Genomic DNA, 55,509 nt, shown 5'->3' on the forward strand with positions numbered 1-55,509 from the left:
CGGCCTGCCGGGGGTGGACGCCGCGGGCGAGATGCCGATCCTCCTCTCCGGAGACACCCTGTTCCAGGGTGGGCCGGGCGCGACGGGCCGCTCGTACTCGAGCTTCGACACGATCATCGAGTCGATCAGCGAGAAGCTGTTCACCCTGCCGGGAGAGACCGTGGTGCTCACCGGGCACGGCGACGCCACCCGGATCGGTGAGGAGAAGCCGCACCTCCAGGAGTGGATCGACCGCGGGGAGTGAGCGGCCCGGCCGCGCCCCGCTGACGGCGGGGTAGCCCCGGGGCCGATGCCGCGACACCGCGCAGCACCGACACAGCGCAACAGTGGGGCTTTCGGACAAGAGTGGTGACAATAATGCCCCAACTCTCGTCCGAAAGCCCCACAGTTCTGCCGGGGGCTGCCGCCCCGGCCCGCGCACGCGTTTCCCCAGCCGGCACCCCGTGTCCAGCATGCAGAACAGCATCTTCAAAACTGAACGATCAATCGCTAGGCTCTCTTCAACGCACATCGGCGTGCGTTCCGGGCTCCCTCGCCCGGGCCGACCCCTCGGGACACGACGACCCTCGGGACCCAGAGAAGCAGGACCGACGATGAATCGACTCAGGACCATGTTCACCCGCACCGGCCGGGGCTCCGTTGCCGCCACGTCCACCTCCGCCCGCACCTGCCGTGCTGTCCCGGCGCTCGCCGCCGGAGCCGCGCTCGCGCTCCTGAGCGGGTGCGCCGGCTCCGCCGGCGGAGGCGGTGGCGGCGGCGGCCAGGGCGGCGGTGAGGGATTCGAGTACGGCGCCTCGCAGGAGGAGATCAACGCCGCGATCGCCGATCTCGACCCGGTCACCCTGACCTACCAGCCGGGCGCGAGCTCACAGGAATCCGAGACCGCGGCCAGCGCGCTCCGATTCAAGGAATACGTCGAGGAGCGTTCGGACGGAAAGATCACCCTCGAGATCGTGTGGGGTCAGGCGATCGCCAGCTATACCGAGCTCGAGGACGCACTCGTCGACGGTCGGGTCGATCTCGCGTTCCACGCCGCGATCTATTTCCCGGAAGAATTCCCCACGATCGACGCCTTCAGCAAGATCACCCAGTACTCGACCCCCGCGCCGCTCACGGGCGAGGCGATCTCGACGGCGATGATGGCCGAGCTCGGGTGGAACACCTCGGAGCACCTCGAGTCCTTCAAGGAGAAGGGACTCACTCCGCTGTCGCCGCTCATGAACTCCGGCGACTACTGGACCGCGTGCCGCGACACCGGCTCCTCGCTCGACGACTGGAACGGCCGTCAGATGCGGATCGCCGGCACCGCGCACACCGCGATCGCAGAGGCGCTCCAGGCGAGCCCGGTCTCGATGGAATACGGCGAGACCTTCGAGGCCCTGCAGCGCGGCACCGTGGACTGCACCTTCGTGCAGCCGCAGGTCGCCGGCTCGACCGGTCTGCTCGAGGTCGCCCCGCACGTCTCGACCTTCGCCGACTCCCGGATGACCGGTTCGGCGACGGCGGCCCACGTCGCCGGCTCCTCGTTCGAGAACCTTCCTCTCGCCTACCAGCAGATCCTGTTCGATGGCGAGGTCGACCACTTCCACGGCATCATCCAGAGCACCCTGGATGCCCAGCGACAAGCGGTCATCGACGCGACCGAGGCCGGAGGCGAGTTCACCGACATGGACCCGGAAGCCGAGAAGGTCATGTCCGATGTCCAGGAGCAGCTCGTCGACGACCTCATCGCCGAGGGCCGGCTGCCGGAGGACATCCGCGAACAGATGGAGGCGTCCGCGGAGAAGTGGACCGGGGTCGTCGAGGAACTCGGCTACACCGACGACGGGGAGCTCACCGACTTCGACGACTGGTACGAGCCCAACGGCGTCGACTTCCGCCCGCTCGGCGAGCGGGTCTTCACCGAGGCGGCAGCCGCCCACCGCCCGAGCTGAGCCGCAGCAGGGCACGAGCACGCTCCTCGGCCCCGCAGCTCAGGTGATTGTGGGGCTTTCGGCGGAGAGTGGTGGCATCAACGCCACCACTCTCCGCCGAAAGCCCCACTCTTGCGGAACAGGGTCTCTGCCGGAGCCGGCGCGGAACGGACGTGCCGCGTCCGAGGCGCCGGGGTGCGGGAATCCGCAGATCCCGCTCGCCCGGCGCCGGTCGGGAATCCTCCAGGGCGCGTGCGCGTTATCCTCGAGACCAGGCCTGTGACCGCCGACTGGGCCCGAGGTCGACTCGCCCGCCCCGGGCGTCGCGCCCCTCGCCCCGGGAGTCGCACGAGAAGGGATCGCGCCATGTCGAACGACCACCGCACCGAGAAGCACCCGCGTCACGACTCCGAGCACCCGCCCGTCACGACCGGTCGCGGCCGACCATCCGGCCCGTCCGCGCGCGCCGACTACACGCTGAGCCGGCACGAGCAGATGTGGATCACTGCGCAGGTCAATCAGCCGGGTTGGAACCTGTTCTACGGCATCGGCCTGCTCGTCGTCGCGATCTCGCTCGCGGTGTCGATCTTCTCCGCACCGCTGACCAGCGGATCCACGGCGATCGCGCTCGGCCTGTCCGCAGTCATCGCCGTCGGCGGGCTCATGCTGTGCCGGATGGGCTGGCGGCGCATCGCGCCGCTGCAGCGGTTGCGCCGCGACCGCGCCCCGCACACCACCCGGTCCGTCGAGGTGCAGGGCCTGCTCGGCTCCAATGCCCTGCGCCTCCTGCAGGACGACGGACGCGAGGTGTCGCTTCGCGGGCCCGCACCCTCGACAGCGGACGGTGACCGGTCCGAGGCGCCGATCCCCGTGGGCTCGACTGCGCAGCTCTCCGTGTTCGCCCCCTACGACGAGCTCGGCTCCGCGCCGGCTCGGCTGCTGCTCGCCGACGGCGACCACGCGATCGGCTGGATCACCGACGACGGCGCCGCCCGCTTCTGAATCGCCCGGCCCGCGGGCGGCAAGCCGGTTCCCGGCTCGCTCCTGCACGGGACGCAGGTTCCGCAGGCGCGCCAGTTCGGTCGGGCCGACTCGCGAGTCACCGTGGTGCGGTCACTCGGCAGAAACCGCGCCGGAACGACTCCGGAACGTCTGCGCAGGTCCCGGGCTCAGCGCGCAGCGTGGACGAGCGCGGTGGCGAGCGCGGCGACACCGTCGCCCCGGCCGGTCAGCCCGAGGCCGTCCGTCGTCGTACCCGACACCGCGACCGGCGCACCGGCGGCGGCGCTGAGCGCGGCTTCTGCCTCGGCCCGGCGGGTGCCGATCTTGGGCCGGTTGCACACCGCCTGCACGGACACGTTCCCGATCTCGAACCCGGCCTCGCGCACCAGCCGTGCGGCCTCGGCGAGCAGCTCCGCTCCCGAGGCGCCGGCGAGCTCCGGCCGGTCGGTGCCGAAGTGCGCGCCCAGGTCGCCGATCCCGGCTGCGGAGAACAGCGCATCGCAGCAGGCGTGGGCCACGGCATCGGAATCGGAGTGCCCCTCGAGCCCGGTCACACCTTCCCAATGCAGTCCGGCGAGCCACATCGGGCGCTCCGGATCCGCGGAGAAGCCATGGACGTCGACCCCGATGCCCACCCGGGGCAGCACGGGGCCGGGATTCACCGGTTCGTTCGCACTCATGAGGGGTCCTGTTCCGAGCGGATCCCGGCACCGTCGGCGAGGTGCAGGCCGGCGATCCGCAGATCGATCGGGTGGGTGATCTTCAGCGCACGCTCGTCGCCGGCGACGGCCTCGACGCCGTAGCCGAGCCGTTCGACGAGCTGCGCGTCATCGGTCGCCGCCGGGAGCGGGTCCGTGCGCTGCAGCCGGTGCGCCTCGCGGAGGACCGAGGCGGCGAAGCCCTGCGGGGTCTGCACCCGGCGCAGCGCGCCTCGGTCGAGGTCGCTGAGCAGCCGCTCGCGGGTGCCGGCCGGAGCCACGGGCGCGGTCTCCGCCGCGCGCTTGACGGTGTCGGTCATCGGGAGCACGGGCACGACGGCGCTGGCCCCCGAGTGGAGCGCCGCGGCGACCCGGACGAACACCTCGGGCGGGGCGAGGCAGCGCGCGGCATCGTGGACGAGCACGAGCTCGGGGTCGCCGGCGGCGTCGAGCGCGCGGGCGACGGAATCGATCCGGTCCGCTCCCCCGGCGACGACGCGCACCCGGACGCCATGCGCACCGGGAGCAGCGCCGTCACCGGCGAGCAGGGCATCGAGCATGTCCTGGGCCGGACGCACGAGCGCCTCGGGCACGGCGACCACGATGTCCGTGGCCGCGCCCGAGGCGAGTGTGCCGAGCACGCAGTGCTCGAGGAGCGTCCGTCCGGCGAGAGCGACGAAGGCCTTGGGGCGATCGCTGCCGAGCCGGGTCCCCGACCCTGCGGCCGGGATGATGACGCAGGTGCTCAGGACGCGAGGACCTCGTCCAGGAGGGCTTCGGCCTCGACCTCTTCCTTCTTCTCCGCCAGCGCGAGCTCGGAGACGAGCACCTGGCGGGCCTTGGCGAGCATCCGCTTCTCCCCGGTGGAGAGGCCGCGGTCCTGCTCGCGGCGCCACAGGTCGCGGACGACCTCAGCGACCTTGATGACATCACCGGACTGGAACTTCTCGAGATTCGCCTTGTAGCGGCGGGACCAGTTCGTGGGCTCCTCGGAGATCTCCGCACGGAGCACGTTGAAGACCTTCTCGAGGCCCTCTTCGCCGACGACGTCCCTGACACCCACCAGGTCGCAGTTCTCGGCCGGGACCTCGATGGTCAGATCCCCGTGCGAGACCTGCAGCTTGAGGTAGAGCTTCTCCACTCCCTTGATGGCGCGAGTCTTGATTTCCTGGACCGTCGCTGCTCCGTGGTGAGGATAGACAACGGTATCGCCGACCTGAAAACTCATATTCTCCTGTACCCCTTTCGCGGACCTCCAGTTTACCATGACATACACCACAGAGATCGCCGAGAATTCCCTCCACGTGTGGTAGGGTCCGGATTTCACCTGGTGTTCACCCTGGTGAGAGGTCCGGAGCGGGTCTGAACGGCAGTAGCGGAGTCACGCCCCGGCGACCGCCCGGGTGCCGTACGGCGTCCAGCCGCGCTCCGCCGGACGCCGTTCTACAGGGGATCGAAAACCGGGTACTATACAGAATGATTCTGTTGTGCCACTTCAAGGAGCTTGAACCGTGAAACGGCTTACCCGTGTCGCCCTGGCCGCCGCTGCCGCGGCGCTCGTCATCCCCGTCAGCGGCTGCGCTGCCCTGCTCTCGGCCCAGCAGACCCATGAGTACCGGTACAACGGCGGCGACGGCGCCTGGACGGACATCGAGGACGTCGCGGTCCGCGGTCTCATGCTCGTGGCGGAGGACGAGGAGCAGGCGAACCTGTTCTTCACCGTCATCAACAACTCGACCGAGGACGCCCAGGTCGAGATCTCGGTCGGCGACACCGACGTCAGCGAGAGCGTTCCGGCCGGCGAGACGCTCGTCCAGAACCCCGCGAACCCGGAATCCGAGTCCGAGCCCATCACCGTGACCGGATTCGGCGGCAAGCCCGGCTCGCTCGTCGACGTCGAGGTCAGCGTCAACGGCCAGAGCGAGACTGTCCGCACGCAGGTCGTCGGCACCGACCTGCCCGAGTACCAGGACCTCGCGCCCACCGGCGGTGCGAGCAGCGATCCGGCCGCGGAGCCCACCGGCGAGGAGACCGCCGCCGAGGAGCAGGGCGCCGGAGAGACCCAGGCACCCTGACGCACCTCCCGGACGCGGGCCCACGGCCCGGCGCTCCACCCAGCATCAGCAAGGCGGGCACCCGAACCGGGTGCCCGCCTTCTCTGCGCTCCGTGTGCTCCTAGGCCTCGAACTTGTAGCCGAGCCCCCGCACGGTGACGAGCAGCTTGGGATCCGAGGGCGCGACCTCGACCTTGGCGCGCAGCCGCTTGATGTGGACATCGAGGGTCTTCGTGTCCCCCACGTAGTCCTGACCCCAGATCCGGTCGATGAGCTGGCCGCGGGTCATCACGCGCCCGGCGTTGCGGACGAGCATCTCGAGCAGCTCGAACTCCTTGAGCGGCAGGGACAGCTCCGTGCCGCGCACCGATGCGACGTGGCGGTCGACGTCGATCCGCACCCCGCCGGCCTCGAGCACGGAGTCGACGAGCGCGTCGGGCTCCGCATTGCGGCGCAGCACCGCACGGATCCGGGCGAGCAGCTCACGCGAGGAGTACGGCTTGGTGACGTAGTCGTCGGCCCCGAGCTCGAGCCCCACGACCTTGTCGATCTCGGAGTCCTTGGCGGTGAGCATGATGATGGGGACGTTCGACTTCGCCCGCAGGGTGCGACACACCTCGGTGCCGGAGGCCCCGGGGAGCATGAGGTCGAGCAGCACCAGATCGGCGCCGTTGCGGTCGAACTCGGCGAGCGCCTGCAGACCGTCCTCGGCGACGACCACCTCGTAGCCCTCCTTCCCGAGGAGGTACGACAGCGGGTCGGAGAACGAGTCCTCGTCCTCGACGAGCAGAATGCGTGTCACGTCGTCTGTTTCCTTTGCTCGGTGGTGTCCACGGGCGCATCCGCGGCCACTGGGGCCGCGTCCTGTCCCGCCTCGTGGTCCGGCCCGGGTTCGTGGTCCGGTCCGGTACTGATCAAAATACCCTGCTCGGCCGCCTGCTCGAGAGCACGTCCGTCGTCGCCGCCGGCGATCGGCAGGAGGATGGTGAAGGTCGAGCCCTGGCCGAGCTTGCTCCACACCCGGATCTCGCCGCCGTGGGTGGCGACGATGTGCTTGACGATGCTCAGCCCGAGCCCGGTCCCGCCGGTCACCCGGGAGCGCGCGGGATCCACGCGGTAGAAGCGCTCGAACACCCGCTCCGTGTCCTCGGTGCTCAGCCCGATCCCCTGGTCGGTCACCGCGATCGCGATCCGGCCGTCGTCGAGCTTCGCACCGATCCCCACCTGGGTGCGCTCGTTCGAGTAGCTGATGGCGTTGTCGACGAGATTGCGCACCGCATTGACGAGGAGCTCGAAGTTGCCCTCGACGTACCACTCCCCGCCGCTCACCACCTGGAGCGTGATGCTCTTCGCGTCCGCCCGGGTGGTCGCGCGGTCGACGGCGTCCTCGATCACCCGGCCGATCGGGATGAGCTCGGTGGCCGCCGGCGTCTCGTGGTCCTGCACCCGGGAGAGGTCGATGATCTCCTGCACGAGCTGGGCGAGCCGCTTCGACTCGCGCTGCATGCGGGAGCCGAACCGGCCCACCGCCTCGGGGTCGTCGGCGAAGTCGGTGACCGCCTCGGCGAGCAGGGTGATCGCCCCGATCGGGGTCTTGAGCTCGTGCGACACGTTCGCCACGAAGTCCCGGCGCACCGCATCGAGGCGGCGCGCCTCGGTCTGGTCGTCGCACAGGACGAGGACGAACGCCGTGCCCAGGGGTGCTACCCGGGCGTGGAGGTGGCGGGCGACGCGGGCGTTCGAGCTGCGCTGCTGCTCGAAGTCGAGCTCCTCGATGAGCCCGCGCATGCGCGCCCGGCGCACGACCGCGAGGAGTTCCGGGGAAGCGAGCTCGTGGCCGCGGACGAGGCCGTAGGTGTAGGCCGCCGGTGACGCCTTGACGACGTCGTCGCCGGCATCGATGACGATCGCGGCGCTCGGCAGGACGGCGAGCACCTCGGCGATCCCGTCGGGGAGCTCGCTCTCGGAGTGGAGGTCGATCGGGCTGCGGCTGCGCTCCGAGAACCGGAACGCGAGGATCCCGGCGATGCCGAGACCCAGCCCGATGATGCCCGTGAGGACGGCGACGACCAGAAGATCCACATGTCCAGCCTAGTCGCTGGACGGACGGCGGCGTCCGGGCCGCTGCGGCCCGGAGTAACATATGGACAGATGTTCACCTCCGGGCCAGGATCGGTTCACGCCGCCCTGGGACCGTGGGACACTGCCGGAGATCCGCACACCCGCCGTCGGCCCGGAATCATTCCTGCGAACGCCGCGTTCACGTTCGCAGCACCCTGCGAAAGGAAGCGTCACCATGCGCGAAGTCTTCAAGAACGAGCTCAATGCTCTCGCCGACGATCTCGTCACCATGACGACCAAGGCGGCCGACGCGGTCGAGAAGGCCTCCCGCGCCCTCGAGACCAATGATCTCGATCTTGCCGAGGCGGTGATCGACGGCGATGCCGCGATCGACAACCTCCAGCGTCACGTCGACCAGCAGGCGGCGCAGATCCTCGCCCTGCAGGCACCGGTCGCCCACGACCTGCGCGTCGTGATCTCCGCGCTCAAGATGAGCGTCGCGATCGAGCGGATGGGTGACCTCGCCCGTCACATCGCCTCACTCGTGCGGATCCGCCACCCCAAGCCCGCGGTGCCCGCGGCCTTCGCCGACACCTTCGTCCTGATGGGGCGCTCGGCGGCCCGGATCGGCCACGCCCTCCAGCAGCTGCTCGACAACCCGGGTCTCGACTCGGTGCCGACGATCACCGCGATCGACGAGGAGCTCGACGAGCAGCACCTGCGCGTGTTCAGCATGATCTCCGAACTCGACTCCTCGGAGATCACGCCCTCGCAGATCGCCGACGTCACCCTGCTGTCGCGCTACTACGAGCGGTTCGGGGACCAGTGCGTCAACGTCTCGCAGCGCGTCGAGTACCTGCTCACAGGCAGCTGGGAGCCGGAGCTCTCCGCCAACGACGCGGCGGAGCAACGCATCGAACCGCGTCACTGATCACCGCGCCTGCGGAACTCGGGCCGGCACCGCTCAGGCCTGAGCGCCGCAGGGATCCCGTCGCCCCGGCGGCTCCTCCCCAGGGAGGGGCCGCCGGCGTCGGTCCCGGGGGCCGTCTGGGGCATCGTGCTCGATGCCGCTCGCGCCGCCGCCCCGGTCCCGCCTCCGCCGGCGGAATCGGAGCACGCCCGAGGTGACCGCGACGCCGAGGAGAAGCAGCGCGCCCCCGGCGAGCTCGCTCGGGGTGGGGATGTCGCCGAGCACGAGCCACGCGGCGAGCACCGCGACGACCGGCACGAGCAGGCTGTACGGCGCCACCTCCGAGGCACGGTGCCGGGAGAGCAGCCCGTTCCACACGACGTAGCCGATGAGCGAGGCGCAGCCGGCGGTGTACGCGGTGGAGGCGAGCACCCCGACGGTGGGGTGGAGCAGCGCCTCCCCGACGGCGGCCGGACCGTCGAGGACGAGCGAGGCGGCGAACAGCGGGATCGGCACGACGAGGCCGGACCAGACGGTGAGGCTGAGCCCGCCGGCGCGCACGGAGCGCGCCACGACATTGCCCGCACCCCAGCTCGCGGCGGCCGCGACGGTGAGCAGCAGGCCGAGGGAGGGCACCCCGGAGGACAGCCCGAGCGCGATCGCGAGCAGGCCGGCGCACCCGATCCCCGTGCCGACGAGCACACGCACGGTGGGCCGCTCGCCGAGGAACAGCAGGGAGAACAGCACGGTGAACACCGCCTGCGCCTGGAGCACGATCGAGGCGAGGCCGGGCGTCATCCCGAAGTGCATCGCGGTGTAGAGCAGCCCGAACTGCCCGGCCGACATGAGCAGGCCCACCGCGGCGACCCGGTGCCACGGAGCCGCGGGGCGCGGGACGAAGAAGACGAGCGGCACCGCCACGACGACGAAGCGGACGGCCACGAGGAGCAGCGGCGGCCAATCGCGGACGCCGAGCTCGATGAAGAGGAAGTTGATGCCCCAGATGACGACGACGAGGCAGGCGAGGAGACGATCGCGGGAGGTCATGGATCCAGGCTCGCACGCCGGACACTGTAGGACCATCTGACGTTCTTCACTGATTCCGTTTACGATCATTCAATGATCGATGTTCACGCCCTGCGCACTCTCCTCGCCGTCGAGGCCACCGGGTCCGTCACCGCCGCCGCGGCCGCCCTCGAGTACACGCCGGCCGCGATCAGCCACCAGGTGCGACGGCTCGGCCGGCAGGTGGGCGGCGACCTCACCGAGCGGACGGGCCGCGGGATCGCGCTCACCCCCTCGGCCGCGAGCTGTGCGCCCGCGGGGCCGGCGTGCTCCGCGCACTCGAGCAGCTCCAGGCCGAGGTCCGAGCCCCCGACGCCGAGCCGAACGGCCGCATCACCGTGGGCGGCCCGAGCACGGGCCTGCGCGGACTGCTCGCCCCCGCACTCCCGCTCCTTGCTGCACGTGCCCCGGATCTCCAGGTGGCGAACATCGAGGACGAGCCGGACGTGCTCCTCGAGAAGCTCCTCAGCGGCCGGATCGACGCCGCGCTCCTCTTCGACTGGGAGGACCGGCGCACGCACCTGCCCGCGACACTGCGGTCCACCGCGCTCGTCGACGACCCGGCCGACGTCATCATGCACCGCGGCCACCGGCTCGCCGGACGCGCCCAGGTGACGCTCGCCGACGTCCGGGCGGAGACGTGGACCTCGGCCCCGCGCAATGCGATCTGCCACCGCTGGCTGCTGAGCCTGTTCGCCGGCTCCGACGTGCAGCCGCGGATCGAGCACTGGGCGCTCGAGTACGACACGCAGCTCGCGTTCGTCACCCACGCCGGGGCGCTCGCGCTCGTGCCCCGGGTGGGGCGCCCCGAGCTCGGCCCGGGCCTCGTCGCCGTCGAGCTCGCCGACTCGACGATCGCGCGGACGATCCGGCTGGTGTGGCGCGCCTCGATGGACCGGGCCCCGGCGATCGGGGCGCTGCGCACGGTGCTCGGCGAGGTCGTGGAACACCTCGGACCCGGGGTCCGCGCGCTCTGAAGGAGCGGGCGGACCATCGGGTCCGATGAGGTGCGCCGGGCTCAGCGCCCCTGGCCGGCGACCTGCCCGATCGCGGCCTCGGCGGCCGCCGGGTCGAGGTAGGTGCCGCCCGGGTTGAGCGGGGTGAGGTTCTCGTCGAGCTGGTAGTGCAGCGGGATGCCGGTGGGGATGTTGAGCCCCGGGATGTCGGCGTCGGAGATCCCGTCGAGGTGCTTGACGAGAGCACGCAGCGAATTGCCGTGCGCGGTGACGAGCACGGTGCGTCCGAGCTGCAGATCGGGCACGATCCCGTCGTACCAGTACGGGAGCATGCGGACGATGACGTCGGCGAGGCACTCGGTGCGCGGGATCGCATCGGCGAGGTTCGCATACCGCGGATCCCCGACCTGCGACCACTCGGAGGAGTCGTCGAGCACCGGCGGCGGGGTGTCGAAGGACCGGCGCCAGGTCATGAACTGCTCCTCGCCGAACTCCTCGCGGATCTCCTTCTTGTTCTTGCCCTGGAGCGCGCCGTAGTGGCGCTCGTTGAGCCGCCAGGTGCGCTTGGCGTCGATCCACGAGCGATCGGCGGCCTCGAGCGCGAGGTTCGCGGTGAGGATCGCCCGCTTGAGGCGCGAGGTGTGGAGCACGTCGGGCAGCAGCTCGTGGGCGATGAGCAGCTCGCCGGCGCGGGCGGCCTCGGTGCGGCCCTTGTCGGTGAGCGGCACGTCGACCCAGCCGGTGAACAGGTTCTTCTGGTTCCATTCGCTCTCGCCGTGGCGCAGGAGCACGAGGTTGTACGTCATGGCTGCATTCTTCCACGGGTGCGCGGCCGGGCGCACGCGGTTCCGGGGTTCGGGCCCGAGCATCCCGAAGCCGGGGCCCGGGGGCGTTCAGTACCGGCCGAGGAACTCGTTGTCGTCGCCGGAGAGCAGGGGCTCGAAGGCCGCGAGGTTGCGGGTCGACTCCCCGCGTGCGATTCGCCAGGCCCATTCGCGCTTCATCGAGGTGAGGAAGCCGAGCACGAGCAGGTCGTTGAAGGATTCGTCGGCGGCGGTGAGGAAGCGGCCCATGAGCGAGTCGAGGACCTCGGTGTTCCACGCCTCGCGCGGCAGCGAGGCGTCGAGGTAGACGTCGCCCAGGGGGTCGGTGGAGAACGCCAGCCCGCGGAGCTTCGAGTTCTTGTGGAGCAGCCAGGCTTGGAACCTCTCCCGGTTCTCGTCCGGGTGGCGGATGACGAAGGCCTGGAGGTCGACCGAGCGCGGCGAGCACCGGATCGACACCGTGGTCTTGAGCTTCCGTTCGCCGGGCAGGGTGACGGCGACGTGCGCCTCCCCCAGCCGGTCGGCCTCGAGGTCCTGCTCCCGTGCCCAGGCGAGCGCGAGCTCGCTCGCGTCCTCCGGGGAGAGCATCCGCGTGCCGCCCGCCGCGGTCCCGTCCGTCGTGCCGTTGTCCGTCGAGTCATTCATCGTGGTCCTCCACCTCTCGCCTCCGCGGTCCCGGGCAAGGCGTCCGGCGCGGCCGGCACCGCTGCGAGCACGGTCGCCGCACAGGTGCGCCAATCGAACTCGCGGGCCCGCTGCGCGGCCGCTGCTCCCATCCGAGCACGCGCGGCGGGATCGCACAAGAGGGCCTCGATCCCCTCGGCCCAGGTCAGCGGGTCGTCCTCGGCGATGAGGAGGCCGGTGCGGCCGGCCTCGACGACGTGGGTGAGGCCGCCCACGGCGGAGGCGACGACGGGTGCCCCGCAGGCCTGCGCCTCGGCGGCGGCGAACCCGAAGGATTCGCTGCGCGAGGGCACGAGCACGAGGTCGACCGCCCGGTACCAGTCGGCGAGCACGGCGGCCGGCACCGGCGGCAGGATCTCGACCCGGCCGTGCAGCCCGGCGGCGTCGATGCGCGCGCTCACCGCGGCGGGGTCGGTGCCCTCCCCGGAGGCGGCCCCGAGCATGACGAGGCGGGTGCGCGCGGCGAGCATGGGGTCGAGCCGGGCCAGCGCGGCGAGCGCCTCGACCGCGGTGTCCGTGCCCTTGACGTGCTGCATCCGGCCGACGTAGAGGAGCAGCAGATCCGCGTCCTGCTCCCCGACGGCGCGGCGGGCGGTGTGCAGGGGCCCGGGGGTGAAGGTTGCGAGGTCGACGCCGGGCATCGCGGTGACGACGCGGGCGGGGTCCGCACCGAGCAGGTCGACCATGTCCGCGGCCTCCGCCTCCGTGTTCGCGACGAGGAGGTCCGCACCGGCGGCGATCCGCTCCTCGGCTTGCCGGCGCTGCGCGGGCTCGAGGGCCGCCCCGGTGTCGCGGTCCTTGACCGCGGCGATCGTGTGGAAAGACACGACGAGGCGCGGGCCGGGGGTGGGCGCGGGGGTGGGGTGCTCGGTGAGTGCGAGCCCGGCGAGCGCGGAGATCCAGTAGTGCGCCCAGATCAGCTCGCAGCCGGCGTACGCGGGGTGCGCGGCGAGTGCGGCGGCGAGGGCGGGCACGTCGTCGGCGAGCGCCGTCTTGTCCCGGGCGGAGGTGTCGAGCTGGTGGAGGCGCACCCCGGGGGCGAGCTCGACGGTGCCGGTGGTCGGGGCGAGCGGGTCGGCGGTGAAGATCTCCACCGTGTGCCCGGCGCGGGCGAGTTCGGCGGCCGTCGCCCGGACGTAGACATTCATCCCCCCGGCGTCGCCCTGACCGGGCTGAGCGGCGGGCGAGGTGTGGAGGGAGAGGACAGCGATGCGCACGGTATCCGATTCTACCGGGGCGCTCAGGTCTCCTCATCGTCGAAGAAGGCCCGGAGGATCCGGCGCACCTCGCTGCGGCCGCGCCACAGGATGCTGCCTGCCGGCAGGACCTCGAGGGATGCGCGCGGGAAGGCCGCCGCGCAGTCGCGGGCGACGGACACCGGGTGGGAGCGGTCGTCCTCGTGGGTGAGGACGAGCACCTCGCCGCGGAAGGCCCCGGCCGCCTCGAGTGCGCGGGCCGGGTCGGCGACGGCGATGTCGAGCGCGAGGCCCACGCCGTCGGACATGTCGGTGTCGAACAGCGCGTCGACCTTCGCGGCCGCCCAGGCACGGGCCGGCGGCAGGTCCGCAACCTCGGCGGGTTCCCGGGCCAGCAGCGCGTCGAGCAGCGCGGCGCGATCGCCGGAGGCCAGGTGGGTGCGGATCGCCTCGACATGGGCGGCGTGGGCCGCGCGCACCTCGGGAGTGAACCCCGCCCACGAGGCGGGCAGCACGAAGGCGACCTTCTCCAGGCCCGTGGCGGCCGGGTGGCCGGCGGTGATGAGCCGGGCGAGTCCGCCGGCGCTCATCGAGACGCCGAGCGCACGGGTGGCGCGGGAGGCCTCGAGCGCGGCGGCGAGCTGTTCGGCGATGGTGCCGTAGGTCCAGCCGGGGCCCGGGGAGGGCCTGCCGCCGTGGCCGCCGAGGTTGACGAGCACCCGGGTACCGGCGATCCCGGAGGCGAAGGGGCGGGTGTCGCGGATCGCGCCGGAGAAGCCGTGGCCGAACAGCGTCACCGGATCCCCGGAGCCGAACGCCGACATCCAGCCGGAGTTCGCGCCGGGCCGGTTGGGGTCCTGCGTCATCGATTGCGGAAGCGGGGGTCGACGGCGCGCAGGCCCTTGCGGACGTCGGCGAAGTAGACGGCGGCGGCGACGAATCCGAGCAGCGAGATGAAGATCGGCATCGCCTGCAGCGGCGGCATCGCGAGGAAGCCGACGACCGCGGAGATGCCGAGGATCACGGTCCAGAAGGTCTTCGAGCGCTTGTCGGCGGCGCGATAGACCTCATCGCGGTAGCGCAGCGAGTCGATGAACGCGACGAGTTCGACGATGAATGCCGCGACGGTGAGGAGGAGGAACACGAGACCTTGGATGCTGGCGAGCGCTGACATATCCGCCGATCCTACCGGGCAGTGCTGTCAGTCCGCTCGGAGCGGACGTGTGCGCCGGGTGCGCCGGGCACCCTCACTCGACCGGCGGGCCGTCGGCGGTGTCGTCGCTGAGCACCGGCAGCTGCTCGAGCGCGGCCTCCTCCGGCAGGCCGGCCGCCTGGAGCAGGTCGACGGCGAGCGGCCGCAGGAGCAGCACGAGCGTGCGGTCCTGCATGTCCGCGACGTCCCGGCCGTTGGGATCGAGCCGGGCGGCGACCTCGGACAGGAACTCCTCGGCCGGGGTGCGCGAGGTTCCCCGTTCGAGCGCCACCCGCAGGCGCCGCGCTCCCTCCCCGAGGTCGCGGACGAGCTCGGCGTGCTGCGGACGCTCGGTCCCGAGCTCGGCCATCGCCTGGGTCCGCCGGGCGACCACCCGCACCATCCGCATCGCGCGGTCGGTGAACTCGACGGCCCGGGCCAGGCGGGTCACCTCGGCCGCGTAGCGCCGCGAACGGGCGTTGATCCGGGTGGCCTCCTGGGAGATCCGCAGGGTCGAGCGCCAGGAATCGACGATCCCCTGGGTGTCCCGCGCCCGCGACAGGGCGCGCCTGGCGGCGTGGGCGTCGGCGCGGGCGAGCGCATCGGCGGATTCGAGCAGGGTCTCGGAGATCTCGGTGAGCAGCGAGGACGCCTTGTCCCGCGGGCCCTTGCGGGCGTCGTTGGGGACGATGAGCGCCATGAGGATCGCGACGACCGCGCCGACGAGCGCATCGACGGTCCGGTCGAAGGGCTGGGCCGCCGCGGCCTGCGGCACGGTGATGACGTAGACCGACTGGACGCCGATCTGGGTGATGAAGATGCCCCCGGAGTTGATCATCGTGCCGACCATCAGACCGAGGATCATCGTCACCGCGAGCTGCCACAGCCCCGACCCGAAGGTCACGAGCATGAGCTCCCCGACGAGCACCCCGGCGGTCGCCCCGAATCCGATCTCCATCGAGCGGCGGACCCGGCGGTCGGCGGTCACCCCGGTGCCCACGGCGGCGGCGACCGCGGCGAGGAAGGGGTACTCGTGGCCGAGCACGACCTGGCAGAAGGCGTAGGCCAGCGTGGCGCCGACGGTGACCTGGAGGAGCTGGGACAGATTGGCACGGGTGCGGCGGGCGCCCAGGCGGGTGCGGTTGCGCAGATGCCCGGCCGCCTGCCCGGGCCAGGCGCTCGGGCGGAGCCGACTGCCGTTCTCACGACTCACGCAGTTCTCCCTCCTGTGGCATGCTGGGACGCAGTGTCGCCGACAGCGGGACCCGTTCTCGGCGCGGAAGCGGCGGCGCGGGCCGGAACCCGGTCGGTGCCGCCCAGGACCACGGCGTCCGTTCGGGGCACCGTGTCGAAGGAGGCTCCATGACGACCAATCTCACCCGCGACGAGGCGCGTCATCGCTCCGACCTGCTCACGGTCTCCCGGTACGCCACCATCCTAGACCTCTCCTCCTGCGCCGATCCGGAGCAGCGCGAGTTCGATTCGGTGACCACCGTGGAGTTCACCGCCGCCCGGTCGGAGCCGACGTTCATCGACATCATCGCCGCCGGGATCGTCGAGGCGAGCCTCAACGGCGCCCCGCTCGATCCGGCCGAGGTGTTCGACGGCGCGCGGGTGCGCTTCGTCCCGCGGGCCGGGGAGAACACCCTGCGCATCCACGCCCGGGCGCTGTACTCGCGGACCGGCGAGGGGCTGCACCGCTTCTTCGACCCCGCCGACGACAGCGTGCACCTCTACACCCAGTACGAACCGACCGACGCGCGCCGCGTGTTCGCGAACTTCGACCAGCCCGACCTCAAGGCCCGCTTCGCGTTCACCGTGCTCGCCCCGGACGACCTCGTGGTCCGCAGCAATGCGGTGCTCGCCGAGCGCAGCACCCCCGATGCCGGCATCGCCTGCCACGAGTTCGCCGACACCGAGGTGCTCTCGAGCTACATCACCTGCGTCATCGCGGGGAACTACGCCGAGGCCCGCACCACCTACCGGCACCCGGTCACCGGGGAGCCGATCGAGCTCGGCCTGCTCACCCGCGCCTCCCTCGCCGAGCACATGGACGCCGAGGAGATCTTCCGGGTCACCGCGCAGGGCCTCGACTTCTTCCACGCCGCCTTCGACCTCCCCTACCCGTGGGGCAAGTACGACCAGGTGTTCGTCCCCGAGTACAACCTCGGCGCGATGGAGAACCCCGGGCTCGTGACCTTCACCGACTCGCTGATCTTCCGCGACAAGGTCACCCGCTCGATGCGCGAGTCGCGGGCCAACGTCATCCTCCACGAGATGGCGCACATGTGGTTCGGCGACCTCGTCACCATGCGGTGGTGGGACGACCTGTGGCTCAAGGAGTCCTTCGCCGACTACATGGCCGGCCTCGCGCTGGCGGAGGCGACGGAGTACACCGACGGCTGGGTGACCTTCGCGCTGCGCCGCAAGGACTGGGCGTACCGGCAGGACCAGTACCCGACCACCCATCCGATCGTCGCCGACATCCCCGATGTCGAGGCCGCGAAGCTCAACTTCGACGGCATCACGTACGCGAAGGGCGCCTCGGTCCTCAAGCAGCTCGTGACCTTCGTCGGGCGCGCGGCGTTCCTCGACGGCAGCCGCCGCTACTTCCGCGCCCATGCCTTCGGCACCGCGACGCTCCAGGACTTCCTCGGCGCCCTCGCCGAGGCCGCACCCCACCGCGACGTCCACCACTGGGCCGACGCCTGGCTGGGCACGGTGGGCGTCTCCGAGATCGAGCTCGCCGTCGAGACCGCCGAGGCCGGTACGGGCGGGGAGACCGGGGACGGCCCGGGCGGGGAGGTGCTTTCCGACATCCGTATCCGGCAGCGCAACACCGAGCCCGAGCCCGAGGTGGTGCGCCCCCACCGGCTCGCGATCGCGGCCTTCGACCGGGTGGGCCCGGTGCTCGAGCGCTCGAAGACGTGGACCCTCGATTTCGCCGTGCCGGACTGCGACGTGCCGGAGATGCTCGGCACCCCGCTGCCGGCGCTGCTGCTGCCCAACGACGGCGACCTCGACTACTGCAAGGTCCGGCTCGATGCGCGCTCGACGGCGACGGCGCTGTCGAGCGTGTCCCGGCTGGCCGATCCCCTGCACCGGGCGCTCGTGTGGTCCGCGCTCGGCAATGCGCTGCGCGACGGGCTGCTGCCGGTCGAGGACTACCTCGCCGCGTACTGCCGCGCACTGTCGAAGGAGACGCACCCGGGGATCGCCGCCGGGCTGCGCACGACGATGCTCACCGCGCTCGACCGCTGGGCCGACCCGTCGGGTCGGCCCGCCGCGGTGGCCGGTGCGCTCGGCGCTGCGCTCGATTCCCTGGTCGCCGCCGAACCGGGGTCCGACGCGCAGCTCGACCTCGCCTCCACCGTGCTCTCCCTCCTCGCGCGCACCGCGGGCGGGACGGGCGAGCCGGCGGGCGCCTCGGGAACGGATCCGGCGGTCGTCGCAGCCCGCGAGTTCGCCTCGACCCTGCTCACCGGCCGGCTCGAGGAGTTCCCGGGTCTCGAGATCGACCATGCGCTGCGGTGGAAGGCGCTCATCGCGCTCGCCGCGCTCGGCTGGGCGGATGTCGCGGAGATCGCGCAGGAGGCGGCGGCCGACCGCACCGGCTCGGGCGCGCTCCACGCCGCGACGGCGCAGGCCGCGCGGCCGCTGCCGATCGTCAAGATGCGGGCGTGGGAATCGCTCACCGGGGACGCCGAGCTCAGCAACGACATGATCTCCGCGGTGATCGCCGGCTTCACCGCGCCGAGCGCCCTGCCGCTCACCGAGCCGTTCGTCGGGCCCTACTTCGAACTGCTCGACACGGTGTGGAGCACGCGATCGATCGAGATCGCCCGCCGGCTCGTCGTCGGCCTCTATCCGCACGGCTCGCAGCGGCCTGCGGACGTGCTCGAACGCACGGACGCCTGGCTCATGCGCAATCCGGAGGCCCCGGGTGCGCTGCGCCGGCTCCTCCTCGAGCTCCGCGACGACCTCGCCCGGTCGATCCGGGTGCGCGCGGCACAGAGCCGGACGACCTCCCTCGGGACCTCGCAGGGCGCGCACGGCTGAGGCGGCGGCTGTGGCTGAGGCGCTCGTCACCCGGGCACGGTTGGCTCGGGCGCGCGGCGGGCTTCTGCACCTCGTCATGTGATCCCGGTGGGGAAACCCATTCAGGTGGTCGGGCTTTCCCCACCGTCCCGCGGGCGGAGCGGTGGATAGCGTGACAAGCAGGAGGTCCCCATGTCCACTGCTCCCGCCCCGTCGTTCAGCCCCGCCGGTCCCTGCCGGCCGGTCGTCTCAGCGTTCGCCGCGGTTCTCGCCCTCGGCATCGTCCTCGCGCTGACCGTGGCCGGCGCACCGCTCCACACCGGCCTCGCCGCCGCGCAGGAGGCGAGTGCCGTCGGCACCGTGACCGACACAGGCGCTGTCACCGACCCGCGTGAGTCGGACCGGCAGTCGTATCCCGGGCTCGAACGGTTCGTCGCCGGGCTCGATGTGCCCGGTGCCGCCGCCGCGGTGGTGAGCGAGCACGGGATCGAGGAGGCAGCGGTCACCGGCTCGATGGCGGCACCCACGACCTCGGACGGCGACGGTACGGGGGCACCGGCGGGCGCCTCGGCGGCGGTGCGCTGGGGCTCGGTGTCGAAGGGCATCACGGGATCCGTCGTCGACGAGCTCGTCGAGAGCGGTCGCGTGGGCCTCGACGACACCGCCGGCTCGGTGCTCCCCGGACTCCCCGACCCAGTACGGGACGTCACCGTCCGCCGGCTGCTCACCCACACGAGCGGGCTGAGCCATGACCTCGGCGCGACGGATCGACACCGGCCCGGGGCGCACGCGCTCGACGTCCTCGACGATGTGCCCGCCCCGCGCGACCCCGGTGACGGGTTCCGCTATGCGAGCACGAACTACCTCGTCCTCCAGGCCATCGTCGAGGAGATCACCGACGCGCCCTTCGCCGAGGCGGCCGCCGAGCACGCCCGCGGCTGCGAGGCCGAGATGGAGGCGGGCGCCGTCCCGTTCCTCGGATTCACCATGCCGGCACCCGAACGCTGCGACGGCACCGGCCTGGGCTACGGATACCTCGGCGGCGACCTCGGCGAGCTCGCCGCCTGGGCGAGCTGGAATCTGGGCCCGGAGGGTGCAGAGTTCCATGACCGGTCCCGCGCCGCCGCGGCACCCACCGGCGCGGCGACCGAGCACGCCATCGCGCCGCGCTATGGCTTCGGGTGGAACTACGATGCGGCGGAGATCGCCGGGGCCGCGGTGGAGCGGATCCACCATTCGGGCGCGGTGCCCGGGGCGTTCACGCGAGTGGAAGTCCTCCCCGCGGAGGGGCTCGCCGTCGTCCTGCTCGTACCCGAGTACGGCGAACCGGGGTCGACGGCCGTCGCCGAATCGGCGAGCACCCTCGCCGCCGATGTGCTCGGCGACGCGGCGGCCGGCGGCGGCGCGGATGCTGGGAACGGTTCTGATGCGGGCGGTGGCGCGGCAACCGACGGAGGCTCTGGATCGGTGCTCTATTCGGCGCTCGTCGTCGCCGTCCTCGCTACGATCCTCCTCGCCGTCGGCTGGTGCGTGGTCCTCCTCCGCACCCCGTCACCGCGCCTGGCGGTGTGGGGCTGCGCGGTCTCCCTCGCCCCCTGCGCAGCTCTGACCGCGGCCCTCGTCCTCGCGCTGCCGGCCGCCACCGGGCTCGACCTCACGGCGCTGTTCCGCTGGGCACCGGACCTGGCGAGCGGTGCCGTCGCCGTCGCCGCGCTCCTCGGGATCGCCGCTCTCATCGGCGGGATCCGGGTGCGCGGTGGAGTCGATGGGGCTCGCCCCGCCGCCGCGTAGTACGCGTCCCGGCTCGGGCGAGCTGCGGAGCTCAGCCCAGGAACTCGCCGGCGAGCAGCTCGAGGGTGCGGGTGCGGCCGGGCACCTCGTCGAGCGGGTCCTCGGGCCGGGCGCCGGCGACCGGGTGGATCATCACCTCGTCGACGTCGAACCGGGCGGTGGTCTCCTGCAGCTGCGCGGCCGCCTCGGCGGGGGTGCCGACGATCCAGGTGCTGAGCATCTTCTCGGCGAGCTCGCGGTGGCCGACGCTCATCTTCTCGGCCACGTCCGCGCCGACGAGGGGCAGCGTGGTGATCGGGGCGCCGATCCGCAGGTTGGCCATGGTGAACATGTACGGCTCGGCGAGCGCGAGCGCCTCCTCGCGGGTGTCGGCGACGACGGCGTTGACGGTGAGGAAGGTCGTCGGGGCGGACACCTCGGGCTGGCCGGCGTGGGCGGTCGGGGTGAAGGAGTTCCGGTAGAGGTTGAGGGCGGCCTCGGTGCCGTGGCCGGAGAAGTGGTGGGCGAACACGTAGGGCAGGCCGAGCGCGGCGGACAGCTGCGCGGAGTACCCGCTCGAACCGAGCAGCCACACCTGCGGGGCGGCGGTCATCCGCGGGGTCGCGGCCAGCCGGTGCTCGCGGCCGCCGAACATCGGGACCGCGGCGCCCTCGGGCGAGAGCAGCGTGAGGGTGTCCATGACGTGCTGGGGGAACTGCTCGACGGGGTCGATCTGGTTGCCCTCGCGGTCGACCATCCGGCCTTCGCCCAGGTGACCGCGCATCGCCATCGAGGTGATCGGGTCGGTGCCGGGAGCGCGGCCGATGCCCAGGTCGATCCGGTCGCCGTAGACGGCGCTCAGCAGCGCGAACTGCTCCGCGACGGCGAGCGGGGCGTGGTTGGGCAGCATGACGCCGCCGGAGCCCAGGCGGATCCGCTCGGTGCCCTGCCCCAGGTGCATGAGCTCGATGCCCGGGGAGGTCGAGGCGACGGATTTCATGTTGTGGTGCTCGGCCACCCAGTAGCGGGTGTAGCCGAGCCGGTCGGCGGTCCCGACGAGCGACTTCGAGGCGTGCAGGGCCTGCGCGGTGGTCTGGTCGCCGCGCACCGGGATGAGATCGAGGACGGAGAGCTTCATGTCCTGGACAACAGGAGCACCCAACGAAACATTCCAAGCCCAGCCCCACCGTCCCAGCTCCCCTCCCGCACGTCGAGTGGTCACAGATCCCTGATTCGGAGGTGCGGAATCGTGGATCTGTGACCACCTGAGCACGGCGCAGAGCCGCTGACCGGGTCGCACGTCGTCAGGTCACAGCGGTGCGACGCGAGGTCACCGGCAGGCCGACCGCGGAGTGCTGTCCACAGGTCGTGGCGATCGGTCGACCCCGCCGACGCGTCGGACTTCACTGGGAGGACCGAACAGGCCCGGACGCACTCCCGAACGACGGCGGTCCGGCACCCGCACCGCCGCCTGCTCTCCCCCGGAGGACCCCTCATGCACCGACGCCGCGCCGCACCGATCCGCGCGACTCCGCTCGAACTGCCGCGGATCATCACCCGCTCCACTGCGGAAGAGACCGGCCACACCCCGTACTTCTTCGACTCGACGCCGTTGGCCGAACGCAGCATCTACGGCGCTCACGAATCCGCGTCCTCGAGCGAGACCGTGCTCGTCCCCGAGTGGGTCGACGACGGGTGGATCGAGACCTATCGGCGGGCCCGACAGCTCGCGGCAGTGCATCCCGCAGCGGTGTTCTGCTCGCTCACCGCTGCGGAGCTCTACGGCCTGCCGCTGCCGGCGCGCCACCGCGGGGGCGCTCTCCATGTCCTCACGCGAGCGACCGGGAACCGCACCCGGATGCGGAACACGATCGGTCATCGCAGCGACCGGCTCCTGGCCCGATCGGTGCACGATCTGCAGCTGAATCATCCGGCCTACGTGCTGCTCGAACTGGCCGGTCTGCTCGACCGGTGGACCCTCGTGCGGGTCTGCGATGCGATCGTGGGCGGATGGAACGGCCCGCCGATGACGACGATCGACGACCTCCGCGCATTCGTCGCCACGCAGCGCCGCTACACCGGCAAGCGGACGCTCGTCGACGCCGCGGCGAGCGCACGAGCCGACGTCGATTCCCCGAAGGAGACCGATGTGCGGCTCACCATCGTGCGGGCCGGCCTGCCCGAGCCCGAGGTGCACCCGGAGATCCGGCTCGCCTCCGGCCATCACGTCTTCCCCGACCTCGGATACCGCCGGGAGCGGGTCGTGCTCGAGTACGAGGGACGCCACCACCGGAAGAAGGGCCAGTGGGACTACGACATCGAGCGCTACGACGATCTCCGCGACATCGGGTACCTCGTCATCCGGATCACCTCCACCACCCCGGAATCGACATGGCTGGGAAAGCTCGAGCGCGCACTGGAAACGCGTCAGGTGGTCACAGATCCCTGATTCGGAGGTGCGGAATCGTGGATCTGTGACCACCTGACGGCGGTACGGGGCGGACTCAGCCGAGGGCGTCGGCGAAGGCCTCCTCGAGGACGTCGAAGGCCTCGTTGAGGAGCTCGTCGCTGATGGTCAGCGGCGGGAGGAAGCGGAGCACGTTGCCGAAGGTGCCGGTGACGAGCACGAGCACGGCGTTCTTCGCCGCGTACGCCGCCACGGCTTTCGCGAGGTCCGGATTGGGCTCGATCGAATCCCTGGCGACGAGCTCGATCGCCTGCATCGCACCGCGGCCGCGGATGTCGCCGACCTCCGGGTGCTCGGTCTGCAGGCGCACCACGCGCTCGGTGATGATCTCCCCGATCTGCAGCGCGCGGGCGACGAGGTCGTCCTGCTCGTAGGCCTCGATCGCGCCGAGGGCCGCGGCGACCGCGGTCGGGTTGCCGCCGTAGGTGCCGCCGAGTCCGCCGGCGCCCACCGAGTCGATGATCTCCGCGCGGCCGGTCACGGCCGACAGCGGCAGACCGCCAGCGATGCCCTTGGCGGTGGTGACGAGGTCGGGCTCGATGCCCTCCCACTCGCTGGCGAACATCTTCCCGGTGCGGGCGAAGCCGGCCTGCACCTCGTCGGCGACGAACACGATGCCGTTGGCGCGCGCGTACTCGACGAGCGCGGGGAGGAAGCCCTCGGCCGGGACGATGAAGCCGCCCTCGCCCTGGATCGGCTCGATGACGAGCGCCGCGACGTTGTCCGCGCCGATCTGCTTGTCGATCATCGTCATCACGCGCGTCGCCGCGTCCTCACCGGACACCTTGGTGCCGGCCGCGTCGTTGTCGCGGTAGGGGTAGGACATCGGGGCGCGGTAGACTTCGCCGGCGAACGGGCCGAAGCCCGCCTTGTACGGGTGGGCCTTCGCGGTCATCGCCATGGTGAGGTTCGTCCGGCCGTGGTAGGCGTGGTCGAACACGACGACGGCGTCGCGACCGGTGTGGGCGCGGGCGATCTTCACCGCGTTCTCCACCGCCTCCGCACCGGAGTTCAGCAGCACGGTGCGCTTGTCGAAGCTGCCCGGGGTGAGCGCGTTGAGCTTCTCCGCGAGCTCGATGTAGCCCTCGTACGGGTTGACCATGAAGCAGGTGTGGGTGAAGGCCGACAGCTGCGCAGCAGCCCGCTCGACGACCCGCGGGTTCGAGTTGCCGACCGTGGTCACGGCGATGCCGGAGCCGAGGTCGATGATCTGGTTGCCGTCGGCGTCCTTGAGGATGCCGCCGCCGGCGGCGACCACATAGGCCGGCAGGCTCGAGGCGACACCGGCCGCGACGGCCTTGGTGCGACGGGCCTCGATCTCCTGCGACCTGGGGCCGGGGATCTCGGTGACGATTCTGCGTTCCTGCGGCAGCGCGGTGCCGCCCAGCTCTGAGGTGCTCATACTGGGCACATTAGACCCATTCCGGCAGGGTTGTCATACCCCGGCACCCTGCCGCAAGACGGGTCGGGGCACCCGGCACCGAGCCGACCGGACGCGTGCTCGCGCCCCACGCCGGGCCGGTGACGGTGATCACCCGGCGGCCGCGTCGACTCCCGGCACCGTGTCTCAGCGGTGGCGCTGGTCGACGTCCCGGTTGATCTTCGGCACACCCGACCGGTTCTCCCGCTGCGCGGCGACGATCGGCTCGGGGGCCGCAGTGATGACCACCCCGCCGTCGACCTCGACGAGCAGCTGCTCGTCGACCGGCAGGCTGCGCTTGACGAGGGCGAGCGCGATCGGACCCAGCTCGTGGTGGAGGGCGGCCGAGGTGATCCGTCCCACCGCGCGCACCGCACCGCGGACCTCGGCGCGCACCTCGGCATCGGGGGCCGGCAGGGCGTGGGCGGAGCCGTCGAGGTGGAGGAACACGAGGCGCCGGGGCGGCTGTCCGAGGTTGTGGATCCGCGCGACGGCCTCCTGACCGCGGTAGCAGCCCTTCGCGAGGTGGACGGCGGTGCGGAGCACGTCGAGCTCGCCGACGAGCGACTTGTGGTCGACCTCGGGCAGACCGGGGCGCCAGGCCTCGATCCGCAGCGCCTCCCAGGCGTCGCGGCCGACGACCTCGATGCCGGCGGCGGCCGGGTCCCAGTCCGCGAGCGCGGCCCGGTCGCACACCGCGATCCGGAACGCGTGCTCACCGCCGGGGTGCTCCGGCGAGGCCACGGGCATCCCGAGGTCGAGCGCGGCGTAGGAGGCCGAGCCCTCACCGATCTCCGGCCACGGGTCGGCCCACACGATCGCCGCGGGCAGGCCGCCGGGCACCGCGGCCGAGGCGGGTGCGGCTTCGAGCCGGGCGGCGGCGAAGCCCAGGCACTGGTAGTCGGCGGAGACGTCGGCGAGCTCGACGCGCATCATGAACTTCATCGATTCGAGGAAGCCGAGCGCGGCCGCGGCGTCCCCGTCGGTGAGCAGCCACAGGCGCTCCCCGTCGTCGTGGATGCGCAGCCAGTGCTCGATGTGCCCGGTGGGCGAGAGCACGAGGGTCTCCGTCGACTGTCCGGGGCGCAGGGTGTCGATCTTCTGCGTGGTGAGCGAATTGAGCCAGGTGAGGGCGTCGGGCCCGGTCAGGGTGAGGACGCGGACGGCCTGGAGGTCCGCGACCGCGCGGCCCTGCGCGAGCAGGCGCTGCTCGCGCAGCGGGCCGCCGAAGTGGGCGACCTCCCCGGCGTGCGCGCCCTCCCCCATGACGGCGCTCGAGCGCGGGAAGCGCAGGACGTTGGGCAGCACGGGAGCGGGACCCGGCGCCTCGGCCTGCGGCGCCTGCGCACCGGTCCGGACTCGTGGCTCGCGCTCCTCGGGGGCGGCGGGGTGCTGGGTCATCGTCGTGCTCCTCTCGGTCTCGCTGCGGGGTGTCGCACCGGGGTGCTCACACGAGGTTGCGGATGAGGTCGAGGAGATCGAAGTTCTCGATCCCGTCCCGGACCCACTCCTGCAGATCGCTGAAGGTCTTGCGGACCGGCGCCACCCGGCCGTAGGCGTCGTCGAGGGCGAGCTCGAGCTCCTCGATCGCATCGCGCACCGCCGGCAGCAGGCCGTCGGTGTCGATCTCCGAGATCGCCGTGCGCACCTCGCCCAGCCGATCGATCGCGCCGGGGGCGGCCCGGATGACGTCCACCGAGTCCTCGATCGTCGTGCGCCATTCGCCCACCGTACTGCCCGGGTCGCGCAGGCGCAGCGTCTCGAAGTCGAGGAGCACGGCGGCGTCGCTGAGGACGGGGGCGACCTCCTCGGTGAGGACCTGCATCTGGTCCACGGCGGTCGCGGTGGCGGTGAGGTTGCGGCCCAGCCAGGGGACGGCGGTGAGCTGGGCGAGCGGCACCTCGGCGAGCTCCGCCTCGGCCTGATCGAGCTCGGACCGGGCGCGGTCGAGGTGGCCGGGCAGCGCCGCAGGATCCTCGGCGAGGGCCATCATGTAGTCCTCGGCGGCGGCCGAGGCGGCCTCGAGATGGCCGATGAGCGCGTTGACCCGGACCGTGGTCAGGGCCGCGAACGCGAGGAGTGCGAGCAGGACGACGGCGAGGACGAGGGCGACCGCACGGGTACGCGCCCGGCGAGCCGGACGAGCGCCGATCTCCGAGGAGGGGATCAGGAGACCTTATTGAGGCGGGCCGAAGCGTGCGTGGTGATGTCCTGGCCGAGCGCGGCCATGTCCCACGCCCACATGAGCTCACCGTCGACGAGGCCGTACATCCGCGTCGAAGCGGTGTACTCCTTCGCCGTGGTGGTGCGGGCGACGACATCCGTGGCGAGGTCGATCCGGGGGCCGGCGACCCGGCCGGCGTAGAGCTCCATGACGCCGTGCGGGTGGGCGATCTCGACCTCGATCTCGAAGTCGCCGTCCGCGCCCCGCAGGCCCTCGACGGATTCCGCCGTGGTGAAGGGGGACTCCTCGGTGGGGACCATGAGGCCGGGGCCGGCGTCGTACTCGCGCCGCGGCCGGACGAGCTGCCAGATCCCGGTCTCCAGGGTCAGGGTGTCCGCCGGGCGGCCGTCCTCGTCGAGCAACCAGGCCTGGGCGGTGTAGTGGAGGAACGGGGCCCGAGCGGGTGCGACGAAGTCGATGCGCTGGCCGAACTGCCGCTCCGGGGTGCCCGGATAGCCGACCACGCCCACGCCCTCCCAGGAGCCCAGGAGCCACGACAGCGGCACGAGCTCCGGCTGGAGGTCCGGATCGAGTTCGATGGGCATGCCGCTCAGCGGGGGGTCTTGAAGAGGTTGGTGATGACCTTGGCGGCCACTCCGGCGGTGCCGAGACCGGCGAGCACGACGAGCGCGGTGAAGAAGATTTCGAGCATCACGAGGTTGTCCATGGCGCCCATTGTACCCATCGGCCCCACCCCGCGCGCACGCTGCCGGAGAGGGCTCCTCAGCGGAAGAGGAGGATCCGCTCGATGACGTAGACGACGATCCCGCCGAGCGCGATCGGTGCCGCACCGAGTGCCATCTGCACGGCGAGCAGGCGCGCCTTGTCGCGGCGTCGTTCCTTCCGCAGCTCGCGGGTCTGCAGGCGGCTGCGGGCGACGAGGCCGAGGATCCGGTCCGTCGCGGCGACGAGCAGGCCCATGGCGAAGCCCAGGCCCACCGCGCCCCATAGGTTCAGGCTGCCGTCGACCATGATCGTCGCGGTCACGGCAGCGCCGAGCACGGCCAGGAGCAGGGCCAGCGGCGAGGTGTAGCGCGGCGGCCACGGCACCACGGTCGCCGCCTGGGCGAGGAGGATCGCGACGAGGCCGACGATCACCGCCTCCTTGTCCCCGGGCACCTGGATCGCCCCGACCCAGCTGGCCGCCGACAGCACGATGACGAGCCCGGCGACCTGGGCGGACACGTTGACGACCGCGTGCGAGGCGCCGATCCCGCGCACGAGGTTCTGCACGAAGGCCCAGAGCAGGCCGACGCCGGCGACGATCGGCAGCCAGTCGAGGTACGGCGCGGTGGGCGCGAACCACACCGTGGCCATGCCGACGACGCCGAGCACGAAGAGCATGATCGTGGTCGCGCGCGGCTGCGGGGAGTCGGTGAGGCGGGGCCACCCGTACGCGAGCGCGGCGGCGACGACGACGCACGCCAGCGCGAAGGGCATGATGCCGAAGTAGATGGAGACGCCGAGGGCCGCCGTCAGGCACAGGGCGACCACGATCCGGATCCAACGCATCATTCCCCCATCCTGCCAAACCGCCGGCGCAGGCGGTATTCGGCGCTCGTCGGCACGCCGACACCGGAGCCCGGATCCGCTCGACCCGGGCGACCGCCCCGGCACCCGTCCCGCCCGCCGGTCCGGCAGATGAGTCGCCCGGGCTGCCCGGTATACTCGCCAGGGCCAGGACAGGTTCGATGCAGGAGGTGCCGAGAGCGTGCGCATACTCCATATCGCCCCGGAGGGCCAGGGCATCGCCCCGGAGGGCCACGGACGCGACTGCGCTGCTCTGCCCGCACTCGACTACCTGCCGCACACCGTCCACTCCGCATGCCCGGACCCGGCGTCCCTGCTCGCCGCCCCACCGGCCGACGTCGCGCTCCTCGATGCGACCGGGGACCTCGGCCTCGCTCCCACCATGGCCTCGCGGCTGGCCACGGTGGGCATCGATCTGCCGCTCATCATCGTCCTCACCGAGGGCGGCCTCGCCGCGGCCAATCCGAGCTGGAACGCCGTCGACATCGTCCTCACCACCGCCGGACCGGCGGAGATCGACGCCCGCCTGCGCCTGGCGGAGATGCGCGCGGTGCCCCGCGAGCCCGCCGACTCCCCCGTGGTCGCCGGCTCCCTCGTCATCGACGAGGGCAGCTACACCGCCTCCGTCGCGGGCCGCCCGATCGACCTCACCTACAAGGAGTTCGAGCTCCTCAAGTTCCTCGCCCAGCACCCCGACCGCGTCTTCACCCGCGCCCAGCTGCTCCAGGACGTGTGGGGCTACGACTACTACGGGGGCACGCGCACCGTCGACGTCCACATCCGGCGCCTGCGCGCCAAGCTCGGCTCGGAGCTCGAGTCCGCGATCCACACCGTGCGCAACGTCGGATACCGCTTCAGCCCCCCGGCGGCCCCCGAGCCGGTCGTGGCCCTCGCCTCCCCCATCCACTCACCGGAGGACACCGATGTCAGCGCCTGAGATCCGCCCCGCGACCGCCGCGCCGGACACCCTGCCAGCCCTGCTCGCCGCCGCCACCCGGGCCGACGGCTCCCCACCCCTGTCCGACGGGCTCCTCGAGGCGCTCGCGCAGCCCGCCGCCGGCACCCGGATGTGGACGGCGACCGACGGTGCGGAGCTCCTGGGCTTCGGAGTCGCCGCGGCCCAGGGGGAGCGCGGCGCCGCCGAGGCGACCGTGGCCCCGGCCGTGCGCGGCACCGGACTCGGCGGGGACCTCGTGCGCACCATGGACGCCGACCTCGCCGCCGCCGAGGAACCGGCCTGGTTCTGGTCGCACGGCGACCACCCGGCCGCCGCCCACCTCGCCGCCGAGCTCGGCTACACCCGCGGTCGCGAGCTCCTGCAGCTGCGCACCGACCCCGTGGCCGAGCTCGACCTGCCTGCGCCCGCACCCCCGGCCGGGGTGACGATCCGCCCGTTCGCCCCCGGCGACGAGGACGAGTGGCTGCGGGTGAACAACGCCGCCTTCGACTGGCACCCCGAGCAGGGCCGGCAGACGCGCGCCGATCTCGACGCGATCGTCACCGCGCCCGGGTTCGTCCCGGCCGACGTCCTCATCGCCGAGCGCGACGACCGGGTCATCGGCTTCCACCACACCAAGCTCCACCGCGACTATCCGTCCGGCACCGTCACCGGTGAGGTCTACGTCATCGGCGTCGACCCCGCCGTGCACGCCTCGGGAGTGGGCCGCGCCCTCACCGTCGCCGGCATGCACCACCTCGTCGACTCCGGGGCCGAGGTCGTCGAGCTCTACGTCGAGAGCGACAACACCCCGGCGCGCCGCCTCTACGAGTCGCTCGGCTTCGTCCACACGATCGTCCACGTGAGCTACGCACCGCCGGCCACCGCACAGGAGTCCTGAATGTACGACGTATCGGCCTTCGGGCTCGAGCACGAGCTGCCCGCTCCGCCCGACCGGTTCCTCGATCGCGAGCTCAGCTGGCTGGCGTTCAACGAGCGGGTCCTCGAGCTCGCCGCCGACACCTCGATCCCGCTCCTCGAGCGGGCGAACTTCCTCAGCATCTTCGCGTCCAACCTCGACGAGTTCTTCATGGTCCGCGTCGCCGGCCTCAAGCGCCGGATCGCCACCGGGCTCGCCGTGCCGTCGATCACCGGCGCCCAGCCGCGGGCCGTCATGCGCTCGCTCGGCAAGCACGCGCACGTCCTCATGGAGCGCCACTCCGAGCTGCTCAAGACCGACATCGGCCCCAAGCTCGACGCCGAGGGGATCTTCTCCGTGTCGATCGCCGACCTCACCGCCGACGAGCGGGCGAAGGTCGACGAGTTCTTCGAGTCCCGCGTGTTCCCCGTCCTCACCCCGCTCGCCGTCGACCCCGCGCACCCCTTCCCCTACATCTCCGGGCTCTCGCTCAACCTCGGCGTGCTGCTGCGGCACCCGCAGTCCGGGGCGGAGCTGTTCGCCCGGGTCAAGGTCCCGCAGGTGCTGCCCCGGTTCATCAACGTCTCGGAGACCGCGGACTCCCGGCAGGTGAGCCCGGAGTTCCCGGCGCGGTTCATCGCGCTCGAGGAGATCATCGCCGCTCACCTCGACCGGCTGTTCGAGGGCATGGAGATCGTCGACCACTCGCTGTTCCGGGTCACCCGCAACGAGGACGTCGAAGTCGAGGAGGACGACGCGGAGAACCTCCTCAAGGCCCTCGAGAAGGAGCTGCTGCGCCGCCGCTTCGGACCGGCCGTGCGCCTCGAGGTGACCGACGACCTCCACCCGCGGGTGCGCGAGATCCTCACCCGCGAGCTCGGCATCGACGAATCCGAGATCTACGAGCTGCCCACCCCGCTCGATCTCCGCGGACTGTCCGAGATCACCGACATCAGCCGCGACGACCTCCACTTCCCCAAGGCGGTCCCGGCGATGAACCGGGACCTGTCGCGGGCGGAGACCTCCGAGCAGGTCGACATCTTCGAGGCGGTGAGCGAGCGCGACATCCTTCTCCACCACCCCTACGACTCGTTCTCCACGAGCGTCCAGGCGTTCCTCGAGCAGGCGGCCGCGGACCCCAAGGTGCTCGCGATCAAGCAGACCCTCTACCGCACCTCGGGCGACTCCCCGATCATCGACGCGCTCGTCGACGCCGCCCAGGCCGGCAAGCAGGTGCTCGCGGTCGTCGAGATCAAGGCGCGCTTCGACGAGGAGGCGAACATCACCTGGGCGCGCAAGCTCGAGCGCGCCGGCGTGCACGTGGTCTACGGCATCGTCGGCCTCAAGACCCACGCGAAGCTCTGCCTCGTCATCCGCCAGGAATCCACCGGACTCGTGCGCTACTGCCACGTGGGCACCGGGAACTACCACCCCAAGACGGCCCGCGGGTACGAGGACTTCGGACTGCTCACCCGCGACCCGGAGGTCGGCCAGGACCTCACCAAGCTCTTCAACCAGCTCTCCGGCTACGCCCCGCACGCCGACTACTCCCGGCTCCTCGTCGCCCCCAGCCGGGTCCGCGCGGGCCTCATCGAGCTCATCGAGTCCGAGACCGAGCACGCCCGGGCCGGGCGTGAGGGGCGGATCCGGATCAAGGTCAACTCGATCGTCGACGAGCCGATCATCGATGCCCTGTACCTCGCCTCGCGGGCCGGGGTGCGGATCGAGCTGTTCGTGCGCGGCATCTGCGCCATCCGCCCCGGGATCCCGGGGCTGAGCGAGAACATCACGGTGCGCTCGATCCTCGGCCGCTACCTCGAGCACTCGCGGATCTTCGTGTTCGGCACCGGCGACCGGATGGTCGCCTACATCGGCTCGGCCGACCTCATGCACCGCAACCTCGACCGCCGGGTCGAGGCGCTCGTACGGCTGTCCGCCGCCGAGCACATCGCGGAGGTCGACGGCCTGTTCGACCTCGCGTTCGCCCCGACCACCTCCTCGTTCCACCTGGGCGCCGGTGGCATCTGGTCCCGGCATTCGCGCGGCCCGGACGGGGAGCCGCTCACCGACTACCAGTCCGAGCTCATCCGCCGGCACCACCGGCGCCGGGCGGTGGACCGCGCATGAGTCCCAGCGCAGTCACCAACGCTGGGGAGTCCGCCCGCCTCCAGGCCGATGTGCTCGCCGCCGGCGCCGTGTGCTGGCGCGAGGGCGCGAGCGGCCTCGAGGTGCTGCTCGTCCACCGGCCCCGCTACGACGACTGGTCGTGGCCGAAGGGGAAGGTCGACAAGGGCGAGACGCTGCCGGAGTGCGCGGTGCGCGAGGTCGCGGAGGAGACCGGGTACCCGATCCACCTCGGCCTGCCCATGCCCTCGGCCCGCTACACCGTGGGCCGGTCCCTGACCAAGCACGTGAGCTACTGGGCGGCCGAGGTGAAGAGCGAGAAGCGACCGCGGCCCGACAACCCCAAAGAGATCGACCGCGCGGAGTGGTTCCCGGCCGGCGTGGCCCGCGGCAAGCTCACCCGGTTCGCCGACCGCGAGCAGCTCGACCGGCTCGAGCACGCGCACTCGACCGGCGCGCTGCGCGCCTGGGCGCTCATCATCGTGCGCCACGGCAAGGCGTTCCCCCGCTCCAAATGGCACGAGACCGAGCACGTGCGGCCGCTGCTCGCACTCGGCACCCGGCAGGCCATGGCGCTCACCGGCCTGCTCGCCGCGTGGCGCATCAAGCGCGTGGTGTCGAGCCCGTGGAAGCGCTGCGTGGCGACGCTCAAGCCCTACGCCGCCTCGGCCGGGAAGAACATCAGGACGGCCGGGCCGCTGAGCGAGAAGGCCAATGCGGCGAAGCCGAAGAAGACCGCGCAGACCCTGGAGAAGATCCTCGAGAAGGGCCGGCCGACGGTGCTGTGCACCCACCGCCCCGTGCTCCCGACGGTGCTCACCACGCTCGCCGAGCACGCTCCGGCCGGGCTCGCCGAGCGGCTGCCGGGCAAGGACCCGTACATGAACCCCGGAGAGATCCTCGTCGCATACGTCCGGCCCGGGCCGGTTCCCCGAATCGTCGAGTTCGAGCGGTACCGGCCGATCGACGCCTGAGCGGCCGCCTCGGGCACGGCCCCGGATCAGGGAGTGAGGAGCGCTGCGAGGCGCGGATCACCGACTGTGATCAACGCCTCAGCACTTGGCGGCCGAGTTGTGCCCCCGTTTACCGTCCGTTCACCTTCCGAGGGCCTCACGGTCACGCATCGCTCCTAGCGTATGGATGTACGCGGGGCGCTGCCCCGGTCTGAAGCTCCTCGACGAAAGGCATCTTCGTGAAGATCACGCGACTTGCTCCTGCTGCGGCTCTCCTCGCCGTCGGCGCCCTGACCCTGTCCGCCTGCGGCGGCTCCAACGGCGGCTCCAACGGCGGAGGTGAGGGCGGAGAGGGCGGCGACAGCGGCTCGATCGCCGGCACCCTCATCGGCGGCGGCGCCTCCTCGCAGGAATCGGCCATGACCGCCTGGGTCGAGGGCGTCAAGAGCGAGCACGCCGACCTCACCGTCCAGTACGACCCGGTGGGCTCCGGCTCGGGCCGCGAGGGCTTCCTCAACGGCCAGTACTCCTTCGCCGGCTCGGACGCCGCGATGGACGACGACGAGAAGAGCCAGGCCGAGTCGATCTGCGGCCCCGAGGGCGTCTTCCAAGTCCCGGCCTACATCTCCCCCGTCGCCGTGGCCTACAACCTGCCCGAGGTCTCCGAGGCCGTGAAGATGGACGCCGACACCATCGCCAAGGTCTTCACCGGTGAGATCAGCAAGTGGAACGACGAGGCCATCGCCTCGCAGAACGAGGGCGTCGAGCTCCCCGACATGGACATCACCGTCGTCCACCGCGCCGACGACTCGGGCACCACCGAGAACTTCACCGAGTACCTCGCCGCCGCCGCACCCGACTCCTGGACCCACGACGTCGTCGAGGCCTGGCCCTCCGACATCGCCGCCGAGTCCGCTCAGCAGACCTCCGGCGTCGTGTCGCTGACCAACTCGACCGAGGGTGCCATCACCTACGCCGACGCCTCGCAGGTCGGCGAGCTCGGCACCGTGGCCGTGGGCGTGGGCGAGGAGTACGTCGAGTACTCCGCCGATGCCGCCGCGCAGGCCGTCGAGTCGGCCGAGCAGGCCGAGGACGGCTCCGTCGAGCTCGACCGCGACACCGAGGAGGCCGGCGTCTACCCGATCGTCCTCGTGTCGTACCACATCTACTGCAAGCAGTACCAGGACCAGGAGACCGCGGACCTCGCGAAGGCCTTCGCGACCTACGTCGTCTCCGAGGCCGGCCAGTCCGAGGCCGAGGGCGCTGCGGGATCGGCTCCGATCTCCGCCGGCACCCGCGATGCGGCCATGCAGTCCATCGATGCGATCGGCGTCCAGGGCTGATAGTGTCCACCACCTGCGGCGATCACTGACGATGCAGCCACCGGGTCACAGCTCCATCTGACCCGGTGGCTGCATTGCGCAGGTTGCACATCGATCGCCGCCCTGTCGTTCCACCCACCCGTGAGCGGATCAGCGCCGACCGGGGCAAACCGAGGAAGTCATCGTGACTCAAACAGCTTCTGCAGAGCCGAAGAAGGGTTCGGCTCTCAAGAGATCCCGCGGCGGGGCCGCCGGTGACAAGGTGTTCTCCAACACCGCGCTCGCCGCCGGCGTCATCATCCTCCTGGTGCTGGCATTCGTCGCCATCTTCCTGGTCACCGAGTCGCTCCCGGCGCTCTGGCCCCAGGTCTTCTCCGACCACGACTCGATCGAGAGCGCCGACACCTTCGGCCAGTACGTGCTGCCGCTCATGGGCGGCACGGTCCTCGCCTCGATCATCGCGCTCATCCTCGCCACCCCCGTGGCCGTCGGCATCGCGCTCTACATCTCGCACTACGCGCCGCGGAAGATCGCCACCCCGGTCGGCTACGTCATCGACCTCCTCGCCGCGATCCCCTCGGTCGTCTACGGCGCCTGGGGCATGACCTTCCTCGCCGCCTCGATGGTGCCGATCTACGGGTGGCTGCACAACAACCTCGGCTTCATCCCCTTCTTCGCCGGGGACCCCTCGACCACCGGTCGCACCCTGCTCACCTCGGGCGTCGTGCTCGCGGTGATGATCCTGCCGATCATCACCTCGCTGTGCCGTGAGATCTTCATCCAGACGCCCAAGCTCCACGAGGAGGCGGCGCTCGCGCTCGGCGCCACCCGCTGGGAAATGATCAAGATGACCGTCTTCCCGTTCGCCCGTGCCGGCATCATCTCCTCCGTCATGCTCGGCCTCGGCCGCGCTCTCGGCGAGACCATGGCCGTCACCCTCGTGCTGTCGCCCGGTGTGTTCTCGCTCAGCCTCATCACCTCGGGCCGCAACGCGACGATCCCCTCGGAGATCGCGCTCAACTTCCCCGAGGCCTTCGGCATGCGCCAGTCGGAGCTCATCGCAGCCGGCCTCATGCTGTTCATCATCACCCTCGTGGTCAACATGATCGCCCGCTGGATCGTGAGCCGCCACAAGGAATTCTCGGGAGCCAACTGATGAAGACGACCGATACCGCAGCGCCGGACCCGCGCACGCAGGTCAAGAAGAAGAACGCGCTCACCGCCGGCCAGAAGCCCGCGTGGACCTGGATCGCCGTGCTCGTCGGGGCGCTCGTCCTCGCCGGGGTCGTCACCGCGGTGCTCAGCGGCGGATTCAACTGGCCCGGCTTCGTCATCCTCACCGGCGTGTTCTACGTCATCGCGATGTACATCGTCACCCTCGTCGTGGAGAACCGCCGCCGGGCGACCGACGGCCTGTGGAAGAACCTCGTGTGGGGCGCGTTCCTCGTCGCGCTGCTCCCCCTGATCTCGGTGATCTGGACCGTCGTGGGCCAGGGCCTGCCGACCCTGCTCGCCAACCCGAACATGCTGTGGGTCGACATGGGCGGCGTCACCGGCGCCTCCGACCAGGCCACGGTGAATGAGGGCGCCCCGCTCATGGGCGGCTTCCTCCACGGCCTCATCGGCTCGGTGGCGATCACCGCGATCGCCACGCTGATCTCGGTGCCGATCGGCCTCATGGCCTCGATCTACCTCGTCGAGTACTCCCGCGGCGGCTGGTTCTCGAAGGCCATCACGTTCTTCGTCGACGTCATGACGGGCATCCCGTCGATCGTCGCCGGCCTGTTCGCCTTCGCCGCCGTGCAGCTGTTCATCACGACGTTCATCGGCGAAGGCCCGGCACAGCTGCAGATGGTGAAGATGGGCCTCACGGCCGCGATCGCACTGTCGGTGCTCATGATCCCCGTGGTCGTGCGGTCGACGGAGGAGATGCTGCGGGTCGTCCCCAACGAGCTCCGCGAGGCCTCCTACGCGCTCGGCGTGCGCAAGTGGCGCACGATCCTCAAGGTCGTGCTCCCCACTGCGATGTCCGGCATCGCCTCGGGCGTCACCCTGGCGATCGCCCGCGTCACCGGTGAGACCGCTCCGATCCTCGTCACCGCGGGCTTCGCGGCCACGGTCAACTGGAACGTGTTCTCCGGCTGGATGACCGCCCTGCCGGTCTACATCTACCGCCAGCTCGTCAACCCGACCGCTCCGTCCGCGGCGGAGCCCTCCGCTCTGCGCGCCTGGGCCGCGGCCCTCGTGCTCATCATCATCGTCATGGTGCTCAACCTCATCGCCCGCATCATCGCCCAGGCCTTCGCGCCCAAGAAGACCGGCCGCTGAGTCGCGGTCCGACTGAATCCCAGGAAGAGATCTCATGTCCAAGCGCATCGACGCCCGTAACCTCAACGTCTACTACAGCAAGTTCCTTGCGGTGGAGGACGTCAACATCAACATCGAGCCGCGCTCGGTGACCGCGTTCATCGGTCCGTCCGGCTGCGGCAAGACCACCTTCCTCCGCACCATCAACCGCATGCACGAGGTCATCCCCGGCGCCTACGCCGAGGGTGAGCTGCTCCTTGACGGCGACAACATCTACGCCCCCGGCGTGGACCCGGTCAACGTCCGCGCGATGGTCGGCATGGTGTTCCAGCGGCCCAACCCGTTCCCGACGATGTCGATCCGCGACAACATCCTCGCCGGCCACCGGCTCAACGGCGCGCGGATGTCGCGCTCGGAGGCCGACGACATCGTCGAGCGCTCCCTGCGCGGTTCGAACCTGTGGAACGAGGTCAAGGACCGCCTGGACCGCCCCGGCTCCGGTCTGTCCGGCGGTCAGCAGCAGCGTCTGTGCATCGCCCGCACGATCGCCGTCTCGCCCGATGTCATCCTCATGGACGAGCCGTGCTCCGCTCTCGACCCGATCTCCACGCTCGCGATCGAGGACCTCATCAACGATCTCAAGGAGGAGTACACGGTCGTCATCGTCACGCACAACATGCAGCAGGCCGCGCGCGTGGCGGACAAGACCGCGTTCTTCAACATCGCCGGCACCGGCAAGCCCGGCAAGCTCATCGAGTACGACGACACGAGCACGATCTTCTCCAACCCGGCGAACGAGGAGACCCAGAACTACATCTCCGGTCGCTTCGGCTGAGCTGAGGCCCGTGTCCCGGAACTGAACTCCGCCCGGGATCCGACGCGCCACGACTGCCGCGCAGCGCTGTCCGACGACAGTCCTGCGCGGCAGTCCGCATTCATCCCGACGCACGCCTCGGCACCCGGCGCGCACCTCGGCCCCCCGCGCACGCCTCGGGAAGTGTGGTGGTTCCGAGGGAGAATGCCACCATCAACACCACCACTCTCGGACGGAACCACCACACTCCTGCCGGGAGCCCCCGTGCTCAGGCGCGCAGGGCGAGGAGTGGGAGGGCGAGGAGAGCGGCGAGCAGCCCGGCGGCCGGCAGGCTCAGCAGCCAGGAGCCGACGACCGGCATGAGGTAGCGCATCCGCACCGAGGCCCGGCGGCCGCCCAACTGGGTGCCGAGGTTCGCGGCGACGACGATGAAGCTCATCGACACCGGCACCCGGAGCATCAGGGCGGTGATGTACATGAAGGTCGTCGAGGTGAAGTCCGAGACCGCCGCCTTCACCGGGTCGAGGTCGACCATCCGCACGCTCAGCGTCCGGGCGATCCGCCAGCCGCTCACCAAGGTGCCGAGCGCCAGCGCGACGGCGATGGTGATCCGGACCGGCCAGTCGATCGAGAACGCCTCGAGGCCCACCGGTGCGGAGGTCGTGTAGGCGAGCACGGCGACCATCATGATCGCCGCGGACTTCTGCGCGTCCTGGATGCCGTGGGCCAGGGACAGCCCCCCGGCGAGCACGCTCGATATGATTCGGCTGCGGCGGAACAGCGGCTTCGTGGCGAGCGACCCGCCGAACGCGGCCATCGCCCGCATGGCGAGCATCGCGAGCACGAACGCGACGAGCGGGGTGAGGACGAGGGGCGCGAGCACCGAGGTGAACAGCTCGTGCCCGGAGGAGCTCGCCCCGAACACCAGCCCGGCACCGATCAGCCCGCCGAACAGACAGTGCGTCGAGGACACCGGGAGGGCGGCGAGGTAGGTCGCGATGTTCCACAGCAGCCCGCCGAGCACGCCGGCGAACACGATGAGGAGGATGTCGCGGTGGTCGCTCGGGAGCTCGATGATGTTCTCCGCCACGACCTGCGCGATGCCCTGCCCGAGCAGCGCCCCGATGAAGTTGAAGACCGCGGCGAGGGCGAGCGCGAGCCGGGGGGTGAGCGCACGGTGGACGACGGCGTTGCCGACGGTGATCGCGGCGTCGTGGAACCCGTTCATGAACGCGAACGCGACGACGAGGACGATCACCGCCGCGAACAGCAGCTCCACCTCAGGACTCCTTGACCGCGATGGTCCCGATCACGCGGGCGATCTCCTTGAAGGAGCGGGAGGCCTGGACGAAGGCGGCGGAGAGCTGGATCGCGGCCATCGCGTAGGTGAGCCCGCGGCGGGAGGCCGGGACTGCGTCGGACACCCGCTGCTGGAGGCCGACCGCCCGGTGGTAGAGCGTGTCGATGCTCTCGACGTACTCCCACTGGTCGGTCTTGCCGCGCAGCCGCTGCGTCATCCGCAGGGTCTGGTCGGCCTGGGTGGAGAGCAGCGCGAGCATCTCGAGCGCACCGACCGGCAGGTCGTCGAACGCCGAGGACGTCATCGCGAAGCCGACAGCGTCGAGTGCGTGGCACGTTCCGCGGAGGCTGTCGGACAGGAGGTACAGATCGTCCCGGTCGAGCGGGGTGACGTAGTTCTCCCGCAGGCGGCGCAGCACGGCCCCGGCCGAGGCGTCGGCGGCATCGCAGATCTCCTGCATCCGCCCGGCGGCCGTGCGGCGCTCGTCGACGGGGATGCCGGAGAGCTCGGCAAGGACAAGGTTGCCGTCCTGCAGGTGCTCCGCGAGTTCGATGAACAGCTCGTAGAACTGCGATTCCCGGGGGACTCGGCGCAATCGCACGCGGTACTCCTCGATCGGCGGCGCTGGGGAAGGGTGCCGGACCGAGAGCGCCTCTCGGCGGTAGGCCGCTCGAAGCGGCTGATGTTGGAGCCCGGGGCTTCAGCGGTCCGACACCCGGTGCGACCCTTGCGGGCCACGTGAGCAGGATACAGTCCGGGCCGAGGAAACCCAATGCGCGCAGGTGCGGTCCGACCGACGGAGCGTGGTCGACCAGTGCGACGGTGCTGCCGACCGCGCCGGGCCCGCTCAGCCGAGGCGCCCGATCCGGTGGGCGCGGGCCGCGCCGGCGAGGTCGCGGGCGAGGTTCTCGAACTGCTCGGCCCCCGTCCCCGTGTCCCCGGTGAGCACCCGGCCGCGCGCGGCGACCTCGACGAACGCCGAGGCGCGGGCGAGGGCGATCGCGAAGTCGCCGGTGAAGGCCCCGGCGAGGATCTCATCGGCGGCGCGGGCGACCGCATCGGGTCCCGGCGGTGCCTCCACCCCGGCGATCACCTCGGCGACGGTGTGACCCTCCCGCCCGGCGGCGAACCAGGCGGCGGCCTGCTGCGGGGAGCGGCGGATCCAGTCGCGCAGGGCGTAGAGGCGCCACAGCGCACCGGGCAGGGACACGGCGGGGGCGGTCGACCAGATCTCGGCGACGGCCTCGAGCCCGACCTCGTCGGCGAGCTGCACGAACCGGGCGGTCGCAGCGGCATCGCGCTCCCCGTCCCGGGTGCCGACGAGGAGCGCGGCGGTGGCGTGCGCCGCCTCGGCCCGGGCGGCCGGGTCGGGCTGGGGCGCGAGGTGCTCGAGGTCGGGCATCATGCGCGGCTTGTGGTGACGCGGTGGGTTGGACATCGCCGTCCAGTGTAGTGCGGGGGCACCGCACGGCTATTCCCCGCCGGCGCTGGGAGTTGGATCGGAGCGGGGGCGCGGGCACGGTCGTAGACTGGGAACCGGCGTCAGACTTCACAATGCCGCTTGTGGGTATCCCCCGTGCAGGTCACGGGGCCCGCAGCGCGCGAGAGAGGAACTCCCATGGTGAAGAACGCAGTGGTCAATGCCGGGCTCGGACGGGCCGCCGGGATGATGGTCAACGAGGACGGCACGCTCCACCCCAAGGCCGAGGGCGGGGTGCGCAGGCTGCTGAGCGTGCAGCGCCCGATCGTGCTCGCCTACCTCCGCAGCCTGCGGCGTCGGCACCCGGAGGCGACTCCGGCCGACATCGCCGAGATCGTCCGCAGCCACTACGTCAACCTCACCACCGGCGGCGGGGCCGCGGTCGGTGCGACCGCCGTGGTGCCGGGCATCCGCACCGGTGCGGCGATGGGTGTGGCGGCAGTCGAGACCGCCGGGTTCCTCGAGGGCTCCGCGCTCTACGCGCAGGCCGTCGCCGAGCTCCACGGGCTCCCGGTGCGGGATCCGGAGCGCGCGAACGTGCTCGTCATGGGCCTCATGCTCGGGGAGTCCGGGCGGGAGCTGGTGAAGAAGTTCGCCGGTCAGGCCAGCGGCACCGGACCCGCGGTGACCGCGAACTGGGGCCAGATGGTCACCAAGCAGCTGCCGGCGTCGATGATGAATTCGCTCACCCGCCGGATGCGCAAGATGCTGTTGAAGAAGTACGCGGCGAAGGCGAGCGGCTCGTTCGTCGGGCGGATCCTGCCGTTCGGGGTCGGCGCGGTGGTCGGGGCCGTGGTCAACCGGACGATGGCGAACACCGTCGTCGACCATGCGCGGACCGCGTTCGGGCCGTTCCCGGTGAACTTCGAGCGCGAGCTCGACCCGCAGGTGAGCACGCCGCGCCGCGATGCGAACATCGTCGGCGGGCTCAAGAACGTGCTCCGGCTGAAGAAGAAGCGCGCCGGGGAGGTCATCGACGGCGAGGTCGTCGACGAGCAGGAGGCCGAGCGCGGACGGAAGGGCCGCAAGGGCCGCGGCTTCGGTCGGAAGGGCGACGCCGGTCGGAAGGGCAGTGACGGCCGGGGCGGGCCGGACATCGTCGCCCACACCGGCTCCGCGGACCCGGATACCGCGGACGAGGCGCCCCGCACCTACCACCCCGACGCCCGCCTCTGAGCCGGCTGGATCCCGTGCTCCGCTGAGGGTGCCGGGGCCCGCGCCCGGCTGAGCACCGCCGTCCATCGACCTGTCGCTCCTGCCCGTTTCTCCCACCGAGGATCGAGCATGAACGGCAGGTCGACGGCGTTCTGGCCCGGGGCCTGCAGGGTTACCGGCAGAGCCGGGTCAGTGGGAGCGGCGCGCGGCCCACACGAGCATGAGGCATGCGAGCGCGGTGACGAGGCCGAGCGCGAAGACGACGAGGAAGCCGGACAGAGCGGGCACTTCGGCCCCGGCGTGGCTCTGGCTCGTCGCGGCGAGCACCATGCCGGTGACCGCGGCCCCGCTGCTCGTGCCGACGCTGCGCATGAGGGCGTTGACGCCGTTCGCCGAGCCGGTGACCGAACGCGGCACCTCGGCCATGACGAGCGTGGGGATGGCCGCGTAGGCTAGGGCGAGACCCGCGCAGAGCACGGTGCTCGACAGCACGAGGTGCCCCACGGCGTCGTGCCACACGAGGGTGTAGGCGTAGGCCAGTGCGATGGTGAGCGCCCCGATGCCGGTCGCCATGTGCCCACCGAGACCGCGGATGAGCCGGGCGGAGACCGGAGCGAGCGCCATCATTGCGAGCGCGCCGGGGACGAGCGCGAGGCTCCCTTCGAGCATGGTGAGGCCGAGCCCGGCGTCGGTGTCGGCCGGCAGCTCGAGCATCTGCATGAAGGCGACCTCCATGACGAAGAAGGAGAAGCCGAGCGCGATCGAGCCGAGGTTGACGAGCAGGAGCCGGCGGCGGGCGAGCAGACGCAGGTCGACGATCGGCTCCGCCACGCGCAGCTCGAACACACCCCAGGCCAGGAGCACCGCGACCCCGCCGAACCCGAGGCCCAGGGTGGGTGCCGAGGCCCAGCCCCAGACCGGGCCCTGGGACACGGCGATGAGGATGCCGGACAGGCCGGCGGCCAGCCCGATCGCGCCGAGCACGTCGACGCGCTGGTGGGTGCCCGGCGAGGCCGGGACGGCGGCGAGGATGCCGAGGAAGGTGATGACCCCGAGCAGCGCGGAGGCCCAGAACAGGAGCTTCCAGTCGCCGAGCTGGACCACCCAGGCGCTGAGCGGCAGACCGAGCGCCCCGCCGAATCCCAGGCTCGCGCTGACGATCGCGATGCCGGTGGTGCTGCGGCGGGGGTCGGGGTGGTCGCCGAGGATCGAGATCGCCACGGCGATGATGCCCATGCTCGCACCCTGCAGCGCCCGGCCCACGAGGAGCCCGACCAGGCCGGTGGACAGTGCTGCGACGAGCGAGCCGAGGATGAGCAGCCCGATGAGGGCGAGCGCGACGGTGCGCTTGCCGAACAGGTCGCCGAGGCGCCCGGAGATCGGCGTCGTCACGGCGGCGGCGACGAGGGAGATGGTGAGGACCCAGGCGGTCGAGGCGCGCGAGGCGTCGAGGAGGCCGGGGAGGTGGTTCTGGATGGGGATGACGAGCGTCTGCATGAACGAGCCGCCCGTGCTCGCGACGGCGAGCGCGGCGATGAGGCGCCAGGTGCCGCGCGGGTCGGCGGGCGCGGGGTCCGTGCGGTCGTGGGCCATGTTCCACCGCCTCCGCTCGTTCGTGTTCCGCTCGTGGTCCGGTCGTGGTCCGCTGCTCGCCTGCTCGCGGTCTGCGCGTGGTCTGCAGACCGGCGCTCGGTCGATGTGGGCCCGTGCAACATTACCGATTCGGCCGGTGCAGCGTGGGCAGGCGTCCACGGATGGAATTGGGCGGGGGCTCGCGCGCGGATTAGACTTGACTCGCGCACGCTCGTGCGCTGAACGGCCGGCTCCGCGCTGGAGCCGCCGTTCGGGCCTCTAGCTCAGTTGGTAGAGCAGCGGACTTTTAATCCGCGGGTCGTGGGTTCGATCCCCACGGGGCCCACCGATGCGACAAGCCCCGCTTGCCCAGTATTTTCAAGGGCAAGCGGGGTTTGTCATTCCGGCCGGGCCAGCTGCGTGAGCACTTTTTGAGCACACTTCTACGCGATGCCGCGTGAGCGGACCGCCTCGTCGAGCCGCACGGACACCGCTTCGAGGTCATCGCCCATGAGATGCCCGTACCGGTCCAAGGTCATCGCCGCACTGCTGTGTCCGAGCATCTTCTGCACCACCTTGACGTTCGCGCCGGCACTGATCGCCAGTGAAGCGGCCGTGTGTCTCAGATCGTGCACGGTGAGCTCGTCTGGGAGCTCGGCTGCACGCGTCGCTCGGAAGAACCACCCCTTGCCCGACTTGGACCGGCGCACGAACCCACCATCGGCGGCCGCGAACACGAGGTCGCCGGCGCCCTTGCCCTCGCACGCTCTCGCCAAGAGAGGCAACATGAACTTCGGCACCGGCACCGTCCGCCGCTCGTGACTCTTCGGGGTTCCGACGACGATCCTCGATCCCACCTCGACTGCGTTCTCGTCGACGACGATCCGGCGCTTGAGCATGTCGAGTGCTCGCACGCGCAGTCCCGTCGCCTCACCCCACCGCAGACCGGTGTAGGCGAGCAACAGGACGAGCGTGCGGTGCTCTCCGGCCGCGTCCGCAAGCGCAAACACCTGGTCATGGGTGAGGAACACCTCGCGCCCCTTCGTGCGCTTCGGGAGGTTCTTCACGCCCTGCGCGGGGTTGTTCGGGATCCGCCGATCGTCGACGGCGTCACCGAGGATGCCCGAGAGCACGCCAAGGCACCGCGAGACAGTCGTGTAGCCGCGCTCAGCAGACAGCTCGGACACCCAGGCCGAGACTTCGGTGCGGCCGATCGTGCCCACTTTCCGGGTTCCCCACTTCGGCTGCACATGGTTGATCCACGCAGAGCGAACTACGCGCAGTGTGGACTCTTTGAGGTGAGTCTGCCGGCCGAGCCACTGCTCCCCCAGCTGCCCCACGGTGATCCGAGTAAGTGCCGGGTCGATGAACGTGCCCGATGCCTGCGAAACCTCATTGTCGGCAGCCCAGAGCCGCGCATCCCGCTTCGTGGTGAAGCCGCGCTTCGTCGACTGCTTCCGGTCAGGCTTGCGGTACCGGACGGCGTACCGCGGGCCGGCTTTCGTCTCGTACCGTTCAATCGTCGCCACGGTCGAGCACCTCCCGGAGCTCGGCCTCGAGCTTGCGCGTGACGTGCCCCTTGCGCTGCGGCGACGCCTCCACACCTGCCTGCTCGTCCACAGCCTCGCTCAGCAGTTGTCCCCAGCGTTGGAACGCGGCGCCACTGAGTCGCCGCGCGCTCACACCCAGCCGGTCTGCCGCACGCCGGTCGGCAAGTCCGATCCGTGAATCCAACCGCCGGGCGTCACCCATTGTCATGCCGGGCCCCCACTCGCTGAGGATGCGAGACATTCCCTCGGCCATCTCTGTCGCAGCGGCTCGCGGGTCCGCTAGATCACCGATCCGAAGCTGCCCGACCTCGCCTTCCAGCGTGTCTGCCACCGCGTCACCGCTGACTGCGAATCCGGGATGCACTTCGATCGGCGCCTCGGTTCGCAACAGGTCGCCAGGGTGAACGAGAACGGGCGAGACCTCGGAGAGTGCCCACGCCGCGGTGCACACCGTGGCCACGGTGACCGACACTTTGCCTGACTCCATGCCGGCGACGCGCTGGGCTGTCCACTTCGTGCCGAACTGTCGGGATGCTTTGGCGACTTCATCGAGAGTGACCCCGTGTCGCCGCCGGATCGCCTTGAGGTTGACGCCGAATACATCGGCCAATTCCATTGGGTCATCCATGTCGTCAGATTAACTCAGATCATCACACTTGACAACGGCAGACCACCGTGCTTCTCTTGAGATGTACTCAGATCAGTACATCTGATGAAAGGAGGGCCGCACGATGAACGAGGCAACCGACATCGCCACCGTCGACGAATACTGCGCCCGGTACGGCATCACACGCGAAGCCGCCGCGCAGGAGCGCTACCGCGGAATGGGCCCGCGCTTCTTCAAGCGCGGACGGCGCGTCTACTACCGCTGGGCCGACATCTTCGCCTGGGAAGCCGCGATGGTGCAGGACCGGACCGGCGAGAAGGTCACGGCATGATCCCCACCGAGGCATCCCCGAAGCTGACCGAGCGACTGACCGCCGAACTGCGCGAACGGGCCGAAGCTCTCGGCCTCGTGATCGCAACCCGCTGCCGCTTCTGCGGTACTCCGCTCTGGCACCGCCGCAGTGTGGCGATGCACGCCGGCCCGGTCTGCCGCAAGCGCCACGAGACAGAAAACGACCCCGGCCTGACTCCCGCCAAGAAGTCGCAGACCGAGGCCGCCCCGATCAATCCGAACCACTAGGAAGGCTCATCATGACCGCATCAAAGACTACCCACCAGCATACCCGCTACGTCGTCAGCTACGACCCGCACGACGGCGAGGACCTCGTCATCGACACCCGCACGAACAACACCGAGCGCGTATGCAACACCTATGACGAGGCCGTAGCCCTCGCCGCCGAGCTCAACTCGGCCGAGGCCGCGGCCCAGGGTGACCCCGTTGCCGCTCTCGCCCGAACGCTGACGATGATCGACAACGGCACCGCGGTTCTCGGCTCCCACTTCACCGACGAGGGTGAGATCCGCATCGCCTACCAGCTCGAGCACCTCGGAGCCGGCCGCGTGACGATCACCCGCGACGCCGAACGACATGTGTTCGACGACGTGACCATCCCCGCGGTGCCCACCCCCAACGACCGCGATGCCCACCTGCTGCGCGAGCTCGCCGCCGAGCGGATCCTCGACGGGTCACTCGCACCTGGGGCGACGTACCGACTCACCGACGAACAGTTCTCCTGGAACCCCGCGGACCTGCACGACTACGTGAAGTGCCCCGACTGGTGCGCGTACTCGAGCCAGTGCTGGGGCGAGGTGTCGGGCGAGACGATCGAGCACGAGTCCACCCTAGCCAGCATGACCGGCGCCCGGTTCACCATGAGCTCGCACCTGGCGCTCTACACCGATCACGCGGACTACTCCCGCGACAATGCCGCGGAAGTATTCGCGTCACTCCACTTCGAGAATCCCGGAGACCCTGCCCGACACTTCGGCGTCGCGGTGAACGTCGACGAGCTCCGGCAGCTCAGCACCCTGCTCGCAGCCGAGGCCGATCGCCTCGAGGCCGCGCAGTCCGAAGGTCGTGATGCCGAGTGAACGAGCACCCCGAAGAACTCACCGTCGTCGACGGTGAAGGGATCCCCGATCACGTCCTGCGACCGCAGGAAGTGCTCGACGCCGGCTTCACGCTCGCCTGCCGACTCGGAGCCGCCCGCGGGGATCAGACAGCGATCAACGACGCGATCAGCGAAGTGCTGCACACCTGGGGCGACGGTGCGCGCTACGTGTTCGTCTCCGCGCTCACGCAGCTGAGCCGGGATCTCGTACCGATGCTCGCAGAGCTTACCGAGGCCGCGACCGGGGTGGACTTCGCCGCGCACTGCGAGGCGATGCTCGCCGCCGGTTACGACCCGTCCACGGTCGATCGGGAGGGGTGAACCGATGCTCGACGCCGCCCTCGACCTCGCCGGAGCCGGCTGGCAGGTGCTCCCCTGCATCCCCACCGGCCCGAAGGCGAAAGCACCCCTGACCCCCAACGGGTTCAAGGACGCGACGACCGATCCCGAGGTGATCCGCGCATGGTGGGAGCAGTGGCCGGCAGCTCTCATCGGCGTGGTGATCCCCGAGCACCTGCTCGTCCTCGACATCGACCCGCGCAACGGCGGGAGCATGGCCGAGCTCGAGCAGGCACTCGGCACCCTGCCGGACACACTCACCTCATGGTCCGGGCGAGGCGACGGCGGCTGCCACATGTGGTTCCACTCCCCCACCGGGCGGCTGTCGAGCAAGAAGCTCCCCCAGGGCGTCGACCTCAAGCTCGGCGGCCGCGGCTACTGCATTGCACCCCCGAGCCCACACCCTGCCACCGGCACTGCATACCGGTGGGACGGTGACCAGGTGGCCTGCCTGCCCCGCAGAGCCTCCATGACACTGCGAGCCGCCGCCCCGCCGCGAGCACTCACAGCCGCGAGCACAGGCCCGTCCGGGTCGAACAACGCAGGACTCATCCGGTTCGTCTCCGAGGCCACTCAGGGTCAGCGCAACGACCGTCTCTTCTGGGCGGCATGCCGTGCCTTCGAGAACGGCAACGACCACATCATCGACCGACTCTTCGACGCTGCGCTCACCATCGGGCTCTCCGACCAGGAGGCCGCCCGGACGATCAGCAGCGCCAAGCAATCCGCAGGAGGTGCCACACAGTGAGCAAGCCCCCGATCGTGCCCGACCCGCTGCCGGCCGAAGTCGTCGACGGCATCATCGACGCCGAGACCGGCGCAGAGCTCGAGGCCCCGACACCGCAGAACGGCGAGGACGAGCAGGCGAGCAGGTCAGTCGCGGCGAAGCTCGTCGCGCTGTCCGAAGAGCTCGTCGACGTGATCGCCGGACCGGACGGCGAACCGCACGCCGTGCGCAAGGCAGGCCCCCGCATCGCCCTGCGCCTGCGCGGCCGGGACGGACTGCGTCAGACTCTCGCCCGCGAGCACTACGCCCGCACCGGCGCCGTCGCCTCGTCGAACGCACTCAGCGACGCCCTGGCCGTCCTCGAGGGTCAGGCGCAGCTCTCCGAACGGGTCGAGCTACCCCTGCGCATCACCGAGCAGAACGGGGTGACCTACATCGACATGGGCACTCCGACCGGGGAGGTCATCGCGGTCTCGGCCGCCGGCTGGAAGGTCACCACCGAGGCGCCCGTCCTCTTCCGCCGCACCGAGCTCACCGGCGAGATGTGCACTCCGACCCCCGGAGGCGACCTCAATGCCCTGCGTTCCCTGCTCAACGTCGACGAGAAGAACTTCCGCCTGCTCGTCGGCTGGCTCATCCACGCGCTCATGCCCGACATGCCGCACGCGGTTCTCGCCCTGACCGGACAGCAGGGCACCGGCAAGACGGTGAGCGCGCAGACCATCATCCGGCTCATCGACCCCTCACCGGCCCTGACCCGCTCGGCACCGCGGGACATCGGCCAATGGTCGACCACCGCGTCCGCGTGCTGGATCTCGGGCATCGACAACGTCTCGACCATCCAGCAGTGGTTCTCCGACGCGATGTGCCGGGCCGTCACCGGAGAAGGGTTCGTCAACCGGGCGCTCTACACCGACTCCGATCTCTCCGTGACGGAGTTCCGGCGCTGTGTGGTGCTCACGTCGATCGACGCCGGCGCGATGCAGGGAGACCTCGCAGAGCGACTTCTGCCCATCGAGTTGCAGCCGATCGCCAAGCGCGACCGCAAGACGGACATGCAGATCACCGAAGCGCTCAGCGCGGTCATGCCCGACGTGCTCGGCGGACTGCTCGATCTGCTCGTGCAGGTGCTTGAGGCCCTGCCCAGCGTGCACCCCGACGAACTGCCCCGCATGGCCGACTTCGCCCGCGTGCTCGCCGCCGTGGACAAAGTTGCCGGCTGGACGACGTTCGACGACTACGCCGGCACCGCGACCGAGGTGGCCGAATCGGTCATCGAGTCCGACCCGTTCGCCTCCGCCGTCCGCGAGCTCGTCCGGTCCGACGACTGGGAAGGGTCCGCAACCGACCTGCTCGAGCAGGTCACCCCCGACCGCGCCCCGAAGGGCTGGCCGAAGTCACCCCGCGGTGCAGCCGGAGCTCTCAAGCGCGTCATCCCCGCGCTCGGACTGCTCGGGATCCGGGTGCAGGAGCGGGCTCGGACCGGCGTGCGCGGCCGTGGCTACTACATCGAGAACATCAACCGACCCGGAGGAATCAACAGAGCGGCAGAACCGTCACAACCGTCACCACCGTCACTATGGGCTCCTGACCAGCAGAAACGCAGTGACGGTTGTGGTGACGGTTCCCACGCAGGTGACGGTTCAACCGTCACCACCGCCGAGCCCGGTGACGGTTCAACCGTCACCAAATCTCCAACCGTCACCACAACCGTCACCACGCCGCGAACCTCTCACCAGCAGAAACACCACTCAGGTGACGGAAGTGACGGTAGTGACGGTTCCGTCGACTCTGAAACCTATGTCACCGGCACCGCGCACTGCCTCGACTGCGGCAACCCGCTGCACAACGGCACCTGCATCCGCTGTCAGGTCGAGAGCCGGCGATCCGCATGACCGACCGATGGACGGACGATCACGGCGACCACTGGCCGATCACCGGCAAATGGTGCGCCGCCTGCGGCTTGCCGCTCATCCCGTCCAACGGCTCTCCCGTCCACCCTCTCTGCGAGGAGTCAACACCATGACCGACCCCAACATCGTCGCCATCCTCAATGCCCTGCTCGAGCAGCGTTTCAGCCTCGAGCAGATCGGCCGGGCGCTCGACGAGCTCGGCAAGCGGCTCGACGCGATCGACGAACGCCTCGACGACCACGCCTACTCCATCGCCCTACTCGAATGACCGACCCAGGAGGAACACACATGTCCGCATCGTTCAGCGACGACGACGCCCGCCTCGATCAGCGCCTCAGCCTGCTCTGGGACAAGATCACGCGCATCAGCCGCGAGGTCATGACGCTCAAACCTCGCCTACGCACCATCGAGAAGCGCCTCGACCGCATCGAACGGCCCGCCGATCCCATAGGCGGGCGCAACGACACCCCCGACCCCACCGACAGGAAGGAGACCCGCCGTGGGTAAGCAGCGCCACGACCCCGGCGTGCGCAAGCGCAGACAGCGTCTGCTCGCCACAGGAAAGCTCGACTACGAACGGACGAACCCCCGCGCCCTGGCCGATGACCTCGTGCGCCGCGGGCTCGCCTCACCCCTGATCCTCGACCACTGGCAACCCCCGAAGAGACACCGCCCGATACGAGAGGACCACCGATGACCACCGACGACGACCTCGTGAAGTCCGCACCCGAGCGGGCTCACAGCATCATCGAGGACTACCTGCAAGACCTGCTCGACGCGAGCACCGACAGGGAGCGGCTGCAGATCAGCCGCACCGCGATCAAAGACCTGGCCGCTGTCATCAGCGACCTGGACGACTGAAAGGACACGCCATGCCCAAGACGACGAACACCCCCACCATGCAGGACTGGTACAGCTTCGCGGCGACCATGACGAACCTGGGAGCCGCGAGCGGCTACCGCACAGCCGGCATCTCGTCGCTCTACGGGATCGCCCAGCAGCTCGACATCGACCTGCCCGACTCCCTCATCGAGCGACTCACCGAAGTCCGCAAGGCCTACGACACGTTCGGCGCCTTCAAGCACGCCACCTGGGATCCGATCAGCTTCGACGACCTCGTCTCGCCCAAGGCCGAGGACAACCTCACCATGGTCGTCGCGGCGCGGGTGAACCGGGAAGAAGCACACCGCCTCAACACCGAGGTCTCGTCCGCGATCGCCAGCGAGTTCAGCCGCGCCACCTACGAAGCGCTGCCGTACTTCTACAACACGATCGCCGAGCTCGCGGACAAGCACAGCGAGCTGCGCGAGTACATGTTCATCGACGCCACCGACCTGCCCGAGAAGCTGCGCATCACCGCCCAGACCTGGCACCTGCTCGCCAACCTCCACACTGCCTGCCGCAAGGTCGAGGACGGAGACAGCATCGAGTACGGCCACGTCCTCGCCTTCATCGACTGGCCCGAGGACGAGTGGATCCGCTTCTGCGAGTACCGCAAGAAGGACCACCACCGGACCGACCCCTGGCGCTGGGCGCACGAGAACAACCTGCCCATCGCAGTCACGCAGAGCTACGACGAGACCGCGCAGCGATCCGCACGACTCATCAAGGCCTGGGACGACCTCGAGGAATCACGCCAGACCGCGACCGCCCGCATGATCCGACAGGGAGCACGAGTCAACAGCCTGCGCTGACCCCACGACGACGCCCAGCCCGACCGGAGAGGGCCATCCGCCGGCAGGCTGGGCGTCGCTGTGCCCGGAGACCTCCGCAGGACTCGGCAGACCCCTGGGGAGCGACCCCACGCCGACTCTGCCGACCAATCCCCGGCCGCAATGTCCCGATTTTCGTTCGGGGCATTTTGGGCACTTTCGCGCTATTGAAGCGGAAGCCACCTCTCTGCGCGAAAGCGGACGACAGGCCCTATTCTCCGTGGCGTCGATCGTGTTGCATCCGTAGCCGCTGCCAGTATTTCCTTGACAGCGTTAGTTCAGTCGTCAACCCGCAACTCTTAGCTACGCTACGAAGCGCCTTCCTCAATGTCTTATCGGGGAGCAACTCAGCCAACGGCGCAAGCGCTAGGCACAACGATTGCAAGGCGAAGAAGCTCCAGAGCTCGCGAGACGGCTGCTTGGGTTGATGCCTGTAGATCGTACCGAGCTCAACGCTCGGATCCTCGGAGAAGTAGTGATCCATGATCGAGACCGAAACGTGCGAAAAGTCGCACATGATCCGGTAGTAGAGATACATCTCCTTGCCCTGATCAAGATCCTCCGTCATCTGCTGAAACCGCTTAGCCTGCTCCTGCGATTGCGTTGGAAAATCGGCTAGCTCAAGCCCCGGAAAGTCGTCAGACGCACCCCGAATTGTCGGGTTCTCCGACCTGCTCATCTCCTTTTGAAGAACGTCTTGCTTTCTGCGATACGTATTGATGATCGCGCTAGCAGCATCGTCTCCGAGTAGACGCACCCACTGCGCAGTCAGAGCCGTCTCGTAGCTCGTTCGGATTACGGGGATTGATTCAAGGACTCGACCATCTTCGAGACCGTCAAAAATGTGCTTCGAGAGAGTTACCACATGCGAAGCAAGCGCAAGAGTGACGGTTGTAACCCGAAGGTTGATACCGACTACCTTGCGGCGCTGGCGTGCTTTCCTGAGCGTCAGCTTGCCGTCGTCACGAGCCCGAGACGTTTCCCACGCCTCGATGACCTCCAATGCCCCGTCATAGAACTGCTTGAACTGATCGTCAGGCGCACTGCCATTCATATGCTCATTCTCTCGTCCACACCGGCCCTCGTCACCCTTCTCCGATAGGTGATCGGGGAGGCAGGTACTCAGTTGCAGATGCATAGGTTCGCGAAGCCCCACCCGCGTTAGTTAGTGAGCACCCTTTGAGCACATTCTCTCAACAACTCCGGAGATTCCGCGTCATCTCGCGTTACTGCCAGACCGCTTAAACACTGGGATCGGTCCAACACCCTGCACCCGTCCGAGACTTCGATCCCCACGGGGCCCACCGTGCGCTCCGGGGTCTGTTGTCGCCTCCCCGGATTCCGAGGTGCTCCACCAGCGGGAGCACAGGCATCTGCGACGATTCGTCGCGCCTGTCCGAGCGCGCCCAGGCCGGGATCTGACCGGTATCCGAAGACCGTCGCCGCCGCACGCGCCGACTGCCGGACACACCCGGGCCGCCGACCGGGGCCTCGCAAATCTGACGTCAACCTCAAGAATCACCGCTGGCGGTGACATATATGAGGGAGCTCACACAGCTGTGGGCCCCGGCATCGACCACCGCGCCACGCACCCGTCACCATCGGCGGGCAGCGCGCCACGCGAGAGTCCCTCGACGAGGAGGAACCCCATGACCACTGTTCGACACGCACGATTCCTGTCCCTGGCCGCACTCGCGGCCTCCGCGACCTTCGCCCTGAGCGCCTGCGCGGGCAGCGCCGGCGGAGGCGGCGGTGGCGGTGAGGGCGGCGGCAGCGGGTTCGACTACGGCGCCTCGCAGGAGGACGTCGACGCCGCACTCTCCGAGCTCGAACCGGTGAACATCGTCTACCAGGCCGGCGCACAGGGCCCGAACTCCGTGTCCGCCCAGTCCGCTCACGCCTTCAAGGAGTACGTCGAGGAGCGCTCCGGCGGGAAGATCACCGTCGAGGTCATCTGGGCGCAGGCGATCGCCGGCTACTCCGAGATCGACGATGCCCTGTCCGACGGCCGCATCGATGTCTCCTACGCCCTGCCGATCTACGACCCGTCGACCTACCCGGCGTTCGATGCGCTGGCCACCACCTCGGCCGGGCTGCCGAACTCCCCCGTCGTCGGCGAGCTCGTGGGCAACGCCGCGATCATCGACATGGCGTGGAACTCCGAGGAGATCCTCCAGGGATACGAGGAGCAGGGCATCGTTCCGCTGACCCCCGTGGTGAGCACGGGCAACCACCACGCGATCTGCTCGGATTCCGGCACCACACTCGACGACTGGAAGGGCCGCCAGGTCCGCATCCCCAGCGTCTCCCTCGAGAAGGTGGCGAGCAACCTCGGCGCCACCCCGGTGTCGATGGAGTACGTCGAGGTGTTCGAGGCGATCCAGCGCGGCACCGTCGACTGCACGCTCGCCCAGCTGCTCCCCTCGGAGGAGGCCGGTCTCCTCGAGATCGCCCCGAACGTCTCCTACGCCTCCCCGGAGTCGAGCCTGTCGAGCCGCGGCGCCGGCGCGATGCTCGCCGGCTCGAACTTCCAGAACCTCCCGCTCGCCTACCAGCAGATCATCTTCGACGCGGGCGAGGGCGGGTTCATCGCGAGCTCCGAGGTCATCGCCAGCGGCAACGCCGCAGGCGTCAAGCAGCTGCGCGAGGCCGGCGGCGAGATGACCCCGCTCGATCCCGAGGCGGAGAAGAAGTACAAGGAGACGAACGACGAGCTCATCGCGCAGGTCGAGGAGGACGGGCTCATCGGCTCCGACGCCTCGCAGCGCATGAAGGACGCCGCGGACAAGTGGAGCGGTGTGGCCGAGGAGATCGGCTACGAGGAGGGCGGCGACTTCGACTCGCTCGACGAGTGGTACAACGCCGATGACTTCGACTACGCGCCGTTCGCAGCACAGCTCTTCGAAGAGGTCTACCTCCCCCACCGCCCGAGCTGATCGCCGGCGGCCGCATGCCCACCCGGGTGCGCGGCCGCCGGCCGACAGCGGGCCTCAACTCGACCCCGGGCACGCCGCCCGTCCGTCATCGCGGACGACGGCACCCGGGGTCGACTGCGTCTGCGTCATACGCAGCGCACGGGTGTCACTTGTAGTACACGAGCTGGTGCGTGGTGGCGAGCAGGTCACCGGACTCGCCCCAGATCTGGGCGGCCTGGTCGAACAGCCCGTGGCCGAACCGCGAGCCCTGCGCCACGCCGAGCAGGTACTCGCCCTGCGCGGCGAGCTCCTCGGCCCCGGCGTGGAAGTACGCGGTGAAGCTCACGGTGCCGGCCGGGGCGCGCTCACCCGTGCGGAGGAAGATCCGCGGGAAGAACACGTCACAGGCCGAGGCGAGCGCCGGGAAGTCCCAGCCGCGCGGCTCGGCGTGGCGGAACCACTGCTGGGTCGCCGAATCGGCACGGGCCTGCTCGGGACCTTCCGGGATCTCGCCGTCGATCACGCGCATCTCGTAGCGGTTGAGCCACGGCAGCGGCAGCGCGCCGGGCCGCGGCGCCACCTCGGCCGGCGGCGGCACCTGCGGGAAGTCCGCCTCGGTGTCGGACCAGGTCTCGCGCACCTGCGCGAACAGCGCGGTCCCGGTCAGCAGGGTCTTGCCCTCCTGGGTCGCGGTGATCGTCCAGTGCTGGTTCGAGCGGTTGGTGCGCACGGGGACGGCGGTGAGCGTGTACTCGCCGTCGGCGATCGGCGCCAGGTAGTTCACGGTGAGGGCGGCCGGGCGGCCCTGCACCTCGGGATGCTCGAGCACCGCACGCAGCGCGACGGCCGCGGTGACCCCGCCGTAGGGGCCGACCATGTTCGCCCAGTCCGGGTGGGTGCGCGCGGTCACCGAACCGCTGCCGTCGGGGGTGAGGGCGATCGCCTCGTCGAACGAATGGGTCATGGGTCCTCCTGGATCCGGCCGCGCGGCGGCTGCGAGTGGGCGGGCGGCACCTCGGCGGTGAGGCGCATCACACCCCCGAGCCTAGTGAGCCGACCGGGCGGGCGGGAAACCGGGGTCCCACCAGGCGGTCGGATGCGGCCCGGCGGAGATCGGCGCCCGGCCGGTCACACGCCTCGTCAGCCGGACGCCGGAGCCGAGGCGTCCGCGAGTGCGGATTCGAACTCCGCCCGCTCGAGCCGACGGCCGAACACGGGCCCGTCGACGTCGAGGAGGTGGGCGCGGTCCGGGCCCAGGACCACCGGGTCGAAACCGAGGCGGTCGACCAGCGCGGCGACTGCTTCGAGCGCGGCAGGGTCGTCCCCGGCGACGCCGAGCGCCCGCCGGCCGGGAGCCCCAGCGGGGCGCGCATCGGCGGCGAGGTCGGTGTAGGCGGCGTGGTTGAGCG

General features: G+C 70.5%; 57 protein-coding genes and 1 tRNA gene (2 of these 58 only partly in view). 31 read left to right on the forward strand and 27 right to left on the reverse strand.

The genetic code is table 11. From position 1 onward, the window contains the following. From MTQ12_RS01515 to MTQ12_RS01525, 3 genes are all read left to right on the forward strand, one after another. Positions 1-244 carry the final stretch of an MBL fold metallo-hydrolase gene (locus tag MTQ12_RS01515; RefSeq protein WP_247423381.1) on the forward strand. It extends 434 nt beyond the left edge of the window, so the window shows 244 of its 678 coding nt (coding positions 435-678); its start codon lies off the left edge, out of view; the stop codon is at positions 242-244. A gap of 367 nt (positions 245-611) precedes the next feature. Next, positions 612-1,934, forward strand: coding sequence for a TRAP transporter substrate-binding protein DctP (gene dctP, locus MTQ12_RS01520; protein WP_247423383.1), 1,323 nt, complete (start codon positions 612-614; stop codon positions 1,932-1,934). A 345-nt stretch (positions 1,935-2,279) separates the two neighbouring features. Next, the gene (locus MTQ12_RS01525; RefSeq protein ID WP_137318875.1) at positions 2,280-2,915 is read left to right on the forward strand and encodes a hypothetical protein; all 636 of its coding nucleotides are present in this window, start codon (positions 2,280-2,282) and stop codon (positions 2,913-2,915) included. Between the two features lie 167 nt (positions 2,916-3,082). Here the strand turns inward: MTQ12_RS01525 and ispF are convergent, their stop codons facing one another. From ispF to MTQ12_RS01540, 3 genes are read right to left on the reverse strand one after another with little or no spacing between them, the layout of a single operon-like run. Beyond that, positions 3,083-3,595, reverse strand: a complete 513-nt coding sequence (ispF, locus tag MTQ12_RS01530; RefSeq protein ID WP_137318874.1) for a 2-C-methyl-D-erythritol 2,4-cyclodiphosphate synthase — start codon at positions 3,593-3,595, stop codon at positions 3,083-3,085. Then, positions 3,592-4,362 (reverse strand): 2-C-methyl-D-erythritol 4-phosphate cytidylyltransferase, encoded by a 771-nt coding sequence (gene ispD / locus MTQ12_RS01535; protein WP_247423646.1) that lies wholly within the window; start codon positions 4,360-4,362, stop codon positions 3,592-3,594. Before ispD ends, ispF begins: the two co-directional genes overlap by 4 nt. Beyond that, positions 4,359-4,841 carry a CarD family transcriptional regulator gene (locus MTQ12_RS01540; protein ID WP_137318873.1) on the reverse strand — a complete coding sequence of 161 codons (483 nt, stop codon included), beginning with the start codon at positions 4,839-4,841 and terminating at the stop codon, positions 4,359-4,361. Before MTQ12_RS01540 ends, ispD begins: the two co-directional genes overlap by 4 nt. Before the next feature lie 283 nt (positions 4,842-5,124). Between MTQ12_RS01540 and MTQ12_RS01545 the strand changes: the two genes are divergently transcribed. Then, positions 5,125-5,688: a hypothetical protein gene (locus MTQ12_RS01545; protein WP_137318872.1), complete on the forward strand. Its 564-nt coding sequence runs from the start codon at positions 5,125-5,127 to the stop codon at positions 5,686-5,688. 100 nt (positions 5,689-5,788) lie between these two features. Here the strand turns inward: MTQ12_RS01545 and MTQ12_RS01550 are convergent, their stop codons facing one another. Together MTQ12_RS01550 and MTQ12_RS01555 are read right to left on the reverse strand one after the other, a co-directional pair. Next, positions 5,789-6,469: a response regulator transcription factor gene (locus MTQ12_RS01550; RefSeq protein ID WP_137318871.1), complete on the reverse strand. Its 681-nt coding sequence runs from the start codon at positions 6,467-6,469 to the stop codon at positions 5,789-5,791. After that, positions 6,466-7,749 (reverse strand): ATP-binding protein, encoded by a 1,284-nt coding sequence (locus MTQ12_RS01555; RefSeq protein ID WP_137318870.1) that lies wholly within the window; start codon positions 7,747-7,749, stop codon positions 6,466-6,468. The genes MTQ12_RS01550 and MTQ12_RS01555 overlap by 4 nt, the downstream gene beginning before the upstream one ends. 214 nt (positions 7,750-7,963) lie before the next feature. Between MTQ12_RS01555 and phoU the strand changes: the two genes are divergently transcribed. After that, the gene (gene phoU, locus MTQ12_RS01560; RefSeq protein ID WP_247423385.1) at positions 7,964-8,659 is read left to right on the forward strand and encodes a phosphate signaling complex protein PhoU; all 696 of its coding nucleotides are present in this window, start codon (positions 7,964-7,966) and stop codon (positions 8,657-8,659) included. 33 nt (positions 8,660-8,692) lie between these two features. Here phoU and MTQ12_RS01565 read toward each other — a convergent pair whose 3' ends face one another. Continuing rightward, positions 8,693-9,685, reverse strand: a complete 993-nt coding sequence (locus MTQ12_RS01565; protein ID WP_247423388.1) for an EamA family transporter — start codon at positions 9,683-9,685, stop codon at positions 8,693-8,695. A 284-nt stretch (positions 9,686-9,969) separates the two neighbouring features. Here MTQ12_RS01565 and MTQ12_RS01570 point away from each other — a divergent pair, with 284 nt between their 5' ends. Then, positions 9,970-10,680 (forward strand): LysR substrate-binding domain-containing protein, encoded by a 711-nt coding sequence (locus MTQ12_RS01570; protein ID WP_247423391.1) that lies wholly within the window; start codon positions 9,970-9,972, stop codon positions 10,678-10,680. 41 nt (positions 10,681-10,721) lie between these two features. Here MTQ12_RS01570 and MTQ12_RS01575 read toward each other — a convergent pair whose 3' ends face one another. The 6 genes from MTQ12_RS01575 to MTQ12_RS01600 form a co-directional block, all read right to left on the reverse strand. After that, complete coding sequence (locus MTQ12_RS01575; RefSeq protein WP_137318867.1) at positions 10,722-11,465, reverse strand: phosphoglyceromutase; 744 nt, start codon at positions 11,463-11,465, stop codon at positions 10,722-10,724. An 87-nt stretch (positions 11,466-11,552) separates the two neighbouring features. After that, on the reverse strand, positions 11,553-12,128 hold the full coding sequence (locus MTQ12_RS01580; RefSeq protein ID WP_247423393.1) for a YbjN domain-containing protein: 576 nt from the start codon (positions 12,126-12,128) through the stop codon (positions 11,553-11,555). Beyond that, entirely contained in the window at positions 12,125-13,384 is a 1,260-nt protein-coding gene (locus MTQ12_RS01585; protein WP_247423396.1) for a glycosyltransferase, read from the reverse strand. The genes MTQ12_RS01580 and MTQ12_RS01585 overlap by 4 nt, the downstream gene beginning before the upstream one ends. 23 nt (positions 13,385-13,407) lie before the next feature. Next, the gene (locus tag MTQ12_RS01590; RefSeq protein ID WP_247423397.1) at positions 13,408-14,229 is read right to left on the reverse strand and encodes an alpha/beta hydrolase; all 822 of its coding nucleotides are present in this window, start codon (positions 14,227-14,229) and stop codon (positions 13,408-13,410) included. Further along, positions 14,226-14,537, reverse strand: coding sequence for a DUF2516 family protein (locus MTQ12_RS01595; protein WP_137318864.1), 312 nt, complete (start codon positions 14,535-14,537; stop codon positions 14,226-14,228). The genes MTQ12_RS01590 and MTQ12_RS01595 overlap by 4 nt, the downstream gene beginning before the upstream one ends. A 73-nt stretch (positions 14,538-14,610) precedes the next feature. After that, on the reverse strand, positions 14,611-15,768 hold the full coding sequence (locus tag MTQ12_RS01600; protein ID WP_247423399.1) for an FUSC family protein: 1,158 nt from the start codon (positions 15,766-15,768) through the stop codon (positions 14,611-14,613). A gap of 149 nt (positions 15,769-15,917) precedes the next feature. Between MTQ12_RS01600 and pepN the strand changes: the two genes are divergently transcribed. Further along, positions 15,918-18,614 carry an aminopeptidase N gene (gene pepN / locus MTQ12_RS01605; RefSeq protein WP_247423402.1) on the forward strand — a complete coding sequence of 899 codons (2,697 nt, stop codon included), beginning with the start codon at positions 15,918-15,920 and terminating at the stop codon, positions 18,612-18,614. 171 nt (positions 18,615-18,785) lie between these two features. Then, on the forward strand, positions 18,786-20,384 hold the full coding sequence (locus MTQ12_RS01610) for a serine hydrolase domain-containing protein (protein ID WP_247423404.1): 1,599 nt from the start codon (positions 18,786-18,788) through the stop codon (positions 20,382-20,384). A 31-nt stretch (positions 20,385-20,415) separates the two neighbouring features. On the opposite strand, the gene MTQ12_RS01615 is transcribed toward MTQ12_RS01610, so the two are convergent. Beyond that, entirely contained in the window at positions 20,416-21,501 is a 1,086-nt protein-coding gene (locus MTQ12_RS01615; RefSeq protein WP_247423405.1) for an LLM class flavin-dependent oxidoreductase, read from the reverse strand. A 357-nt stretch (positions 21,502-21,858) separates the two neighbouring features. Here MTQ12_RS01615 and MTQ12_RS01620 point away from each other — a divergent pair, with 357 nt between their 5' ends. Further along, positions 21,859-22,812, forward strand: coding sequence for a hypothetical protein (locus tag MTQ12_RS01620; RefSeq protein WP_247423407.1), 954 nt, complete (start codon positions 21,859-21,861; stop codon positions 22,810-22,812). A gap of 55 nt (positions 22,813-22,867) precedes the next feature. Here the strand turns inward: MTQ12_RS01620 and gabT are convergent, their stop codons facing one another. The 5 genes from gabT to MTQ12_RS01645 all read right to left on the reverse strand — a co-directional run bounded on the left by gabT (position 22,868) and on the right by MTQ12_RS01645 (position 27,989). Then, positions 22,868-24,232 (reverse strand): 4-aminobutyrate--2-oxoglutarate transaminase, encoded by a 1,365-nt coding sequence (gene gabT, locus MTQ12_RS01625; protein ID WP_247423409.1) that lies wholly within the window; start codon positions 24,230-24,232, stop codon positions 22,868-22,870. Between the two features lie 165 nt (positions 24,233-24,397). Then, complete coding sequence (locus MTQ12_RS01630; RefSeq protein ID WP_247423411.1) at positions 24,398-25,651, reverse strand: glycine cleavage T C-terminal barrel domain-containing protein; 1,254 nt, start codon at positions 25,649-25,651, stop codon at positions 24,398-24,400. Positions 25,652-25,697: 46 nt separating this feature from the next. Then, the gene (locus MTQ12_RS01635; protein ID WP_247423413.1) at positions 25,698-26,243 is read right to left on the reverse strand and encodes a hypothetical protein; all 546 of its coding nucleotides are present in this window, start codon (positions 26,241-26,243) and stop codon (positions 25,698-25,700) included. A 173-nt stretch (positions 26,244-26,416) separates the two neighbouring features. Further along, positions 26,417-27,019 (reverse strand): FABP family protein, encoded by a 603-nt coding sequence (locus MTQ12_RS01640; RefSeq protein WP_247423415.1) that lies wholly within the window; start codon positions 27,017-27,019, stop codon positions 26,417-26,419. 178 nt (positions 27,020-27,197) lie between these two features. Then, the gene (locus MTQ12_RS01645; protein WP_247423417.1) at positions 27,198-27,989 is read right to left on the reverse strand and encodes an ammonia permease; all 792 of its coding nucleotides are present in this window, start codon (positions 27,987-27,989) and stop codon (positions 27,198-27,200) included. Positions 27,990-28,257: 268 nt separating this feature from the next. Between MTQ12_RS01645 and MTQ12_RS01650 the strand changes: the two genes are divergently transcribed. From MTQ12_RS01650 to pstB, 8 genes are all read left to right on the forward strand, one after another. Further along, the gene (locus MTQ12_RS01650) at positions 28,258-28,941 is read left to right on the forward strand and encodes a response regulator transcription factor (RefSeq protein ID WP_247423648.1); all 684 of its coding nucleotides are present in this window, start codon (positions 28,258-28,260) and stop codon (positions 28,939-28,941) included. Next, positions 28,928-29,842: a mycothiol synthase gene (gene mshD / locus MTQ12_RS01655; RefSeq protein ID WP_247423419.1), complete on the forward strand. Its 915-nt coding sequence runs from the start codon at positions 28,928-28,930 to the stop codon at positions 29,840-29,842. Before MTQ12_RS01650 ends, mshD begins: the two co-directional genes overlap by 14 nt. Then, positions 29,843-31,987, forward strand: a complete 2,145-nt coding sequence (locus MTQ12_RS01660) for an RNA degradosome polyphosphate kinase (protein WP_247423421.1) — start codon at positions 29,843-29,845, stop codon at positions 31,985-31,987. After that, complete coding sequence (locus MTQ12_RS01665; RefSeq protein ID WP_247423423.1) at positions 31,984-32,958, forward strand: NUDIX hydrolase; 975 nt, start codon at positions 31,984-31,986, stop codon at positions 32,956-32,958. Before MTQ12_RS01660 ends, MTQ12_RS01665 begins: the two co-directional genes overlap by 4 nt. Positions 32,959-33,176: 218 nt before the next feature. Then, the gene (gene pstS, locus MTQ12_RS01670; protein WP_247423424.1) at positions 33,177-34,280 is read left to right on the forward strand and encodes a phosphate ABC transporter substrate-binding protein PstS; all 1,104 of its coding nucleotides are present in this window, start codon (positions 33,177-33,179) and stop codon (positions 34,278-34,280) included. A 163-nt stretch (positions 34,281-34,443) separates the two neighbouring features. Then, positions 34,444-35,415 carry a phosphate ABC transporter permease subunit PstC gene (pstC, locus tag MTQ12_RS01675; protein ID WP_247423426.1) on the forward strand — a complete coding sequence of 324 codons (972 nt, stop codon included), beginning with the start codon at positions 34,444-34,446 and terminating at the stop codon, positions 35,413-35,415. Further along, entirely contained in the window at positions 35,415-36,587 is a 1,173-nt protein-coding gene (pstA, locus tag MTQ12_RS01680; RefSeq protein ID WP_247423428.1) for a phosphate ABC transporter permease PstA, read from the forward strand. The genes pstC and pstA overlap by 1 nt, the downstream gene beginning before the upstream one ends. A 34-nt stretch (positions 36,588-36,621) precedes the next feature. Then, positions 36,622-37,401 carry a phosphate ABC transporter ATP-binding protein PstB gene (gene pstB / locus MTQ12_RS01685; protein ID WP_137318848.1) on the forward strand — a complete coding sequence of 260 codons (780 nt, stop codon included), beginning with the start codon at positions 36,622-36,624 and terminating at the stop codon, positions 37,399-37,401. Positions 37,402-37,648: 247 nt separating this feature from the next. Here the strand turns inward: pstB and MTQ12_RS01690 are convergent, their stop codons facing one another. The 3 genes from MTQ12_RS01690 to MTQ12_RS01700 all read right to left on the reverse strand — a co-directional run bounded on the left by MTQ12_RS01690 (position 37,649) and on the right by MTQ12_RS01700 (position 40,118). After that, a complete protein-coding gene (locus MTQ12_RS01690) occupies positions 37,649-38,659 on the reverse strand; it encodes an inorganic phosphate transporter (protein ID WP_137318847.1) in 1,011 nt (336 codons plus the stop codon). 1 nt (position 38,660) lies between these two features. Next, on the reverse strand, positions 38,661-39,281 hold the full coding sequence (locus MTQ12_RS01695) for a DUF47 domain-containing protein (RefSeq protein ID WP_247423430.1): 621 nt from the start codon (positions 39,279-39,281) through the stop codon (positions 38,661-38,663). Between the two features lie 246 nt (positions 39,282-39,527). After that, positions 39,528-40,118: a hypothetical protein gene (locus MTQ12_RS01700; protein ID WP_247423433.1), complete on the reverse strand. Its 591-nt coding sequence runs from the start codon at positions 40,116-40,118 to the stop codon at positions 39,528-39,530. Between the two features lie 180 nt (positions 40,119-40,298). Here MTQ12_RS01700 and MTQ12_RS01705 point away from each other — a divergent pair, with 180 nt between their 5' ends. Next, the gene (locus MTQ12_RS01705) at positions 40,299-41,336 is read left to right on the forward strand and encodes a hypothetical protein (RefSeq protein WP_137318845.1); all 1,038 of its coding nucleotides are present in this window, start codon (positions 40,299-40,301) and stop codon (positions 41,334-41,336) included. A 168-nt stretch (positions 41,337-41,504) separates the two neighbouring features. Here MTQ12_RS01705 and MTQ12_RS01710 read toward each other — a convergent pair whose 3' ends face one another. Next, the gene (locus MTQ12_RS01710) at positions 41,505-42,908 is read right to left on the reverse strand and encodes an MFS transporter (RefSeq protein ID WP_247423435.1); all 1,404 of its coding nucleotides are present in this window, start codon (positions 42,906-42,908) and stop codon (positions 41,505-41,507) included. A gap of 252 nt (positions 42,909-43,160) precedes the next feature. Here MTQ12_RS01710 and MTQ12_RS01715 point away from each other — a divergent pair. Beyond that, a tRNA-Lys gene (locus MTQ12_RS01715) sits at positions 43,161-43,233 on the forward strand. 97 nt (positions 43,234-43,330) lie between these two features. On the opposite strand, the gene MTQ12_RS01720 is transcribed toward MTQ12_RS01715, so the two are convergent. After that, positions 43,331-44,416, reverse strand: coding sequence for a site-specific integrase (locus MTQ12_RS01720; protein WP_247423438.1), 1,086 nt, complete (start codon positions 44,414-44,416; stop codon positions 43,331-43,333). Beyond that, a complete protein-coding gene (locus MTQ12_RS01725) occupies positions 44,403-45,053 on the reverse strand; it encodes a helix-turn-helix transcriptional regulator (RefSeq protein WP_247423440.1) in 651 nt (216 codons plus the stop codon). Before MTQ12_RS01725 ends, MTQ12_RS01720 begins: the two co-directional genes overlap by 14 nt. Positions 45,054-45,168: 115 nt before the next feature. On the opposite strand from MTQ12_RS01725, the gene MTQ12_RS01730 reads away from it, so the two are divergent. From MTQ12_RS01730 to MTQ12_RS01780, 11 genes are all read left to right on the forward strand, one after another. After that, entirely contained in the window at positions 45,169-45,375 is a 207-nt protein-coding gene (locus MTQ12_RS01730) for a DNA-binding protein (protein ID WP_247423442.1), read from the forward strand. Next, positions 45,372-45,623 carry a DUF6011 domain-containing protein gene (locus tag MTQ12_RS01735; RefSeq protein ID WP_247423444.1) on the forward strand — a complete coding sequence of 84 codons (252 nt, stop codon included), beginning with the start codon at positions 45,372-45,374 and terminating at the stop codon, positions 45,621-45,623. The genes MTQ12_RS01730 and MTQ12_RS01735 overlap by 4 nt, the downstream gene beginning before the upstream one ends. An 11-nt stretch (positions 45,624-45,634) precedes the next feature. Next, on the forward strand, positions 45,635-46,474 hold the full coding sequence (locus tag MTQ12_RS01740) for a hypothetical protein (protein WP_247423446.1): 840 nt from the start codon (positions 45,635-45,637) through the stop codon (positions 46,472-46,474). Further along, a complete protein-coding gene (locus MTQ12_RS01745; RefSeq protein WP_247423448.1) occupies positions 46,471-46,815 on the forward strand; it encodes a hypothetical protein in 345 nt (114 codons plus the stop codon). The genes MTQ12_RS01740 and MTQ12_RS01745 overlap by 4 nt, the downstream gene beginning before the upstream one ends. Positions 46,816-46,819: 4 nt before the next feature. Beyond that, positions 46,820-47,581 carry a bifunctional DNA primase/polymerase gene (locus MTQ12_RS01750; RefSeq protein WP_247423450.1) on the forward strand — a complete coding sequence of 254 codons (762 nt, stop codon included), beginning with the start codon at positions 46,820-46,822 and terminating at the stop codon, positions 47,579-47,581. Continuing rightward, the gene (locus MTQ12_RS01755) at positions 47,578-49,455 is read left to right on the forward strand and encodes a hypothetical protein (protein ID WP_247423452.1); all 1,878 of its coding nucleotides are present in this window, start codon (positions 47,578-47,580) and stop codon (positions 49,453-49,455) included. Before MTQ12_RS01750 ends, MTQ12_RS01755 begins: the two co-directional genes overlap by 4 nt. Positions 49,456-49,582: 127 nt before the next feature. Then, complete coding sequence (locus MTQ12_RS01760; RefSeq protein ID WP_247423454.1) at positions 49,583-49,741, forward strand: hypothetical protein; 159 nt, start codon at positions 49,583-49,585, stop codon at positions 49,739-49,741. A 20-nt stretch (positions 49,742-49,761) separates the two neighbouring features. Beyond that, entirely contained in the window at positions 49,762-49,980 is a 219-nt protein-coding gene (locus MTQ12_RS01765) for a hypothetical protein (protein WP_247423456.1), read from the forward strand. Beyond that, entirely contained in the window at positions 49,973-50,170 is a 198-nt protein-coding gene (locus MTQ12_RS01770) for a hypothetical protein (protein ID WP_247423458.1), read from the forward strand. Before MTQ12_RS01765 ends, MTQ12_RS01770 begins: the two co-directional genes overlap by 8 nt. After that, positions 50,167-50,334: a hypothetical protein gene (locus tag MTQ12_RS01775; RefSeq protein ID WP_247423460.1), complete on the forward strand. Its 168-nt coding sequence runs from the start codon at positions 50,167-50,169 to the stop codon at positions 50,332-50,334. Before MTQ12_RS01770 ends, MTQ12_RS01775 begins: the two co-directional genes overlap by 4 nt. 11 nt (positions 50,335-50,345) lie before the next feature. Then, the gene (locus MTQ12_RS01780; RefSeq protein WP_247423463.1) at positions 50,346-51,167 is read left to right on the forward strand and encodes a hypothetical protein; all 822 of its coding nucleotides are present in this window, start codon (positions 50,346-50,348) and stop codon (positions 51,165-51,167) included. A 229-nt stretch (positions 51,168-51,396) separates the two neighbouring features. Here the strand turns inward: MTQ12_RS01780 and MTQ12_RS01785 are convergent, their stop codons facing one another. Beyond that, positions 51,397-52,239, reverse strand: a complete 843-nt coding sequence (locus MTQ12_RS01785) for a DUF5677 domain-containing protein (RefSeq protein WP_247423465.1) — start codon at positions 52,237-52,239, stop codon at positions 51,397-51,399. A 595-nt stretch (positions 52,240-52,834) separates the two neighbouring features. Here MTQ12_RS01785 and MTQ12_RS01790 point away from each other — a divergent pair. Next, positions 52,835-54,121: a C4-dicarboxylate ABC transporter substrate-binding protein gene (locus tag MTQ12_RS01790; protein ID WP_247423467.1), complete on the forward strand. Its 1,287-nt coding sequence runs from the start codon at positions 52,835-52,837 to the stop codon at positions 54,119-54,121. Positions 54,122-54,266: 145 nt separating this feature from the next. Here the strand turns inward: MTQ12_RS01790 and MTQ12_RS01795 are convergent, their stop codons facing one another. Together MTQ12_RS01795 and MTQ12_RS01800 are read right to left on the reverse strand one after the other, a co-directional pair. Further along, the gene (locus tag MTQ12_RS01795) at positions 54,267-55,064 is read right to left on the reverse strand and encodes a thioesterase family protein (RefSeq protein WP_247423470.1); all 798 of its coding nucleotides are present in this window, start codon (positions 55,062-55,064) and stop codon (positions 54,267-54,269) included. 176 nt (positions 55,065-55,240) lie between these two features. After that, on the reverse strand, positions 55,241-55,509 hold the 3' end of the coding sequence (locus MTQ12_RS01800) for an NAD(P)-binding domain-containing protein (protein ID WP_247423472.1). The gene runs 388 nt beyond the window's last position; only the last 269 of its 657 coding nucleotides appear in the window; its start codon lies off the right edge, out of view; its stop codon occupies positions 55,241-55,243.

It is taken from the genome of Brevibacterium sp. R8603A2 (assembly GCF_023072605.1).
Lineage (GTDB): Bacteria > Actinomycetota > Actinomycetes > Actinomycetales > Brevibacteriaceae > Brevibacterium > Brevibacterium pityocampae.

What these genes read in the sequence shown, in the direction of transcription:
- MTQ12_RS01630 (WP_247423411.1), bottom strand. Translation starts at nt 25,651, where the DNA reads ATGACCCAGCACCCCGCCGCCCCCGAGGAGCGCGAGCCACGAGTCCGG.
- ispF (WP_137318874.1), bottom strand. Translation starts at nt 3,595, where the DNA reads ATGAGTGCGAACGAACCGGTGAATCCCGGCCCCGTGCTGCCCCGGGTG.
- MTQ12_RS01700 (WP_247423433.1), bottom strand. Translation starts at nt 40,118, where the DNA reads ATGTCCAACCCACCGCGTCACCACAAGCCGCGCATGATGCCCGACCTC.
- MTQ12_RS01575 (WP_137318867.1), bottom strand. Translation starts at nt 11,465, where the DNA reads ATGACGTACAACCTCGTGCTCCTGCGCCACGGCGAGAGCGAATGGAAC.
- MTQ12_RS01765 (WP_247423456.1), top strand. Translation starts at nt 49,762, where the DNA reads ATGTCCGCATCGTTCAGCGACGACGACGCCCGCCTCGATCAGCGCCTC.
- MTQ12_RS01780 (WP_247423463.1), top strand. Translation starts at nt 50,346, where the DNA reads ATGCCCAAGACGACGAACACCCCCACCATGCAGGACTGGTACAGCTTC.
- mshD (WP_247423419.1), top strand. Translation starts at nt 28,928, where the DNA reads ATGTCAGCGCCTGAGATCCGCCCCGCGACCGCCGCGCCGGACACCCTG.
- MTQ12_RS01775 (WP_247423460.1), top strand. Translation starts at nt 50,167, where the DNA reads ATGACCACCGACGACGACCTCGTGAAGTCCGCACCCGAGCGGGCTCAC.
- MTQ12_RS01525 (WP_137318875.1), top strand. Translation starts at nt 2,280, where the DNA reads ATGTCGAACGACCACCGCACCGAGAAGCACCCGCGTCACGACTCCGAG.
- MTQ12_RS01785 (WP_247423465.1), bottom strand. Translation starts at nt 52,239, where the DNA reads ATGAATGGCAGTGCGCCTGACGATCAGTTCAAGCAGTTCTATGACGGG.
- MTQ12_RS01595 (WP_137318864.1), bottom strand. Translation starts at nt 14,537, where the DNA reads ATGTCAGCGCTCGCCAGCATCCAAGGTCTCGTGTTCCTCCTCCTCACC.
- MTQ12_RS01750 (WP_247423450.1), top strand. Translation starts at nt 46,820, where the DNA reads ATGCTCGACGCCGCCCTCGACCTCGCCGGAGCCGGCTGGCAGGTGCTC.
- dctP (WP_247423383.1), top strand. Translation starts at nt 612, where the DNA reads ATGTTCACCCGCACCGGCCGGGGCTCCGTTGCCGCCACGTCCACCTCC.
- MTQ12_RS01645 (WP_247423417.1), bottom strand. Translation starts at nt 27,989, where the DNA reads ATGATGCGTTGGATCCGGATCGTGGTCGCCCTGTGCCTGACGGCGGCC.
- MTQ12_RS01735 (WP_247423444.1), top strand. Translation starts at nt 45,372, where the DNA reads ATGATCCCCACCGAGGCATCCCCGAAGCTGACCGAGCGACTGACCGCC.
- gabT (WP_247423409.1), bottom strand. Translation starts at nt 24,232, where the DNA reads ATGAGCACCTCAGAGCTGGGCGGCACCGCGCTGCCGCAGGAACGCAGA.
- MTQ12_RS01635 (WP_247423413.1), bottom strand. Translation starts at nt 26,243, where the DNA reads ATGATGGCCCTCGCCGAGGATCCTGCGGCGCTGCCCGGCCACCTCGAC.
- MTQ12_RS01615 (WP_247423405.1), bottom strand. Translation starts at nt 21,501, where the DNA reads ATGAAGCTCTCCGTCCTCGATCTCATCCCGGTGCGCGGCGACCAGACC.
- MTQ12_RS01710 (WP_247423435.1), bottom strand. Translation starts at nt 42,908, where the DNA reads ATGGCCCACGACCGCACGGACCCCGCGCCCGCCGACCCGCGCGGCACC.
- MTQ12_RS01760 (WP_247423454.1), top strand. Translation starts at nt 49,583, where the DNA reads ATGACCGACCCCAACATCGTCGCCATCCTCAATGCCCTGCTCGAGCAG.
- MTQ12_RS01540 (WP_137318873.1), bottom strand. Translation starts at nt 4,841, where the DNA reads ATGAGTTTTCAGGTCGGCGATACCGTTGTCTATCCTCACCACGGAGCA.
- MTQ12_RS01740 (WP_247423446.1), top strand. Translation starts at nt 45,635, where the DNA reads ATGACCGCATCAAAGACTACCCACCAGCATACCCGCTACGTCGTCAGC.
- MTQ12_RS01725 (WP_247423440.1), bottom strand. Translation starts at nt 45,053, where the DNA reads ATGGAATTGGCCGATGTATTCGGCGTCAACCTCAAGGCGATCCGGCGG.
- MTQ12_RS01580 (WP_247423393.1), bottom strand. Translation starts at nt 12,128, where the DNA reads ATGAATGACTCGACGGACAACGGCACGACGGACGGGACCGCGGCGGGC.
- MTQ12_RS01620 (WP_247423407.1), top strand. Translation starts at nt 21,859, where the DNA reads ATGCACCGACGCCGCGCCGCACCGATCCGCGCGACTCCGCTCGAACTG.
- MTQ12_RS01660 (WP_247423421.1), top strand. Translation starts at nt 29,843, where the DNA reads ATGTACGACGTATCGGCCTTCGGGCTCGAGCACGAGCTGCCCGCTCCG.
- MTQ12_RS01795 (WP_247423470.1), bottom strand. Translation starts at nt 55,064, where the DNA reads ATGACCCATTCGTTCGACGAGGCGATCGCCCTCACCCCCGACGGCAGC.
- MTQ12_RS01790 (WP_247423467.1), top strand. Translation starts at nt 52,835, where the DNA reads ATGACCACTGTTCGACACGCACGATTCCTGTCCCTGGCCGCACTCGCG.
- MTQ12_RS01610 (WP_247423404.1), top strand. Translation starts at nt 18,786, where the DNA reads ATGTCCACTGCTCCCGCCCCGTCGTTCAGCCCCGCCGGTCCCTGCCGG.
- pstB (WP_137318848.1), top strand. Translation starts at nt 36,622, where the DNA reads ATGTCCAAGCGCATCGACGCCCGTAACCTCAACGTCTACTACAGCAAG.
- pstA (WP_247423428.1), top strand. Translation starts at nt 35,415, where the DNA reads ATGAAGACGACCGATACCGCAGCGCCGGACCCGCGCACGCAGGTCAAG.
- MTQ12_RS01565 (WP_247423388.1), bottom strand. Translation starts at nt 9,685, where the DNA reads ATGACCTCCCGCGATCGTCTCCTCGCCTGCCTCGTCGTCGTCATCTGG.
- phoU (WP_247423385.1), top strand. Translation starts at nt 7,964, where the DNA reads ATGCGCGAAGTCTTCAAGAACGAGCTCAATGCTCTCGCCGACGATCTC.
- pepN (WP_247423402.1), top strand. Translation starts at nt 15,918, where the DNA reads ATGACGACCAATCTCACCCGCGACGAGGCGCGTCATCGCTCCGACCTG.
- MTQ12_RS01640 (WP_247423415.1), bottom strand. Translation starts at nt 27,019, where the DNA reads ATGCCCATCGAACTCGATCCGGACCTCCAGCCGGAGCTCGTGCCGCTG.
- MTQ12_RS01730 (WP_247423442.1), top strand. Translation starts at nt 45,169, where the DNA reads ATGAACGAGGCAACCGACATCGCCACCGTCGACGAATACTGCGCCCGG.
- MTQ12_RS01590 (WP_247423397.1), bottom strand. Translation starts at nt 14,229, where the DNA reads ATGACGCAGGACCCCAACCGGCCCGGCGCGAACTCCGGCTGGATGTCG.
- MTQ12_RS01705 (WP_137318845.1), top strand. Translation starts at nt 40,299, where the DNA reads ATGGTGAAGAACGCAGTGGTCAATGCCGGGCTCGGACGGGCCGCCGGG.
- MTQ12_RS01665 (WP_247423423.1), top strand. Translation starts at nt 31,984, where the DNA reads ATGAGTCCCAGCGCAGTCACCAACGCTGGGGAGTCCGCCCGCCTCCAG.